Source organism: Klebsiella sp. LY (assembly GCF_004010915.1).
In the GTDB taxonomy this organism is placed as follows: Bacteria; Pseudomonadota; Gammaproteobacteria; order Enterobacterales; family Enterobacteriaceae; genus Klebsiella; species Klebsiella quasipneumoniae.
Genome location: NZ_CP022444.1, coordinates 905446 through 963116, shown reverse-complemented (window position 1 = coordinate 963116; position 57671 = coordinate 905446). Strand labels below are relative to the sequence as shown.

Here is a 57671-nt window from a genome sequence, read left to right as displayed (position 1 = left end):
CTGTTTTTCCTCCGCAAGAATCTGCAGGATTTGCTGTTTTCGTTGACTGGCGAGCATGATTTTTCCTTCACGAGTGATCTTGTTTGTGCACGATTATGCATGTTATGGTGCCTGCTGTCATCTTAAAGGGGATATAACATGCAAACTCATGCACCGCACGTCCGCCACATTCGCGAGAAGCTGCTCTCTGATAACTGGTACACGCTGAAAAAATATACCTTTGAACTGCAGCGCCGGGACGGACGCTGGCAGGAGCAGAGCCGCGAGGCCTACGATCGCGGCAACGGCGCGGTCATTTTACTCTACAACCGGGAAAAGCGAACGGTGGTCCTGACTCGTCAGTTCCGTTTTCCGGTGTTTACTCACGGTCACGACGGATATCTCATTGAAGCGGCGGCCGGGCTGTTGGATAACGCCTCGCCGGAGGCGAGGATCGTTGCCGAAGCGGAAGAGGAGACCGGCTTTCGGGTGACGCGCATCGAGCCCGTCTTCACCGTCTTTATGAGCCCCGGATCTGTCACCGAAAAACTCTACTTTTTTATCGCCGAATATCAGGCCGATGACCGGCAGGGAGAGGGCGGCGGGCTGGCGGCGGAAGGTGAGGACATTGAAGTGCTGGAGTGGCCGCTGGCGCGGGCGCTGCAGGCCATTCGCGATGGCGAGATCATGGATGCCAAAACCATTATCCTGCTGCAGCACCTGGCGCTGAATGCCGACACGCTCCTCGCCGGCTGAGCGGCAAGGAGCTGGGGGGGTTAACGCAGCTCGCGGGCAATGGCGCTGTACATCAGCGCCGCTTCCAGCGGCTGGGCGTTAAAGGAGGGTTCCGCCTGCGGCCAGGTCGACCACTGGACGATCACCAGGTGTTCCGCGCGGTTCACCATGATCACCTGGCCGTAGATACCCAGCGCCCAGAGCGAGTCCTTCAGCCCTTCCTGCGGCGTCGGCTGGACGTTTTGCGCATTCGCCGGAATGGCGTTATTCCACCACTGATAGCCGTAGATACCTTCCGGATGCGCCGCCGAGACCGAGTTCAGCGCTGTGGTCCAGCTTGCGGCCTGATCGAACCAGCCCGCAGGCACCAGCTTTTTGCCGTTGCTTAACCGACCATCGCGGGCGACGAATTCGCCGAAGCGGCCCCAGTCTTCAAGGGTGGCGTTAAAGCCATGGGCGCCAACATCATGCTTCCCTTGCTGATAAGCATGCCATACGCCGTCGTGGGCCATCCCGGCGGGCTGCCACAGCGACTGCTCAAGCCAGGCGGCCAGCGGCATACCGGTGGCGCGCTCCAGGATATCGCCCAACAGCCAGGCGCCGCCGGAAGAGTAGGACCACTGCTCCCCCGCCGGATGCTGGCGCGCCAGGCCGGTGACGATCTTGCGCACGCAGGCATAGGCGCCGGGCTGCGCCTCGCACTGGGTCAGGCGGGCGAAGTGCGACTGCGGGTCGGTGTAGTCTTCATTCCATTCCACACCGCTGGTGTGCTGAATTAACTGCTTCAGCGTCACGCCGTCCCAGGCGGTGCCTTTCAGTTCGGGCTCATAAACGGTAATCAGATCATCGAGGGAGTGGATCTTACCCTGCTGAATGGCGATACCCACCAGCGTCGAGACCACCGATTTTCCCACCGAGCGTGAGGTCCACAGGGTGGTATCGGTGTTGCCGTCGCCAAGATATTTCCAGGCGACTTTGCCGTCTTTCAGCACCAGCATACCGCTGACGTTCTCGCGCTTCAGGTAATCCTGCAGGGTCCAGGTGTGGCCGTTAAGGGTATAGCGGGCATCGGTCAATTGTTTTTCAGCGCGTTCCAGCGGCACTGAGTCGCCGTGGCGGAAGACATCCCCGGCATAGTTGCGATAGTCATTGCGAAAGCCAATCACGCGTGAAGTCTGATCCCAGCTGAGCATGTCTTTGGCCGCGGGTAGCGTTTGATCGTAAGGCGTTGGGCAGACATCCAGCGTCAGGCCGCCGCAGTTTTGCGCCATTGCCGCCGCCGGCAGCGCCGCCAGGATTAACGCCAGGGCCAGTGGTTTTCTTATCATCTTCCTTTCCTCGTTTGCCATAGATTCGCTGCGCAGTATATAAATCGGCGCGCGCCGGCTAAAATCAGCACAGGGGGGATTTTCCCCCGTAAGGGAGAGAAGGATGAAAACCCTGCAATATTCTTTCGCGCAGATTGAAGCATTCGCCACCATCGCCGAGACCGGCAGCCTGTCGCGGGCGGCCATTCGGTTAGGTAAAGACCGAACCACGCTGCGCGATCTGCTGGACTATCTGGAAGACGCGCTGGGTTACCATCTGTTCAGCCGGGAAGGGCGTACCCTGACCTTAACCGACGAAGGCGAGCAGCTTTTTCGTCAGGCGCATCTGCTGTTGCGCCAGGCGCAGGCTTTCGAGTCTTTTGCGCAAACGCTGCCGCAAACCACCGGACAGGCGCTGCGTCTGGTGTACGATCCCTTTATCCCACGTGATTTTCTCTGCGCGCTGGCCGATACGCTGGCCCGGCGGCAGATCCGCCTGAGCTGCTGGAGCGCCTCGCGGCGCGAAGCCGAGCAGGCGCTGAGCGATGGCGTGGCGGATATGGCGCTGTGCCAGGCTAACAACCGCACGCTGGGGAGCGAAATGGAGTGGCGGGCGCTCGGCACCGTGGATCTGCGTTTCTACGCGGCGGACAGCCTGTTCCACGACGCTCCGCGGCCGCTGACGCTATTGAATCTTTCGTTGACGCCGCAGTTAGTGATGCACCGGCGCAGTGACGATCAGATTGCCCGCCGGCTGCAGATCTCCGGCCATACGCTGTATATGAACGAAATTACTCTGCTGCGCCATGCGCTGGAGCAGGGGAGGGGCTGGGGGTTTTTACCGGACCATTTGCGGCCAGGCGAGTGGCAGGGAGTCAGTGAAATCGCGACGGAGGTCGGCAGTCAGGGGCTGAACGTCACCATGGTGATGCTCTGGCTGCCCGGAATGAATAAGCACCGGATGCTTAGCGACATCGTGGACAAGGCGCCGGAGCTTTGGCGGCGCGGATAACAAAACGCCCCGGAGCCGAAGACCCCGGGGCGCTTGCCATACAACTTGCTATCGGCGATTACGCGCGAACGAAGTCGATGTGAGTCAGTTTCGGCTTGAACGCGTGGCGCTGAACAGCCTGAACTTTGACTTTTTCTTCTTTGCCATCAACCACGACGGTCAGAACTTCGCCGTAAAACTCAGCTTTGTCCTGCATGTTCCAAACTTTGTCGTGGTCCAGTTCGATAGCAACCGGAGCAGCTTCGCCACCGTAGATGATTGCCGGGAACTTGTTAGCTGCGCGCAGGCGGCGGCTCGCACCCTTACCCTGCTCTTTACGTACTTCTGCGTTGATAGTAAACATTGATGTCTCTCTATATATAAAGCCTGCTACAGGCGACCCAGCAACAGGCGGATTATCTGCTTTGCGAATGCAAAAGCGGGCGGCATTATAGCCGCCAAACGACACCCGGGCAATCAAAACCTCAGCTTTCGGGTGATTAACGCAGCTCGTTGGCGCGGCGAAAACGCCCCTGATAATCGAACACTTTTTCCCGCACCTGCCAGTACTGGCCTTTCATGCGGGCGACGACAAAGTCCGGATGGCGCAGCAGCGCCTGCTGGGCCACGATATCCGCCGGCGTTATCCAGCGCAGCGGCACCCCCGGCGTGCGGGTATGCGGGCGAATAAACAACTGCTCAAAGGCGGTACGCTGGGCGGGCGTCTGCAGACGGAAGCGCTCACTGACGTCGGCGCCGTCTTCATCGTAGTAGGTGATTTTCAGCCACGGGCCTTTCTCGTCGCCGCCGTGCTGCAGGGCCATGCCGCTGCAGCGTAGCACCAGCGCGTCCTTCAGCTTCAGCGCCGCCTTCAGCATATCGTCCGGGTCAACCAGAATGGTGTCGCACTCCCGGCAGCGGCGGGCGGCGATATCGTTTTCCGCGTTGCACTGCGGACAGTTTTTGAAGCGAAAGCGGAAGTCGCACTGTTCGCGGTGGCCGTCGTTATCTTCGAACCACCCCTGGCAGCGGCGGCCAAAGTGTTCAATCAAGGTGCCGTCGGCGGTGGTTTTGCCCCAGAAGGTATTGGCGAAGCCGCAGGCCGGGCAGAAGACCTGCACCGGCACGTTGTCGCTTTTACCCTTCGGCGTTCCCACTTCCGGGGCGTACAGGTCGTGCGGGTTGCCGGCGTAGTCGAGGATCAGGCAGTCGGTTTTTCCCGGCGCCAGGCGCAGGCCGCGGCCAACGATCTGTTGGTAAAGACTCACCGACTCGGTGGGGCGGAGGATGGCGATCAGGTCGACGTGCGGGGCGTCGAAGCCGGTGGTCAGCACCGCGACGTTCACCAGATAGCGATACTCCTGCGCTTTAAACGCCTCGATGATGCGATCCCGTTCCGGACCCGGGGTTTCCCCGGTGATCAGCGCCGCCTGGCCTGCCGGTAGCAGGCCGGTCACTTCCCGGGCGTGCTCCACGGTGGCGGCGAAGATCATCACCCCTTTGCGGCTTTCGGCGAACTCCACGATCTGGCTGACGATATGTGGGGTGATACGCTGCTGTTTTTTCAGCTCATGGTTAAGATCGGCTTCGCTGAACAGGCCGTTGCTTTGCGCCTGCAGGCGACTGAAATCGTACTGCACCACCGGCATATCGAGGCGCTCCGGCGGCGTCAGGTAGCCGTGCTTAATCATATAGCGCAGCGGTAGCTCATAGATGCAGTCGCGGAACAGGGCCTTTTCATCGCCGCGCACCATCCCGTGGTAGTGGAACTGATAGATCCAGCCCTTTCCAAGGCGGAACGGAGTGGCCGTCAGGCCGAGCAGCCGGATCTGCGGATTAACCTGCCGCAGGTGGCCGATGATCTGCTGATACTGGCTGTCGTCATCATCGCTGATGCGGTGGCATTCATCGACGATGAGTAGCGAAAATTCGCTGCGAAACTGGTCGAGATTGCGCGCCACCGACTGTACGCTGCCGAACACCACTTTGCCGTGGCTCTCTTTTCGCTGCAGACCGGCGGCAAAGATATCCGCCTCGAGGCCAAGGGCGCAGTATTTGGCATGATTCTGCGCCACCAGCTCTTTGACGTGGGCCAGCACCAGCACGCGGCCGCGGGCCAGGCGGGCAAGCTCGGCGATCACCAGGCTTTTGCCCGCGCCGGTGGGCAGGACAATCGCCGCCGGCTCGGTATGGCGACGGAACCAGGCGAGGGTGGCATCGACGGCTTCTTGTTGGTAAGGACGTAATGTAAAAGTCATGAATTCACGGGGCTAATTAACTCGCGAATAGTATGCCATGAATCTTTTCCCTTGAGTGGTGTTAAGAGCCCGTTATACTAGCCAGTGAAATTCTTCTTTTTCGGGCGATTTGCCCGCTCCAGCACTTTGACAGGCTAAAAAAATCTCATGCGACTTGATAAGTTTATCGCTCAGCAGCTTGGCGTCAGCCGGGCTATTGCCGGGCGTGAAATCCGCGGCAGCCGCGTTACCGTGGACGGCGACATTGTAAAAGATGCTTCCTTTAAGCTTCAGCCGGAGCACGAGGTGGAGTATGACGGGAACACGCTGACCCAGCAGAACGGCCCGCGCTATTTTATGCTCAACAAGCCGCAAGGGTACGTCTGTTCCACCGACGATCCCGATCATCCGACTATCCTTTATTTCCTCGACGAGCCGGTGGCGCATAAGCTGCACGCCGCCGGACGGCTGGATATCGACACCACCGGACTGGTGCTGATGACCGATGACGGCCAGTGGTCGCACCGCATTACCTCGCCACGCCACCATTGTGAAAAAACCTATCTGGTGGCGCTGGAAAGCCCGCTGGCGGAAGGGACCGCGGAGCTGTTCGCCAAAGGCGTCCAGCTGCATAACGAAAAAGATCTCACCAAACCGGCGGTGCTGGAAATTATCACTCCGACCGAAGTGCGCCTCACCATCAGCGAAGGCCGCTACCATCAGGTGAAACGCATGTTCGCCGCCGTAGGTAACCACGTGGTTGGCCTGCATCGGGAACGCATCGGCGACATCCAGCTGGATGAATCGCTGGCGCCGGGTGAATATCGTCCGCTGACGGAAGCGGAAATCGCCAGCGTGGGCGCCCCGCAGCCACGGAGTAAAACGTGACGCTGAAGCAGAATTCTTCACTGGGGATTGTGTTTATCCTTGGCCTGCTGGCCATGCTGATGCCGCTGTCGATCGATATGTACCTCCCGGCCCTGCCGGTGATCGCTGCCCAGTACCACGTGCCGGACGGTAGCGCGCAGATGACCCTCAGCACCTATATCCTCGGCTTTGCGTTGGGTCAGCTGCTGTACGGTCCGATGGCTGACAGCCTCGGCCGCAAGCCGGTGATCCTCGGCGGAACGCTGGTCTTCGCAGCGGCGGCGGTGGCCTGCGCCCTGTCGCAGACCATCGAGATGCTGATCGCCATGCGCTTCTTCCACGGTCTGGCGGCCGCGGCGGCCAGCGTGGTGATTAACGCCCTGATGCGCGACATCTATCCGAAAGATGAGTTTTCGCGGATGATGTCGTTTGTCATGCTGGTGACGACCATTGCGCCGCTGGTGGCGCCGATGGTCGGCGGGGCGGTGCTGGTCTGGTTCAGCTGGCATGCCATTTTCTGGATCCTTGCCCTGGTGGCCCTGCTGGCCTCGCTGATGATCGGCCTGTTTATCCGCGAAACGCTACCGGCTGAAAGGCGTCAGCCGTTCCACCTGCGCACCACGCTGGGTAACTTTGCCACCCTGTTCCGCCATAAGCGGGTCCTGAGCTATATGCTGGCGAGCGGCTTTAGCTTCGCGGGCATGTTCTCTTTCCTAAGCGCCGGGCCTTTCGTCTATATCAATATTAACCACGTTGCGCCTCAGCACTTTGGCTACTATTTTGCGCTGAACATTGTCTTTTTATTCCTGATGACCATGTTCAACAGCCGGTTTGTGCGGCGGGTAGGGGCGTTGCGCATGTTCCGCGCCGGGCTGTGGATCCAGTTTGCCATGGCGGTGTGGATGGTGGTTTGCGCGCTGCTCGACGTCGGTTTCTGGTCGCTGGTGATCGGCGTGGCGGCCTTCGTTGGCTGCGTATCGATGGTGTCGTCTAACGCTATGGCGGTGATCCTCGATGAGTTTCCGCATATGGCGGGCACCGCTTCGTCGCTGGCGGGGACTTTCCGCTTTGGTATCGGGGCGATTATCGGCGCGCTGCTGTCGATGGCGACCTTTACCACCGCCTGGCCGATGCTGATCTCTATCGCCTTCTGCGCCACCAGCTCTATTTTCTTCTCGCTTTACGCTTCCCGCCGGCGAAAAATCGCACGCTAGGTCACATTTTCAGGGGCGAAATCGCCCCTTTCTTGATGCATGTCAACCGCAATGGGCTTCAGGGTTCTGTGATTTGTTTCCTTTATGTAAAATCAATTAGTGTAAAAAGTCGCATTGTTGCGATAAAAAAGTTGTTTTGGATCACAGAAACGGGTACATATAGCGCCAATCGGCTTACCGGGTTAAAAAATAACACGCTGGAATATAAGCGCTTAACCCTGGTCCGACGCGGCTGTAAACGTTTTCTGCGTCTGAGCAGGACTATTTGTCAACAGTGTGTTAATATTGATGTAAATTTATTGTGAAGCCTTTTGCTTCCGGGGAAACCACGTGAATACACAACAACTCTCTATCGTACACCGTCTGCCGCAGAGCTATCGCTGGCTGGCCGGTTTTGCGGGTTCCAGAGTTGAACCGATTCCGCAAAACGGCGCGCAGAACGAAAACAGTCTCGTCGCCCTGAAACTGCTGAGTCCGGACGGTGAAAAAGCCTGGCCGGTGATGCATAAGCTCAGCCAGGCGTTAAGCGACATCGAAGTCGACTGTTCCGTTCTTGAGTGCGAAGGCGAACCCTGCCTGTTCGTTAATCTGCAGGATGAGTTTGCCGCCACCTGTCGTCTGAAAAATTTTGGCGTGGCGATCGCCGAGCCCTTCTCCGGCAATAACCCTTTCTGACCGTCAGCTTAGCGCCAGCAGCTGGCGGGTATACTCATGCCGGGGCGCGCTGAAGACGGACTGGCACTCGCCCTGTTCAACCACCACTCCCTGCCGCAGCACCATCACCTGGTGACACAGCGCGCGCACCACGCCTAAATCATGGCTGATAAAAATATAGGCCAGCTGATGCTTCAGCTGTAATGCTTTCAACAGATTCAGGATCTGCGCCTGAACGGTTTTATCCAGCGAGGAAGTCGGCTCGTCGAGGACGATCAGCTGCGGCTTGACGATTAACGCTCTGGCGATGGCGATACGCTGGCGCTGGCCGCCGGAGAATGCCGCCGGGTAGCGCTGGCGGCTGGCCGGATCGAGCCCGACCTCCTGCATGGCAAAAATTACCGCCTGTTCGCGTTCGACTGCCGTCAGCGTCGGCTGGTGGACGCGCAATCCTTCTTCAATAATCTGCTGCGCCGTCAGGCGCGGATTGAGCGACGAGTTCGGATCCTGAAAAACCACCTGCATTTGTCGGCGCAGCGGCAGCAGCTGTCGACGGTTACGCCCCTGAATCGGCTGACCGGTAAAGGTTATCCTGCCCTCGGATGAGATCAGGCGCAGCAGCGCCAGACCGGTGGTGCTTTTCCCCGATCCCGATTCGCCCACCAGCCCCAGCGTCTCGCCGGCGCGTAGCTGAAAACTGAGGCTGTTGACCACCCGATGGCGATCGACAACCCGGCGCAGGATCCCTTTGCGAACAGGAAATGCCACGTTTAAATCGTCCACCTGCAGCAGCACCGGGGCATCGACGGCCAACGGCACCGGCTCACCGTCCGGTTCGCTATCCAGCAGGCGTTGGGTGTAGGGATGAGCCGGCGCGCTGAACAGCGCCCGACAGTGATTGTGCTCCACGCAGCGGCCGTTCTGCATTACCGCCACCCGGTCAGCCAGCTGGCGGACGATGCTCAGGTTATGGGTAATAAACAGCATCCCCATGTTCAGCTCCCGCTTCAGCTCGCGCAGCAGCTGCAGAATTTGCGCCTGCACTGACACATCGAGAGCGGTGGTCGGCTCGTCGGCAATCAGCAGCTCAGGGCGCGTCAGCAGCGCCATGGCGATCATCACCCGCTGGCGCTCGCCGCCGGAGAGCTGGTGCGGATAGTCCGCCAGCCGCCGCGGCGCCTGTCGGATCCCGACGCGCTCCAGACAGTCTAGGATCTCCCCGCGCGCCGCCTCTTTGCGCATTCCCCGGTGTAAAGACAGCACCTCGTAGAGCTGTTTTTCCAGGGTGTGCAGGGGATTGAGCGACACCATCGGCTCCTGAAAGATCATCGCGATCCGGTTGCCGCGCACGCCGCGCAGGGTCGCCTCATCAGCATGCAGCAGCGACTGGCCATGAAAACGGATATCGCCGCTGGGGTAGCTGGCCGGCGGGGTAGGAAGCAGCCGCAGCACCGACAGGGCGGAGATGCTCTTACCGGAGCCGGATTCACCCACCAGGGCCAGCGTTTCGCCGACCGCCACTTCGAGCGACAGATTATGCACGACGGTCTGCGTCTCGCCCTGCTGGCGAAAGGCGATAGAGAGATTGTCGATAGCTAACAGCGGGTGGGTCATATTACACCGCCTTACTGGGGTCAAAGGCGTCGCGAACCGCTTCACCGATGAAAATCAGCAGCGTCAGCAGCACGGCGACGGAAAGAAACGCGGCAATACCCAGCCAGGGCGCCTGCAGGTTGTTTTTGCCCTGCAGGAGCAGCTCGCCTAGTGAGGGCGAGCCAAGCGGCAGGCCGAAGCCGAGAAAATCCAGCGACGTCAGGGTGGTAATAGAGCTGCAGAGAATAAAAGGCAGGAAGGTGAGGGTCGCCACCATCGCGTTGGGCAGCATATGCCGCAGGATGATCTGCCGGTCGCTGACCCCTAACGCCTGCGCCGCCCGGATGTAGTCGTAGTTGCGGGTGCGGAGAAATTCAGCGCGCACCACGCCCACCAGTGTCATCCAGCCAAACAGGACGGTGATCGCCAACAGCCACCAGAAGCCCGGCTGCACGACGCTGGAGAGCAGAATGATCAGAAACAGCGTCGGCATGCCGGACCAGACTTCGATAAAACGCTGCCCCCAGAGGTCGATTTTACCGCCGTAATAACCCTGGATCGCCCCGGCCAGCACCCCCAGCACGCTGGAGAACAGCGTCAGCAGCAGGCCAAAGAGTACCGAGATGCGCGTCCCATAGAGGATCCGCGCCAGCACATCGCCGCCGTTGGCGTCGGTGCCGAGCCAGTTGCTGGCCGAGGGCGGCGAGGGAAAAGGAACCGTGCTGGCAAAATTGATCGTCGTCGCGCCGAAGCGCACCGGCGGCCAAAGCGCCCAGCCGTGGCTGGCCAGCTGGTGCTGCAGCCACGGATCCTGATAGTCAGCGGCGGTGGCGAATGCGCCGCCGAAGGTCTGCTCGGTGTAGTTTTTTAATACCGGGACGTACAGCTGGCCCCGGTACTGCACCAGCAGCGGCCGATCGTTGGCCAGCAGCTCAGCCCCCAGGCTGCAGAGGAAGAGAATTAAAAACAGCCACAGCGACCAGTAACCGCGACGGTTGTGGCGAAAGCGCGCCCAGCGGGCCTGATTAACGGGACTGAAGAACGACATTAGCGGCCCTCAAAATCAATACGCGGGTCGACCAGCGTATAGCTGATATCGCTGACGATATTAAGCAGCAGGCCGATCAGGGTGAAAATATAGAGCGTCCCGAACATCACCGGATAGTCGCGGGAGACCGTCGCTTCATAGCCCAGCAGCCCCAGACCATTCAACGAGAACATCACTTCGATCAGCAGCGAGCCGGTAAAGAACATACTGATAAAGGTGGCCGGGAAACCAGCGATCACCAGCAGCATGGCGTTGCGGAACACGTGTCCCCAGAGGATCTGTTTCTCCCCGACGCCTTTGGCGCGGGCGGTGACTACATACTGTTTGCGGATCTCGTCAAGGAAGCTGTTTTTAGTCAGCATGGTCAGGGCGGCAAAGCCGCCGATCACCGTCGCCAGCACCGGCAGGGTGATGTGCCACAGATAGTCGAGGATCTTTTCATACCACGGGAGGGTGTCGAAGTTTGGCGAGACCAGACCGCGCAGCGGGAAGAGGTCGAAATAGCTGCCGCCGGCGAAAATCACGATCAGCAGGATGGCGAACAGAAAGGCGGGGATCGCATAGCCAATGATAATCAGCGTACTGCTCCAGATGTCAAAGCGGCTGCCGTTGCTGACGGCTTTGCGGATGCCCAGCGGAATGGAGACCAGATAGATGATCAGCGTGCTCCACAGCCCGAGGCTCACCGAGACCGGCAGGCTGTCTTTAATCAGCTGCAGCACCGAGGCGCTGCGAAACAGGCTGTCGCCAAAATCAAAGCGCAGATAATCGCCCAGCATCTTCAGGTAGCGCTCATGCAGCGGTTTGTCGAAGCCGTAGCGGTGGGTGATCTCGGCGATGACTTCCGGATCGAGGCCGCGCCCCCCGCGATAGTGACCCTCGCTGATATTGCCGGCGCCGGTACGGGCATGGCTGGCGCCCATCCCGCCGTCGCCGGCGCCTGGCATTCCGCCGTGCTGACCAAATTCGATGGCGGCGATGGCCTGGTCGACCGGGCCGCCGGGAGCGATCTGTACAATAAAAAAGTTAATGGTAATGATGGCCCACAGGGTGGGGATCACTAACAGCAAACGGCGGATCAGGTAGCTGCCCATGGTATGTCCTTAGCGTCTGTCCGCGGGGAGGGTGGCCGCTTTGTTCGCGTCATACCACCAGGTATCAAGGCCGGACGAATAAATGGGGCGGGTTTGGGGGAACGAGAATTTATTCCACCACGCGGTGCGGTCCTGCGCCATATACCACATCGGCAACATGTAGTGGTTCCAGGTGAGGACGCGGTCCAGCGCCCGGCCGAGCGGGATCAGCTTCTGCTTATTACCCTGCCACTGCAGGATCTGCGCAATCAGTTTATCCACCACCGGACTTTGCACCCCCGGCGCGTTGTAGCTGGAGTGAATATAGTCCGACGCCCAGGAGATTTGCAGGTCAGTGCCCGGCCAGGGCATGGCGCGCCACAGGCTCGGCATCATGTCGTAATCGCGGCTGCGGCGGCGGTTGCTGTACTGCGAGTTATCCACCTGACGAATATCCATGACGATCCCCAGGCGCTGCAGGTTGTGCTGGAACGGCAGCACCCAGCGGTCATTGCTTCCGGCCGGCATCAGCAGCTCAAAGCGCAGCGGCTTGCCGGTGGCGGCGTTAACCCGGCGCTGGTTCTTCACCGTCCAGCCTGCCGCGTTGAGCAGGGCGTCGGCTTTGAGTAAGTTGGCGCGGTCAAAGCCATCGCCGCGGGAGACCGGCGGCTGGTACACCTGGCTGAAGAGCTCGGGGGGCAGTTCGTTTTTCATCGGCGTCAGCAGGGCCAGTTCGGCCGCGTCGGGCAGGCTGCGGGCGGCATATTCGGTGTTCTGGAAATAGCTATTGGCGCGCTGATAGGCGCTGTAGAACAGCGCTTTGTTCATCCATTCAAAATCAAACGCCAGGGTAATGGCCTCCCGCACCCGGCGATCGGCGAATACCGGGCGCTGGATATTGAACGCCAGCCACTGGGTATCCTGCGCCGAGGTGTTGGCATACTCCTCTTTGATGATGTAGCCGCGGCTGAAGTTGCGGCCAACGTAGCGGGTAGCCCAGTTTTTGGCGACCGTCTCTTCCCGGCGGTCAACGGCCCCGGCTTTAAAGGCTTCAAAAGCGACGTTGTCGTCAAGATAATAGTCATAGCGCAGCGTATCGAAGTTCCAGCGACCGCGGTTGACCGGCAGGTCGGCCGCCCAGTAGTCGGCGACCCGGGAATAGGTAATATACTGTCCCATCCGCCAGGCGCTGATGCGATAGGGTCCGCTGGCCAGCGGTGGCTTTGACAGCGGGTCGCTAAGTTTGTGATGGCGCCAGAACGCCTCGGGCATCACCGGTAGGCTCAGCAGGCTCAGCATATTCTCTTTACCGGGCTGGCCGAGGTCGATACGCACAGTCAACGGCGCGATGGCCTTCACGGTGGTGCCTTTATAAAAGAGGCGGAACTGCGGCACCCCTTCGGTCATAAACTTCTTGAAGGTAAAAGCGACATCATGGGCGGTGATTGGCGTGCCGTCGTGAAAACGGGCGCGGGGGTTGAGAGCGATCTCCATCCATGAATAGTCCCCGGCGTAGCGCGCCCGCTCGGCAATCAGCGGATAATAGCTCCCGGGCTCATCATCCGAAGTGGTGAACAGGGGATCGTAGAGCGCCTCAGTTCGTACCGCGGGATTGCCGCGCAGCGCGTAGCGGTTGAAGTTGTCGAAGGTGCCGATTGCCGCCAGGGTGAGCGTGCCACCTTTCGGCGCCTGTGGATTGACATAATCAAAATGGCTGAAACCGGCGGCGTATTTGGGCTCGCCGATAATCGCGAAGGCGACGCTTTCCTGAATGGATTGCGCGTTAGCGCTCAGGCTAAACAGAGCAAGCAGAAGCAGAAAAAGTCGCGCATACATAGGCGGCAGAATACCCCGTCATAGCCGGCCCCCATGGCCGACTTCTGTTCCCGCATCATAAGTGAGACTTAACGCGTTGTGAAATAGTTCGCGGGTTCATCGTGCGCGGCCACCAGCGCCGCCAGCGACAGCGGCCGGCTGATCCAGTACCCCTGCAGGAAATGAACCCCCTCAGCGCGGAGCCACTCCGCCTGCTCCTGGGTCTCCACCCCTTCGGCGACGGTCATTAATTTCAGCCGGCGGCTGAGGGTCAGTACCGCATCCAGCACTGGCGAGGTAACTGTTTCGGTGCCGATCGCCTGCACAAAACCGCGATCGATCTTCAGATAGTCGAAGTTATAGCGCTCAAGGTAGATCAGCGCGCTATGCCCGGTGCCAAAATCATCAATCGCGATTTCGAATCCCTGGCGGTGGAGCCAGGCGAAGTTAGCCATCGATTTTTCTTTATCAATCATCGCCCGCTCGGTCACCTCCAGCACCACGTGAAAATGGCCGGCGGGCAGCGCGGCGGCGAAGCGCAGCATATCGTCGCGGAAGCTGTCGGCCTGCAGATGGGCAGGAGATATATTCAGCCCCAGCTTGACGCCGCGCGGCAGAATACGCTTCAACACCGCAGCATCGCGGGCGATCAGCGCCAGCAGATGATGGGTTAGCGGCACGATCATCTGCTGGGTTTCGGCCAGGTTAATAAAAACGTCGGGCGGGATTTCGCCCACCACCGGATGGCGCCAGCGCATCAGGACCTCGACACCGCTGATATGCAGAGTCTGGGCATTCACCACCGGCTGATAGACGACGTAGAACTGGTTGTTTTTGATCCCCAGGAGAATGGATTTTCGCGGATCCGATTTGATCGTCAGCACGTAATAGCAGAGTAGCCCCGCCAGCAGGCCGCACACCACTCCGAGCAGCAGAGCAAACTGCGTATTTTCCGCCAGCCAGCTGTTGGCATACAGGTAGACCTTCAGCGGTAAACCCTCGATCTGTGTCTGGCGGATCGGCGCGTTATGCAGCGTTTGCGGATCCACCAGCCGGTTACTGAAGGTGGAGATGGCGGTGTGATCGATGGCCAGCGCAATGCCGCTGAAATCATTCTGCCGTGCAGAATAGAGGATATACGGTGTGAGATTGGCGTTAATCGACACGAAAATGCCGCTGTTTTTATCACCAGGTTTTCCTACCCACAACGCCAGCGCCGCGCTCTTCGGCATCATCGGCGTGCCCGGCAAAATGGCCATATCAAGGGGTTTACGGATATCAATGGCCGGGATCAGCTGGGTGAGGGGGGTATCCATGGCGCCGGTTGCCGAGGAGCAAAAGGCCACGCCGTTTTTGACCAGCAGAAAGGCGCGGACGTTAGGGCTGAAAGCGGCATGGGAGGTGAGCCCGGAGTCAATATTCTCGCAGGGCTGGTCCACCAGCGGCTGCAGGCCGTCGATGGTCTGCCGCAGGTCGTGAAAGTAGCTCTTCAGATAGGTATTAACGTTGTTGATAATGGCGTCGAAACGCTCCGCCCGGTTATGGTAAATCACCATAAACTGAATGCTGCCGGCCAGTAGCGCGACGATAACTCCCACGCACAAGCTGGTTATCCAGGTTTTACGCTGGGGCGAAAAGTAGCGAGTCAGCATAGCTATAGTCTTTCCGTGTTATTGATGCGCAGCAACGGGTTGTCAGTCGTCGTTTTTCTCATTCCCACTTAAAAGACATAGCTTATTTTGCGTCGTTCAGAATCAGGTGGCAAAAAAAAACACTGCCGGGGCAGTGTTTTTTATCCCGCTTCCAGCCAAGGGATAACCGGCGGCGGTAGAGGACAGTTTACGAGCGGCTCAGGACTCGACGCGCTTCGTTGTAGCGCTTTTTCCAGTATGGCTCATCCATGCTGGAGATAGTCACCCCGCTGCTGGTAGAGGCGTGAACAAACTGGTTGTTGCCGAGGTAGATCCCTACATGGCGGCCGGTAGAACCGGCACGGAACAGAACCAGATCGCCGGTACGCAGCTGGGTACGGGAAATCGATTTTCCGGTTTCCTGCTGTTCAGAAGTTGAACGCGGCAGTTCCAGACCAAATTGTTCGCGGAAGGTGCGCTGCACGAACGCCGAGCAGTCGATACCTTTGCGGGTGCTGCCGCCGAGGCGGTAACGCACGCCTTTCCAGCTGGCATACTGATCCATTAAACGGGACTTCACGTCCAGGTTACGGACCATCGTTTCAAATTCATCCTGAGAGGCTTGCAGTGATGATAAATCGCCACTACCCACAGCATGCGTCTCAGAATGCATATTCCTGGCGGTACTTGTTGAACTACACGCGGAAAGCAGAACCGCTACTGCAATCGCGGGGGCTACCCGCAAGATGTATCTCAAAATCGGCTGAGATTTGACCATGCTGTTTATTTTCCCTTGTTGTCCTTAACGACAATGTCGTTATAAAAATGCCAAACGTGTTAGAGCCTAAATACCCATCCGCAATGAGACAATTCCTTAAGCTTAAATTTGTGCAGTCACGCACAATTTTATTCACGCCTTGAATTAATGTTGCGGAAAAGGCAAAACGAGAACGAGATTACCCTATCAAACGCCGCATGGCGAGCGGTTTTGCGCGATTTCTTATAAGTATTTTGGTGACAAAAAGTGAATCATCGGGAAAGGCCAAAATAGCGACAATATCGGGCAAAAAACAGACAATTCCTTCATTTGTCACGGGATTAATGTGACAAGAAGATGAACGTGATGTAGAAAAAAAGGACAATTGAAAAAAAGGGACCCAAAAGGTCCCCTTATAGATAATGAGTCTGGCGACTGCCGGAGACATTATTTGGCTGATATTCCACCGGGTAAGTAGCGATCGAAAAAGGCGATCAGTTTATCGCTCAGGGAAGTCATCAATACCCAGGGCGCGCCAATCAGCACGGCGGTCAGCGAGCCGACGGCAATATCGCTGAACCAGTGGGCGCCAATCATCACCCGCGGGAAAGCAAAGACCACAAATATTACCAGCGCCACGGCCAGCGCGCGGCGACCAAAATAGCGCCACATAAAGCTCGCGAAGATCAGCAGCATCATCCCATGATCGCCGGGGAAGCTGTCCTTGGAAGCATCCTTAGTGGGGAAGTTAACGACGTCGCTGACGCGGGTCACATCGCTGAAAAACAGCGACGGGCTGGCGCGCTGAACCGGCATCAGGTGCTGCGCCAGCTGGTTGATGATCACCGCCGCCAGCAGCATCACCAGGCCCATAATGGCGATCTGACGACGGCCTGCCGCCGGCGCCTTGAGCCAGTAGCTAAGCATCAGGCACCCCATCGCCAGCAGCGAGCAGGCGTCGAAGGCGCGATTGTTGATGATCGCCAGCAGCCAGGCGTAAGCGCGGCTGACGCTGACGCCATGGTTAAAGAAATGGAAGATCGCGGAGTCAACAGGCGCCCACGCGCCGTGGTTGGCTGGCAGATACCAGGAGCAAAATAGCGCCACACCCGCGATGTTTAGCAGCAAGATTAAAGGAATTCGGTTTTTCATCATAGCCATTGCGATTTTGTGACAGTCGGCGGCAACCTTAGCCGCCTTAACTTAAACGAAGCCTCAACAATGAGGTCTGGAGCGCATTCCAGTCGGCTTCATTAGCGGAGATAAGCTCGATGCGGCTATCGGGCGGGGCGACGCTGAGGGTCTCGATATGCAGATCCTCACCCTGGCGGTTGATCCGCACCGCCCCTTCGGCAATGCGCAGCACACCTTTGACGCGCGCCACCGGCGCCAGCCGGGCCCACTCCAGCAGGGCGATGGTGTCAAAGACCGTTTCCGCGTCGAAGATCCAACCGCAGGCCTGATAGCCCTGGCCGCTGTTAAGGTGGCGGCGCCAGCGCTGGTGTTCCGCCAGGCTAAGGGCGGCGAGACCGGCTGTTGGAGGATGGCGATGGGCGTGCTCCGCGCTCGCCGGCAGTGAGGCGGTGTTGCGCCGGGGTTCATCAAGCAGGGCGAGGTCGATATTCCCCTGGATCGCCGACACCTGGCGGCGCTCGCCACCCCAGCGTTGCCACCAGTCGGCAAACGCCTGAGCGCTTTCGGGCGTTTCCCGATCGCTTTTATTGGCCACGATGATATCCGCCGCCGCCAGCTGGTCGCGAAAGTTGTCGTTGTTGACCGCTTTCTCGTCCAGTAACTGACGCGGATCGAGGATGCACAGGGTCGCGCGCAGATCGATCCAGGGTTCATACACCGCCGCGGTGAGAATATCGAGGATCTGCTTTGGATGGCCAAGTCCGGTAGGTTCGATCAACAGACGATCGGGTTTCCCCTGGCGCAGCAGGGTGTTCAGCCCGACCTGCATTGGCAGGCCATTGACACAGCACATGCAGCCGCCGGGGATCTCTTTGAGCAGGGCGCCGCTGTCGGCCAGCAGCGCGCCGTCTATCCCGACTTCGCCAAACTCGTTAACCAGTACGGCCCATTTTTCATCCGCAGGCTTCTGCGCCAGCAGATGAAGAATCGAGGTCGTCTTACCGCTGCCGAGAAAGCCGGTGATCAAATTGGTTCTGGTCACTCTTTTCTCCAGGATAAATGTAATGTTGTAACAGTTATGCCTATCCTGACGAAAAAAGAGGGAAAAGAGAAGTCCTGAGGCGGGCAGAAGGGAATTCTGTCCGCATAAGCGCAAATATTGTTAAGAATCGAGCGCGCGGGCAACTGCCTCGCGGGCGCCGTGCATCGCCAGCTGCTGCCAGGCGGCGCGGATCCCGGCGACAAACAGGGCGTTGCGCGGCAGGTCGCGGCCAAATATTTCCTCCAGACCCAGCAGGGCGTCAACACGCTGCTGCTCATCGCTCTGCGCCACCCGCTGCTGGATCTTGTCTACCAGCGGATCGCGCACGTCGATGGTCTGACCGGCATCATCCGTGCCGCTGACGTAGCGCATCCAGCCGGCCACGCCGAGGGCCAGCAGCGGCCAGCGGCTGCCGCGCTCAAGATGCACGCGAATACCGTCGAGCATGCGCTGGGGTAGCTTCTGGCTGCCGTCCATGGCGATTTGCCAGGTACGGTGTTTGAGCGCCGGGTTGCTGAAGCGCGCGATTAAGCTGTCGGCATAGGCCGCCAGGTCGACGCCGGTAATGGTCAGCGTCGGGGCCTGTTCATCAAGCATCAGCTGGCGAGCGGCACGGCGGAAGACCTCATCCTGCATGCAGTCGCTAACGTGCGCATGACCTGCCAGATAGCCAAGCCAGGCGAGGAAAGAGTGGCTGCCGTTGAGCATCCGCAGCTTCATCTGCTCCCAGGGCAGCACGTCGTCGGTCATCTGCACGCCTGCCGTCTCCCAGGCGGGGCGCCCGGCGACAAAGTGGTCTTCGACTACCCACTGAATGAAGGGTTCGCAGCTGATGGCGCAGGGATCTTCCACCCCCAGCACGGCGGCGATTTCCGCCAGCGATTCGGCGGTGGCGGCGGGAACAATGCGATCCACCATGGTGCCCGGGAAGCTAACGTTGTCGGCGATCCAGCTCGCCAGCGCCGGACTGCGTTTTTCCGCCATGCCGAGGACGGCATTTTTCACCACGTGGCCGTTATCGGGAATGTTATCGCAGGAGAGCACGGTAAAGGGCGGCAGGCCGCGTTCCCGGCGGCGGGCCAGCGCTTCAACTAAAATACCGGGAGCCGACTGCGGGAGCGTCGGATTTTCCAGATCGTGAACGATGCGCGGATGCGTCGGATCCAGCTTGCCGGTCGCCGGATCGATGCAATAGCCTTTTTCCGTGATGGTCAGCGAGACAATCGCCACCTGCGGCTCGCAAAATTTCTCGATAATTGCCGCCAGCGAATCGAGCCTGGCGTTCAGGCATTCGTGCACTGCGCCGATAATAATGGGCTGATTACCGTCGGCGCCTTTTTCCAGTACGGTAAACAGGTGGTCCTGTTCGCGAAGCTGGCTCATCAGCGTATCGCCGCTGAACAGACTGATTTCGCAGATCCCCCAGTCGCCGCCGAAGTTATTCAGCACGCGATCGGTCAGCAGCGCCTGGTGCGCGCGATGAAACGCGCCAAAGCCGAAATGGACAATACGCGAGCGGAGCTGGCTGCGATCGTACTGAGGACGTTGCACGTTTTCCGGTAGCGTAGCGGTTGCAATTGTTGTCATTCTTTACACACCTGTTTAACTGCTTATTAACATTACCAGTCTAAAGTTATATGACAGGAAATTAAATTGGTAAGCCGAAATTATCCGCTGACTGTGAGCTGGATCAATCAATGCGCCGGCACTGTTTGCAGCCTGCTGAGAAACATGTATGGTAGTCGTCATGAGTGTCGCCATTATTGGTATAACAACTTTTGTGAGGGCATAGCGATGGAGCAAACCTGGCGGTGGTATGGGCCGAACGATCCGGTATCGCTTGATGATGTACGGCAGGCAGGGGCGACCGGGGTCGTCACTGCGCTGCACCATATTGCAAACGGTCAGGTCTGGCCGATCGACGAGATTAAAGCGCGTCAGGCGCTGTTAGCGGCGAAAGGGCTGACCTGGTCGGTGGTCGAAAGCATTCCGGTGCACGAGGATATTAAAACCCACAGCGGGCAGTATACGACCTGGATTGCCAACTATCAGCAGAGCATCCGCAACCTCGCGGCCTGCGGCATCGATACCGTATGCTACAACTTTATGCCGATCCTCGACTGGACGCGCACCGATCTGGAATATGAGCTGCCGGACGGCTCCCGGGCGCTGCGTTTCGATCAGATCGCCTTCGCCGCCTTTGAACTGCATATCCTCAAACGCCCGGGGGCGGAAGCGGATTACAGCGAAGAAGAGCAGCGCCAGGCCGAGGCGTATTACAAGGCGATGAGCGAAGCGGACATTGAGAAACTGACCCGCAATATCATCGCCGGCCTGCCGGGGGCGGAAGAGGGTTACACCCTCGACCAGTTCCGCGCGCGTCTGGCGGAATATGACCACATCGATAAAGCGCAGCTGCGCGAAAATATGGCCTATTTCCTGCGGGCCATCGTGCCGGTGTGCGAAGAGGTGGGGATCCGTCTGGCTGTGCATCCGGACGATCCGCCGCGGCCGATCCTTGGCCTGCCGCGTATCGTCTCGACCATTGAAGATATGCAGTGGCTGAAAGAGACAGTGGACAGCATTAATAATGGCTTTACCATGTGCACCGGATCCTATGGCGTCCGCGCCGATAACGATCTGGTGAAGATGGTGGAGACCTTTGGCGATCGCATTCACTTTACCCATCTGCGCTCCACCTGCCGTGAAGCGAACCCGAAAACCTTCCACGAGGCGGCGCACCTTAGCGGCGACGTTAATATGGTGGCGGTGGTGGATGCGATTCTGCGTGAAGAGCAGCGGCGTAAACAGGCCGGCGATCTGCGCCCGATCCCCTTCCGTCCGGATCATGGTCATCAGATGCTCGACGATCTGCGCAAGAAAACCAACCCAGGCTATTCGGCGATTGGCCGTCTCAAGGGGATGGCGGAAGTACGCGGCGTGGAGCTGGCGCTGAAGATGACCAAATACCCTGAACTGCTGTAATCGCGGCAATGGGGATAACAAAAAGGACAGCCAGCGGCTGTCCTTTTTTCTGGTCAACTCGTCACGGAAGATTAATCCGCGCGGCCCATATAGCGGCACTCTTCGATATGAATGCGGATTTTCTCACCGGTGGTCAGGTATTCCGGCACCTGAATCACCAGGCCAGTGCTCATGGTGGCGGGCTTGGTGCGGGAGCTGGCGGATGCCCCTTTAATCCCCGGCGCGGTTTCGATAATTTCCAGGTCCACGGTCTGCGGCAGCTCAAGCGCCAGCAGCTGCCCATCCCAGGTCAGCACCTGCATATCCGGCATGCCGCCTTCCGGAATAAACTGCAGCTCTTCTTCGATCTGCTCTTTTGTGAAGGTGTAAGGGGTGTAGTCTTCTTTATCCATGAACACGTATTCGTTGCCATCGACATAAGAGAAGTCAACGAAACGGCGGGTCAGGGTCACGGTATCGACGATATCGTCGCCTTTGAAGCGCTCTTCTACTTTCAGGCCGGTACGCACATCGGAGAAGCGCATTTTATACAGTGTCGCAGCACCGCGGGCGCTGGGTGACTGAATATCGATATTTTTCACAATCAGCAGCTTGCCGTTGTAATTCAGCACCATACCTTTTTTAATTTCATTCGCTCTTGGCATTGCAGTAATCCTGTCACTTAACGAGTCAAAAATATCGCGTAAAACTACTCGCGCCCGGGCGTTCAGGCAAGTGGAATTCGCGAGTTTTGCTATCTTCTGGCAAAACGTTTAGGCTGTGGCGCAAAATGAGCGTTCGGGAGCTGGGTTGTGGAATGTCGTACTGATTGTGGCGCATGTTGCATCGCCCCCTCTATATCATCGCCGATCCCCGGCATGCCGCAGGGCAAGCCGGCCAACACTCGCTGTATTCAGCTCTCCGAGCACAATCTGTGCCTCATTTTCGGTTCCCCACTGCGCCCGAAGGTGTGCGCCAGCCTGCAGCCCTCGCCGGAGATGTGCTTGACTCATCGTGATGAAGCCATTACCTGGCTGCTGGCGCTTGAGCTGGCCACCGCGCCCTGAGCTTAAAGCAGCAAATGAGACAGGTTTTTGATATGGACGCTGAGGCCGTCCAGCAGCGCCTGGACGCGCAGCGGAAGAATGTCCCGTCGCTGGTAGATAAGCCAGGCCTGCAGATCGATACAGCGCTCCTTTTTCAGACAGGGAACCAACTGTCCTGCCGCCAGCTCGGTGGCGAGTGAATAGTAGGGCGCATAAACGATCCCCATCCCCAGCTTCGCCAGCTCCACCGCCGGCAGCGTGTTATCGCACACGAATCCCCCCTTTACCGTGAGATTAAGCGGTTTGCCGTTTTTGCTTTTGAAGGTCCAGATATTGTCGCTGCCGCCCAGCATACGCAGGGTGATGCACTCATGATCCACCAGCGCCTCCGGTTCGGCGATAGGGTGTTGCGCGAGGTAATCCGGGGAGGCGAAGACGCCGGTACGAAAGCGGGTAAACGGGCGGGCGATGAGGTTTTCATTCTGTGGCTTAAAGGGGCTTATCAGCAGATCGCAGTCGCTATTGAAAATGGCGCCGTATTTCTGTTCCCGCTCGCTGGCGTTGCGGGTGACCAGATTGATCTGCAGCTCCGGCAGCGTTTTTCTTAGCGCTGGCAGAATATAGCGCCCGAGAAACTGGTGGATGCCGATGGGCGCCCCAAGGGTGACAACGCCCTGCAGTGTGTTCTTATAACGGTCGGCGAGGTTGATAAGCTGCTCATGCTGCGCAAGAACGGCGCTGCTGGCGTGAATAAACTGCTCGCCGAACTCGGTACGCACCAGTTCCCTGGCGGTGCGCAGAAAAATAGCCAGACCGACTTTCCGCTCCACGCTGGTCAGCGTCCGTGAGACGTTAGACTGGGGCATATTCAGGCGCTGGGCTGCCCGGCTTACGCTGGCGGTTTCGGCGATGGCGCAGAGGATCCTCAGCTCGTCCATTTTAAAGTCTTTCAACATCTTATCGCTGCCTGATATTAATGGTATATCAAAAATGATATACCAGTTTGGCTGAATTGCCATGTGATTTATTGATCCGCTGAACGTATGATGGCCTTTGCGTTGAACAGTCGTTTATTTAAGGAAATCTGTGCGTTTTATTGCTTCTTTTGTGGTTCTCGACGTGATTAAAAATAACGATCTTCCCGCTGGCTTACTGAGTGTATATGCACCATGCTGCTTAATTATTTTGCTTTGTTTGTATTAATACTGGTATTTCTCATATTGTTTTATGGAGTTATTATTATCCACGATATTCCCTATCACATCGCGCAAAAACGCCAGCATCCCCATCAGGACGCGATTCATGTAGCAGGCTGGATAAGCCTGTTTACCCTGCATGCTATCTGGCCTTTTCTGTGGATCTGGGCCACGTTGTACCGGCCTGATCGTGGCTGGGGGATGGCCTCACAGACCGAGGGACATCAGCAGCGAGCGGAGCTGGAGAAACGCATTGCGTTACTTGAAGCGGCATTAAAAAACAGCCAGCAGGCGTCGGTGGAGAATAGCGAGAAATAATATGGATCTGTTAATTATCCTTTGCTATGTCGCCATTGCCTGGGGCGTGTTTAAAATATTTCGCATTCCAGTAAATAAATGGACGATCCCCACCGCTATATTAGGCGGAATAGTGATCGTCGGTGCGCTAATATTAACGATGAACTATAACCACCCCTATACGATGCGAGCGCAAAAAATTGTCGTCTCCATTCCGATGGTGCCGCAGGTATCAGGCGAGGTGGTGGAGGTGACCAGTAAAACCAATGTGTTAATGAAGAAGGGCGAACTGCTGTTTCGCATCGACGATACCCGCTACCGCGCACGGCTGAACAAGCTGAAAGCCGATCTGGCGGCCGAGGAGGCCACGCTGCGGGCGAAGCAGGCAACCATTGACGATGCCAGCGCCAGAGTACAGCAGGCGCAGGCGGAGTACGACCGGGTCACCCGCGACTACCAGCGCTATGCCCAGGGAGCGGCCATGCCGGTGAATCCTTTTTCGGAACAGGATGTGACCCACGCCAGGCAGCAGGTGCAGATCCAGTCGGCGGTGCTGCAGGCGGCGAAAGCGCAATTACAAAACGCCCGAGAGCAGGTATCCGGACGCTACCACGGGCTGGATGCCAATATTGCCAGCCTGAAATCGCAGATCCTTGAAGCGGAGTATAATCTGGCGCAAACCGTGATTCGCGCGCCGAGCGACGGCTACGTCACCCAGCTTCTGGCGCGGCCGGGGATGACCGCGGTGCGTCTGCCCTTCAAGCCGGTGCTGGTGTTTATTCCCCAGCAAAAGCGCCAGGTGGTGGCGGTATTCCGCCAGAATTCGGTCCTGCGTCTGACGGCCGGGGATAGCGCGGAGGTGGTGTTTAACGGTCTGCCGGGCAGCGTCTACAGCGGTAAGGTATCGCGGGTGTTGCCGACCGTCCCGGACGGCAGCTACCAGGCCAGCGGCGCGCTGCAAGGACTGAACGCCGGGGCAGGGAAAGAGGGCATTTACGTGCTGATCGACCTCGATCCCCATCCGGAAGTGGAACATTTACCGGACGGGGTCAGCGCCCAGGCGGCGGTGTATACCGATTATTTTGCCCATGTGTCGATTATGCGCAAAGTGCTGCTGCGCATGACCAGCTGGCTGCATTATCTCTATCTGGATCATTAATCCCCATTGCCCGGCTCCGGCCGGGCAACCTTATCTAGACGTCCCTGATCCGCCACAGGCAGGCCTGCGTGGCGATCCCCATGACCAGCGCAATCCAGAACACCGCATGATAGCTCCAGATCTCTGCCACCACGCCCGCCAGTGAGCCGGCGATGATCCAACCGACGCGGGTGGTATTGGTGTAGAGGGTGGTGGCAGCGCCTGCCTGCCCGGGCATCAAATCCTGGAAATAAAGCATGCCAATCCCGGCGAGGATCCCAATATAGATGGCGTTCAGCACCTGCATCGCCAGCAGCAGCCCCGGCGTATGCACCGTCAGCATGCCCACATAAAACAGCACCCCAGCCACCGCGGAGAGGCGCATCAGAAAGCGTTTACCGAAGCGCCGGGCATAGTAACCGGCAATCAGCATGGTGGGGATTTCCAGCCCGGCGGCGGTTCCCATCATCAGGCCGGCCAGCTTCTCCGGCAGATGCAGCTCGTTAATGATAAACAGCGGCATATTAATGATGTACAGGCTGTTCGTGCCCCACATCAGCGTGCAGATGCTGAACAGCAACAGCGCATCGCGGCGGTGCTTGCGCGGGGCCTCCAGCCGGCCGGTCGCCACCGCCTTCGCTTTGCGCATGCTGGGCAAGAACAGCCAGACCATAATCCCGCAGACGATAAACGCCGCCGCGGCGCTGAGGTACATCGCGGTAAAGCCAAACCCCATGGCCAGCGCATAGGCCAGCGGGGGACCAATCACCCATGCCAGGGAAACCTGGGCGCGCAAAATGGAGCTGAACATTACCGCTTCGCGGCCGGTTTTGTCGGCATGCTCGCGCGCGAGGGCGAACATCTGTGGGTTGGCGGTCGAACCAAAGCTGCTGAGGAAGACGCCGACGAACAGCAAAATGAAGTAGTTCCGGTTCCAGGCAAACAGCACGCAGGCCAGCACTCCCAGCAGGCAGCAGACGACAATCAGCTGCTTGCGGTCGCCCTGACGGTCAGAACGTCCGGCGAGGAACTGACTGACCAGAATGCCTATGACGGCGCTGCCGGTAAAAAAGAAACCCACCATCGCCGGGCGGACGTGTACTTCATTGGTCAGAAACAGGCTCAGGGTCGGCGTCTGCAACGCCCCGGCAATGCCCGTCAGAAAGGCGACGATCAGGAAGGCGGAAGAGGTGACATCGAATCCGCGTCGGGGAAGGGCGGCGCTTCGGTTTTCCATGTGTTTGGTTTTCTGTAGTTTCAGGAGACGGCGCGGAGTTTACGCCTGCTGGCTGAAAATAAACAGTAGTATGGCACGAATAATTAAAAAGGCGTTTCAAAATACAAGGTTCAGCAAAAAGCTGACGCTTACCCCAGCCAGGCGCCAGGGCTTCAGCAAAAGTGTGCAGTACCTCTAAGTTCTGCAATCAAGTCGCTGACGTACCTTGCGCATTGAGCAAGAAAGGTACAAAATTCTTGAAACGTTTCAGCGTCATTCGACATATCGTTCACCGTCAGATGGCGCCTTTTTTCTCAAGTTAGCTGAAACGATTCAATTCAGCAGGAGAGGAGAACCATGTTCCAGTTATCTGTGCAGGATATTCATCCCGGCCAGCAGGCCGGTAATAAAGAAGAGGCCATCCGGCAGGTCGCCGCCGCGCTGGTCAGCGCCGGCAACGTGGCCGATGGCTACGTGAACGGCATGCTGGCACGCGAGCAGCAGACCTCGACCTTCCTCGGCAACGGGATCGCGATCCCGCACGGCACGACGGATACGCGTGATCAGGTGCTGAAGACCGGCGTTCAGGTGTTTCAGTTCCCGCAGGGCGTCACCTGGGGCGAAGGGCAGACCGCCTATGTGGCGATCGGGATTGCCGCCAGCTCAGATGAACACCTCGGCCTGCTGCGTCAGCTGACCCACGTGTTGAGCGATGACGCCGTCGCCGCCCAGCTGCAGTCCGCCACCACCGCGGAAGAGCTGCGTGCGCTGCTGATGGGAGAGAAACAGAGCGAAGCGCTGAAGCTGGACAACGAGACCCTCAGTCTCGACGTCGCGGCCAGCGATCTGCTGACCCTGCAGGCGCTGAACGCCGCGCGTCTGAAAGAAGCAGGCGCGGTGGATTCCGCCTTCGTTAGCCACGTCATTAACGATACGCCGCTGAACCTCGGTCAGGGCATCTGGCTGAACGACAGCGCTGAAGGCAATCTGCGCAGCGCCGTGGCGGTCAGCCGCGCCGCCACCGCCTTCACCCGCGACGATCAGCCGGTTTCCCTGCTGGTCACGGTGGCGATGACCGACGAGCAGCCAACCGCGGTGCTGAACCGCCTGAGCAAGCTGCTGCTGGACAAGAAAGCTGACCATCTGCTGAAAGCCGACGCCGCCACCGTGCTGGCGCTGCTGACCAGCGACGACGCGATTGCCGAAGATGTGCTGAGCGCCGAATTCGTGGTGCGCAATGAGCATGGCCTGCATGCCCGTCCGGGCACCATGCTGGTCAACACTATTAAACAATTTTCCAGCGACGTCACCGTCACTAACCTCGACGGTTCCGGCAAGCCGGCCAACGGTCGTAGCCTGATGAAGGTCGTGGCGCTGGGTGTGAAAAAAGGTCACCGTCTGCGCTTTACCGCGCAGGGTGAAGATGCGCAACAAGCGCTGGATGCGATTGGCGAAGCGATCGCCGCAGGCCTTGGGGAGGGCGCATAAATGAGCAGACGTGTAGCAACAATTACTTTAAACCCGGCGTACGATCTGGTGGGCTTCACCCCGGAGATCGAGCGCGGTGAAGTGAACCTGGTGCGTACCACCGGCCTGCACGCCGCCGGGAAAGGCATCAACGTGGCGAAAGTGCTGAAAGATCTTGGCATTGACGTCACCGTCGGCGGCTTCCTGGGGAAAGACAACCAGGATGGCTTTCAGCAGCTGTTCAGCGAGCTGGGGATCGCCAACCGTTTCCAGGTGGTGCAGGGCCGGACCCGCATCAACGTTAAGCTGACGGAAAAAGATGGCGAAGTGACCGATTTCAACTTCTCCGGCTTCGAAGTGACCCCGGGCGACTGGGAACGCTTCGTCAACGACTCCCTGAGCTGGCTCGGGCAGTTCGATATGGTCTGCGTCAGCGGCAGTCTGCCGTCCGGCGTCAGCCCGGAGGCCTTTACCGACTGGATGACCCGTTTGCGCAGCCAGTGCCCGTGCATCATTTTCGACAGCAGCCGCGAAGCGCTGGTTGCCGGACTGAAAGCGGCGCCGTGGCTGGTGAAACCGAACCGTCGTGAGCTGGAAATCTGGGCTGGCCGTAAGCTGCCGGAGATGAAAGACGTTATCGACGCCGCCCATGCGCTGCGCGAGCAGGGGATCGCTCACGTAGTGATTTCCCTGGGCGAAGAGGGCGCGCTGTGGGTGAACGCCTCCGGCGAGTGGATTGCCAAGCCGCCTTCAGTCGAAGTGGTCAGCACCGTTGGCGCCGGCGATTCGATGGTCGGCGGCCTGATTTACGGCCTGCTGATGCGTGAATCCAGCGAACATACCCTGCGCCTGGCGACCGCTGTCGCTGCCCTGGCCGTCAGCCAGAGCAATGTAGGGATCACCGACCGTACCCAGTTGGCCGCGATGATGGCGCGCGTCGACTTACAACCCTTTAATTGACAGCAGGAGAGGCATAATGAAAACGCTGCTGATTATTGATGCCGGACTCGGACAGGCGCGCGCCTATATGGCGAAAACCCTGCTGGGCGCCGCCGCGCCAAAAGCGCACCTTGAACTGATTGATAACCCCAACGACGCCGAACTGGTGATTGTTCTCGGGTCGGCGCTGCCCACTGACAGCGCGCTGAACGGCAAACAGGTTTTCCTCGGCGATATTAATCGCGCCGTGGCGCACCCGGAGCTGTTCCTGAGCGAAGCCAAGGGCCATGCGACGCCGTACGCGGCGCCTGCCGCCGCGGCAGTCCCGGCGGCCACCAGCGGACCGAAACGTATTGTCGCGGTCACCGCCTGTCCGACCGGCGTTGCCCATACCTTTATGGCCGCTGAAGCCATTGAAACCGAAGCGAAAAAACGCGGATGGTGGGTGAAAGTGGAAACTCGCGGCTCCGTCGGCGCGGGCAATGCTATCACCCCGGAAGAGGTGGCCGAGGCGGATCTAGTGATCGTCGCCGCTGATATCGAAGTCGACCTGGCGAAATTCGCCGGCAAGCCGATGTATCGCACTACCACCGGTCTGGCGCTGAAGAAAACCGCCCAGGAGCTGGACAAAGCGGTGGTGGAAGCCAAACCGTACCAGCCTTCCGGGAAACCTCAGGCTGCTGGCGAAGGTAAAAAAGAGTCGGCGGGCGCCTACCGCCACCTGCTGACTGGCGTCTCCTACATGCTGCCGATGGTGGTGGCGGGCGGCCTGTGTATCGCGCTCTCCTTTGCTTTCGGGATCAAAGCGTTTGAAGTAAAAGACACCCTGGCGGCGGCGCTGATGCAAATCGGCGGCGGCTCGGCCTTCGCGCTGATGGTGCCGGTGCTGGCGGGCTTTATCGCCTTCTCTATTGCCGACCGTCCGGGTCTGACCCCGGGTCTTATCGGCGGTATGCTGGCGGTCAGCGGCGGCTCCGGCTTTATCGGCGGGATCATCGCCGGTTTCCTTGCCGGTTACGTGGCGAAAGCCATCAGCACTAAGCTGAAACTGCCGCAGAGTATGGAAGCGCTGAAGCCAATCCTGATCATTCCGCTGGTTTCCAGCCTGATCGTGGGCCTGGCGATGATCTACCTGATCGGTAAACCGGTCGCCGGTATCCTCGCCTGGCTGACCCACTGGCTGCAAACCATGGGCACCGCCAACGCGGTTCTGCTGGGCGCGATCCTCGGCGCGATGATGTGTACCGACATGGGCGGCCCGGTGAACAAAGCGGCCTATGCCTTCGGCGTTGGCCTGCTGAGTACCCAGACATACGCGCCGATGGCGGCGATCATGGCGGCCGGTATGGTGCCTCCGCTGGCGATGGGTGTCGCGACGCTGGTTGCCCGCAATAAGTTCGACAAAGGGCAGCGGGAAGGGGGCAAAGCCGCGCTGGTTCTTGGCCTGTGCTTTATCTCTGAAGGGGCGATTCCTTTTGCCGCCCGTGACCCGATGCGCGTGCTGCCTTGCTGTATCGTCGGCGGCGCGGTAACCGGCGCTATCTCGATGGCAATTGGCGCAAAACTGATGGCGCCGCACGGCGGGCTGTTTGTTCTGCTGATCCCGGGGGCGATTACGCCAGTGCTGGGCTACCTGCTGGCGATTGTCGCCGGGACGCTGGTGGCGGGCCTCTCCTACGCGGTGCTGAAACGCCCGGAAGCGCAGGTAGCGGAAGTCGAAAAAGCGGCATAATCTCTCCGCAATAAAAAAGGGCCGATTGTTCGGCCCTTTTTTATGTCTCTGTTTACGCCACTTCGGCGATCTGCTGCGCCCGCAGCCAGGCTATCTCTTCCGCCCAGATATCCGGGTTGATGGTTTCCAGAATCAGCGGAATGCCGTCGAAGCGGCTGTCCTGCATGATCCAGCTGAAGCAGTCGTGGCCGATGTTGCCTTCCCCCAGACTATGGTGACGGTCAACCCGGCTGCCAAAGGCGCTCTTGGCATCGTTGAGGTGCATGCCGCGCAGATACTGAAAGCCGACGATACGGTCGAAGTCGGCAAAGGTCTTCTCGCAGGCTTCGGCGCTCCGCAGGTCGTAGCCGGCGGCGAAGGCGTGGCAGGTATCGATGCAGACGCCGACGCGGGTTTTATCTTCCACGCCATCGATGATGGCCGCGAGATGCTCGAACTTAAAGCCGAGGTTGCTGCCCTGGCCGGCGGTGTTTTCGATCACGGCGGTGACGCCTTCGGTCTTGGCCAGCGCGATATTGATCGATTCGGCGATGCGCGCCAGGCACTCCTCCTCCGGGATCTGCTGCAGATGGCTGCCGGGGTGGAAGTTGAGCAGCGTCAGCCCCAGCTGCTGGCAGCGGGTCATCTCATCGATGAAGGCATCACGGGATTTTTCCAGCGCTTCTTCCACCGGATGGCCGAGGTTAATCAGGTAGCTGTCGTGCGGCAGGATCTGCCCGGGGCCAAAGTGATACTTTTCACAGGCGGCTTTGAATTCGGCGATGGTCTCGTCGCTGAGCGGCGCGGCGCGCCACTGGCGCTGGTTTTTGGTGAAGAGGGCGAAGGCGGTTGCTTCGATTTCGGCGGCGCGAATGGCGGCATTGGCCAGTCCACCTGAGGCGCTCACGTGCGCTCCTACGTATTTCATAAAAAAACTCCAGTTAAAGCCGCTGGGGGGTGGGTAATGATAGCGGCTTAACTGGAGAAAGATGTAGTGCTTTATGCCATCAGGCTGTGGATCGCGACGTTAATGGCCCCGCCGCCAACAATCAACCAGACGAACAGCATCAGCGCCATCAGCAGCGGTTTCGCCCCGGCTTTTTTCAGCGCGCTGACGTGAGTGGTCACCCCAAGAGCGGCCATGGCCATCGCCAGCAGGACGGTATCCAGCGTCACCAGCATATCCACTACCGCTTTCGGCAGCAGATGGAAGGAGTTAAACACTGCCACCAGGATGAACATAATGGCAAACCACGGAATGGTGATTTTGCTTTTCTCGCCGTTACCCGCCGGGGTCAGCTGTTTAACACGCGCCGCCAGGAACAGCAGGAACGGGGCCAGCATCATCACGCGCAGCATTTTAGCGATAACCGCGGCATTCTCCGCATCCGGGCTGACCGCATGGCCGGCGGCGACGACCTGCGCCACTTCATGCATGGTGGAACCCATATAGATGCCGTAGGTCTCCGGGGTAAACCAGTGCGCCAGCAGCGGGTACATCGCCGGGTAGAGGAAGATGGCGATGGTACCAAAGATCACCACCGTGGCGACGGCGACGGTCACTTTACTGGCTTCGGCTTTGACCACCGGCTCGCTGGCGAGCACAGCCGCCGCGCCGCAGATGCTGCTGCCGGCGCCGATCAGCCAGCTGGTGTGCTTATCGAGCCCAAACACTTTCTGGCCCAGGAAGCAGGCGATGAAAAAGGTGCTGGAGAGCGTCAGAACGTCAATCAAAATACCGCTCACGCCGACGTCGGCAATCTGGGCGAACGTCAGGCGGAAGCCGTAGAGGATGATCCCCAGGCGCAGCAAATGCTGTTTGGCGAAGATCACCCCGCCGTCGCAGGGTTGCCAGATTTTCGGATAGACCGTATTACCGACGACCATCCCGAACAGGATAGCGAGAGTCAGGGCGCTGAAGCCCGCCCCGGCGATGGCCGGAAAGCTACCGGCCCACAGGGCGGCGCCGGTCAGGGCGGCGGTCAGCGCCAGGCCTGGGACAAAATGCCACAGGGAACGATGTTTGGTGGGTAAAGTGAGTGCTGTCATAACCTTCTCCTTTGTCTGCCTAAAGGTTACGCCGCGCGGGATTAAATATAAAATTGATTATATGTTTATAATCAATCGTAATAAGTGGTTAATGACCGCTTCGCCGGTGACAATGGGGCAGGGGAGTGAGGCGCGGAGGCGAGCTGTTCTTGTCAGCAAGACGATGATTTTGTGACGTAAGGGGATTTTCCTTCCATCAGCCGCCTCGATTTGTGTCACCATAGTAAGAAAGGTTATTCAGACTGGATTACTCAACGGGTGGGTTATGCATATTACGCTGCGGCAGCTGGAAGTGTTCGCCGAAGTCCACAAGAGTGGGTCGACCACTCAGGCGTCACAGATGCTGGCGCTTTCGCAATCTGCGGTCAGCGCCGCGCTGACCGATCTGGAAGGGCAGCTCGGCGTACAGCTGTTCGACCGCGTCGGCAAGCGGCTGGTGGTCAATGAGCATGGACGGCTGCTCTATCCGCGCGCCCTGGCGCTGCTGGAGCGGGCCCTGGAGATCGAGCAGCTGTTTCGCGGCGACAACGGGGCGATTCGGGTCTACGCCAGCAGCACCATCGGCAACTATATTATGCCGGAGATCATTGCCCGCTATCGCCATGACTTCCCGGATCTGCCGGTTGAGCTGAGCGTGGGCAACAGCCTGGACGTGATCAACGCCGTTGCCGACCTGCGGGTGGATTTCGGTCTGATCGAGGGGCCGTGTCATGCCGCCGATATTATTGCCGAGCCGTGGCTGGAAGATGAGCTGGTGGTGTTTGCCGCGCCTGACTCGCCGCTGCTGGCGGGGGAGGTGACCCTGCAGCAACTGGCCGAGGCGCCGTGGATCCTGCGCGAGCATGGATCCGGCACCCGGGAGATTGTCGATTACGTTCTGCTGTCGCATCTGCCGGCGTTTCATCTGGGGATGGAGCTCGGCAACTCGGAGGCGATCAAACACGCGGTACGCCATGGGCTGGGGATCAGCTGCTTATCGCGGCGGGTGATTGCCGAACAGCTGGCCTCCGGCACGCTGGCGGAGCTGAAAGTGCCGCTGCCCCGGCTGACGCGCACGCTGTGGCGGATCCACCACCGGCAGAAGCATATTTCCAAAGCATTACAACGTTTTCTGCAGTATTGCCAGGTGTAGCGATCCGGCTTTATCGCCTGATAATGGTGGGGGGAATTTGCTGGCAATTCCGCAGGTTAGTGCTTTACTAATAATTTGCGGTCGATCATGAAGCTCTCTTATAACTTTGCATTTGTACCGGATGGAACCCCGATCGTCTGCTACAATCGCGCCTCATTTTTTGGATGGATAGCATTATCACATGGTTTCGGAAACTAAAACCACAGAAGCGCCCACGCTACGTCGTGAACTGAAGGCGCGCCACTTGACCATGATCGCCATCGGCGGTTCCATCGGTACGGGTCTTTTTGTTGCCTCTGGCGCAACGATTTCGCAAGCAGGTCCCGGCGGGGCGCTGCTGTCTTATATTCTGATCGGTCTGATGGTCTATTTCCTGATGACCAGCCTGGGCGAACTGGCGGCGTTTATGCCGGTGTCCGGTTCCTTCGCCACCTACGGGCAGAATTATGTTGAAGAGGGCTTTGGCTTCGCGCTGGGCTGGAACTACTGGTACAACTGGGCGGTAACGATCGCCGTTGATCTGGTGGCCTCGCAGCTGGTGATGAGCTACTGGTTCCCTGACACCCCGGGCTGGATTTGGAGCGCCTTGTTCCTCGGCATTATGTTCCTGCTGAACTGGATCTCGGTGCGCGGCTTTGGCGAGGCGGAATACTGGTTCTCGCTGATCAAAGTGGCCACCGTCATTATCTTTATCATCGTCGGCGTGATGATGATTGTCGGCATCTTCAAAGGGGCGCAGCCTGCCGGCTGGAGCAACTGGGGGATCGCGGATGCGCCGTTTGCCGGCGGCTTCTCGGCGATGATCGGCGTGGCGATGATTGTCGGCTTCTCCTTCCAGGGCACCGAGCTTATCGGTATTGCCGCCGGTGAGTCTGAGAACCCGGAGAAGAACATTCCGCGCGCGGTGCGCCAGGTCTTCTGGCGTATCCTGCTGTTTTACGTCTTCGCGATCCTGATTATCAGCCTGATCATTCCATATACCGATCCGAGCCTGCTGCGCAACGACGTTAAAGATATCTCCGTCAGCCCGTTCACGCTGGTCTTCCAGCACGCCGGTCTGCTGTCGGCGGCGGCGATCATGAACGCCGTTATCCTGACGGCCGTTCTGTCGGCGGGTAACTCGGGGATGTACGCCTCTACGCGTATGCTGTATACCCTGGCCTGCGACGGCAAAGCGCCGCGCATCTTCTCGAAGCTGTCGCGTGGCGGCGTGCCGCGCAACGCCCTATACGCGACCACCGTTATCGCGGCGCTGTGCTTCCTGACTTCGATGTTCGGTAACCAGACGGTGTACCTGTGGCTGCTGAACACCTCCGGGATGACGGGCTTTATCGCCTGGCTGGGGATTGCCATCAGCCACTACCGTTTCCGTCGCGGCTACGTCCTGCAGGGTAACGATCTCAATAACCTGCCGTATCGTTCCGGGTTCTTCCCGCTGGGGCCGATCTTCGCCTTCGTGCTGTGCCTCATCATCACCCTGGGACAGAACTATGAAGCGTTCCTCAAGGACACCATTGACTGGGGCGGTGTGGCGGCGACCTACATCGGTATTCCGCTGTTCCTCGTCATCTGGTTTGGCTACAAACTGGCGAAAGGCACCCGCTTCGTTCGTTACAGCGATATGACCTTCCCGGACCGCTTTAAGCGTTAATCCCGGCGGTGATACAGCATAAGCCCTCTGATACAGAGGGCTTTTTTTATGTCCGCGCAGTTACAGCCTGACACAATTCTTCATAATTATATTGATAATAGAAATCATTATCTTTATCATTTCCGACCATTACGGATGAAGCCACTCCCCCGTCTCTGCCATGTGTACAGACTGACATCGGGCGACCAGCCACATCGACAAGAAAACAGCGAGTCTATCGCCGACAGAGCGGCAGGCCGCCAGCGCGTGTGAGCAGCACCTTTTTTGTTTGTTTGGTTGTACACCTCATGGAGATTTGGAATGTTCAGGTTAAACCCTTTTATCCGGGCGGGATTGTCTGCGTCCGTCGTATCGTTGGCGTTTCCGGCCCTGGCCGACGTGAATGAAGAAACGCTGGTGGTGACCGCCTCGGCGACTGAACAGAGCGTCAAAGACGCGCCGGCGAGCATCAGCGTCATCACTCAGCAGGATTTGCAGCGCAAGCCGGTCCAGAACCTGAAAGACGTACTGCGCGATGTGCCCGGGGTCCAGCTCACCAACGAAGGGGATAACCGCAAAGGCGTCAGCATCCGCGGTCTGAGCAGCAGCTATACCCTGATCCTGGTTGACGGCAAGCGCGTCAACTCGCGGAACGCCGTCTTCCGCCACAACGACTTCGACCTTAACTGGATCCCGGTGGATGCCATCGAACGTATCGAAGTGGTGCGCGGCCCGATGTCTTCCCTGTACGGCTCCGATGCGCTCGGCGGCGTGGTCAACATTATTACCAAAAAAATCGGCCAGAAATGGACCGGGACGCTGAGTGCTGATACCACCATCCAGGAGCACCGCGACCGCGGGGATACCTGGAACGGCCAGTTCTTCACCAGCGGCCCGCTGATCGACGGCGTGCTCGGGATGAAGGCCTACGGCAGCCTGGCGAAACGCGCCAAGGACGATCCGCAGTCCTCCAGCAATGCCACCGGCGAAACGCCGCGCATCGAGGGCTTCACCAGCCGCGATGGTAATGTTGAATTCGCCTGGACGCCGAACGACAGCCACGATTTCACCGCGGGCTATGGCTTTGACCGCCAGGATCGCGACTCCGATTCCCTTGACCGCAACCGCCTTGAGCGTGAGAACTACTCCCTGAGCCATAACGGCCGCTGGGATATGGGCAACAGCGAGCTCAAGTTCTACGGCGAAAAGGTGGATAACAAAAATCCGGGGCAGAATGGGACCATCACTTCGGAAAGCAATGCCATCGACGGCAAGTACGTTCTGCCGCTGGACATGATTAACCAGCTGGTGACCTTCGGCGGCGAATGGCGCCACGAAAAGCTGAAAGATCCGGTCAACCTGAGCAGCGGCGGTCAGTCAACGTCGGCCAGCCAGTACGCCCTGTTTATTGAAGACGAATGGCGCATCATCGAGTCGCTGGCGCTGACCACCGGCATTCGTATGGACGACCATCAGACCTATGGCGATCACTGGAGCCCGCGCGCCTATCTGGTGTATAACGCCACCGATACCGTCACCGTCAAAGGCGGCTGGGCGACGGCGTTTAAAGCCCCGTCCCTGCTGCAGCTTAATCCCGACTGGACCACCAACTCCTGCCGCGGCTCGTGCAGCATCGTTGGTAACCCGGATCTAAAACCGGAAACCAGCGAAAGCTTCGAGCTCGGTCTCTACTACCGCGGGGAAGAGGGCTGGCTTGAAAATGTCGAAGGCAGCATCACCACCTTCCAGAATAATGTCGACGACATGATCGATGTTCTGCGCACCTCCAGCGCCAGCGAAGCGCCGGGCTACCCGAACTTTGTCGGCTGGAAAACCGTCAACGGCAAGCGCGTGCCGATCTTCCGCTATTTCAACGTCAACAAAGCGCGCATCAAAGGGGTGGAGACCGAGGTGAAGATCCCGTTTGGCGATGAGTGGAAGCTGACGGTGAACTACACCTACAACGATGGTCGCGATCTGAGCAACGGCGGCGACAAACCGCTGCAGACGCTGCCGTTCCATACCGCCAACGGCACGCTCGACTGGAAACCGCTGGATGACTGGTCCTTCTACGTGACGGCCAACTATACTGGCCAGCAGCGCGCGGTGAGCGCCACCGGCAAAACGCCGGGCGGCTATACCCTGTTTGACGTCGGCGCGGCGTGGCAGGTCACCAAGAATGTGAAACTGCGCTCCGGTGTGCAGAACGTGGGCGATAAAGATCTTAGCCGGGACGACTACAGCTATACCGAAGAGGGCCGTCGCTACTTTATGGCGGTGGATTATCGCTTCTGATTGCCGGCGCTAAAACGCGTCCTGTAGGCCTGAACATGCGCCGCGAAGCAGCTTCGCGGCGCATTTGCGTTTAGCCAAAGAGATGCTGCGCATGGAAGCGCAGATGGTCTTCAATAAACGAGGCAATGAAGTAGTAGCTGTGGTCGTAACCGGGCTGGATGCGCAGCGTTAACGGCCAGGCCTTCTGCCGCGCGACCTCCGCCAGTACCGCCGGCTGCAACTGTCCGGCAAGGAATGGATCGCTGTCGCCCTGATCGATAAGCGTCGGCACAGCGTCCGCCGGCTGGCTGGCCTGCATCAGGGCGCAGCTGTCCCAGGCGTGCCATGTCGATTCATCGGCGCCGAGATAGGCGGTAAACGCTTTCTTACCCCACGGCACCTGGGAGGGATTGACGATCGGCGCGAAGGCGGAGACGCTGACGTAGCGGCCGGGATTGTTGAGCGCCATGATAAGCGCGCCGTGACCGCCCATCGAGTGGCCGCTGATGGCGCAGCGGTCGCCGATGCTAAACTCGCTGCGGATAATCGCGGGCAGTTCGTCGCGCAGGTAATCGTACATTCGATAGTGCGCCGCCCAGGGCGCCTGGGTGGCGTTCAGGTAGAAGCCGGCGCCTTGCCCCAGATCGTAACTGTCGTCGTTGGCCACCTCATCACCGCGCGGGCTGGTATCCGGCATCACCAGCGCGATGCCCAGCTCGGCGGCAATGCGCTGCGCGCCCGCCTTGGTGGTAAAGTTTTCATCGTTACAGGTCAGCCCGGACAGCAAGTACAGCACCGGCGGCGGCGTTTCGCGCTCAGGCGGTAAAAAAATGCTGAACGTCATGGCGCAGTTCAGGACAGGGGAGTGATGACGCCAGCGTTGTTGCCGGCCGTCAAAACAGCGATGCTCTTCAAGCAGTTCCATGCAAGGCTCCTCGGAAGGGGTGTGCGCGTAAACGTTCATAATACAGATATTTCATTAGCCGGTGAGCAACTTTCACTTTCTCCTTTTGAGAACTTACTGCATCATTAATGCAACTTATAGCCAACATGCCGGTGTAGCGATGGCGCTTATGGATGCGTACAGCGGTTGGATCATTCCGGATTCGGCGGTAGGGATTTGGCGCCGCGCTTGAGGCGAGACTTCGCGCCTTAATAAAAGGCAGCGCCAATTTCAATAATTATCGTTACGGCTACTGGATTCTGTGCGCCGCCTCACGCACAATGAATACAAACTTTGCCCCCAGAAAAAGCAAAGAGCGCCACACCTGCAGGAGAAACCCAAATGTCATCACTGAGTAAAGAAGCCGTCCTCGTTCATGAAGCGCTGGTCGCTCGTGGGCTGGAGACGCCGATGCGTGCGCCAGTACAAGAAATTGATAACGAAACACGCAAGCGTTTGATTACCGGTCATATGACCGAGATTATGCAACTGCTGAATCTGGATCTGAGTGATGACAGTCTGATGGAGACCCCGCATCGCATCGCCAAAATGTATGTCGATGAGATCTTCTCCGGACTGGATTATTCTCGCTTCCCGAAAATCACCGTCATTGAAAACAAAATGAAGGTCGATGAAATGGTCACTGTACGCGATATCACCCTGACCAGCACCTGTGAACACCATTTCGTCACCATCGATGGTAAAGCGACGGTAGCCTATATCCCGAAAGATTCGGTGATCGGCCTGTCGAAAATCAACCGTATCGTGCAGTTTTTCGCCCAGCGTCCGCAGGTCCAGGAGCGTCTGACGCAGCAGATCCTGATTGCGCTGCAGACGCTGCTCGGCACCAGCAACGTGGCGGTATCCATTGACGCGGTGCATTACTGCGTGAAAGCGCGCGGCATCCGCGACGCGACCAGCGCCACTACCACCACCTCCCTCGGTGGCCTGTTCAAATCCAGCCAGAATACCCGCCAGGAATTCCTGCGCGCAGTACGTCACCACAGCTAAAACGGAGCAGGGTACATGGAGAGAAATGTCACGCTGGACTTTGTCCGCGGCGTCGCCATCCTCGGTATCCTGCTTCTCAATATCAGCGCCTTCGGCTTGCCGAAGGCCGCTTACCTCAATCCGGCCTGGTCAGGAAGCGCGACCCTCAGCGATACCTGGACATGGGCGCTTCTCGACCTGCTGGCGCAGGTGAAATTTCTCACCCTGTTCGCGCTGCTGTTTGGCGCCGGTCTGCAGCTTCTGCTCCCCCGCGGAAAACGCTGGATCCAGTCGCGCCTGACCCTGCTGGCGCTGCTTGGTTTCATTCACGGTCTTTTCTTCTGGGATGGCGACATTCTGCTGGCCTACGCCCTGGTGGGGCTGGTGAGCTGGCGCATGGTGCGCGAGGCGCAGCATGTCAAATCGCTGTTCAACACTGGGGTGGTGCTCTACCTCACCGGCATTGCGGTGCTGGTCCTGCTGGGGATTATCTCGGGGACGGCCGCGAATCGCTCCTGGGTACCGGACGCGGCCAATCTGCAGTATGAGCAGTACTGGAAGCTGCACGGCGGCATGGAGGCGGTCAGCAACCGGGCGGATATGCTGTCGGACAATCTGTTGGCGCTCGGCGCGCAGTATGGCTGGCAGCTGGCGGGGATGATGCTGATAGGCGCGGCGCTGATGCGCAGCGGCTGGCTGAAAGGGCAGTTCAGCCAGCGTCACTATCGGCGCACCGGCGTGCTGCTGGTGGCGGCCGGGATGGCGGTGAATGTGCCGGCCATTGTCGCCCAGTGGTATCTGGCCTGGGACTATCGCTGGTGCGCGTTTTTACTGCAGGCGCCGCGTGAACTGAGCGCCCCGCTGCAGGCTATCGGCTATGCCTCGCTGGCCTGGGGCTACTGGCCGCAGCTCTGCCGTTTCCGCCTGGTGGGGGCTATCGCCTGCGTTGGACGCATGGCGCTGACCAACTATTTGCTGCAGACCCTGATCTGCACCACCCTGTTTTATCATCTCGGGCTGTTTATGCGCTTCGATCGTCTGCAGCTGCTGGCCTTTGTTCCCCCCATCTGGGCCGTAAACCTCCTTCTGTCATCACTCTGGCTGCGCCGCTTCCGCCAGGGGCCGGTGGAATGGCTGTGGCGTCAGTTAACCCTGCGTGCGTCAGGGACATCATTGAAAGACACATCCAGATAACGATCTCGATCACAATCATTAACAAAACGGATGTAAACGTTTCCAGCCGTGTGACCTCACTCACGTAGCGGACCGCGGGTCGCTGCCAGAATAGCCTCCTTGCTGAGCACAGGAGGTGAATGTGACGTGCTGTAATTCTCTTAAGGTCGCTGAGTATGATCACCATTCGTGATGTCGCCCGCCAGGCGGGCGTATCCGTGGCCACCGTGTCGCGGGTGCTGAACAACAGCGCGCTGGTGAGTCCGGATACGCGCGACGTCGTGATGAAAGCGGTGACCCAGCTGGGCTACCGGCCAAACGCCAATGCCCAGGCGCTGGCCACCCAGGTCAGCGATACCATCGGCGTGGTGGTGATGGACGTCTCCGATGCCTTCTTCGGCGCGCTGGTGAAAGCGGTGGATACCGTCGCCCAGCAGCATCAGAAGTATGTGCTGATCGGCAACAGCTATCACGAGGCGGAAAAAGAGCGCCACGCCATCGAGGTGCTGATCCGCCAGCGCTGCTCGGCGCTGATCGTCCATTCGAAAGCGCTCAGCGATGCTGAACTGAGCGACTTTATGCAACATATCCCGGGGATGGTGCTGATCAACCGCATCGTGCCGGGCTTTGCCCATCGCTGCGTGGGTCTCGACAACGTCAGCGGCGCGCTAATGGCTACCCGCATGCTGCTCAATCACGGCCACCAGCGCATCGGCTATCTCTCCTCAAATCACGGCATTGAAGACGACGATATGCGCCGGGAAGGGTGGAGCAAAGCGCTGCAGGAGCAGGGCATCATCGCCCCGGACAGCTGGGTCGGGTCCGGCTCCCCGGACATGCAGGGCGGCGAAGCGGCGATGGTCGAACTGCTGGGGCGGAATCTCGGCCTCACCGCCGTGTTCGCCTATAACGACAGCATGGCGGCCGGCGCGCTGACAACGCTAAAGGATAACGGCATTGTCGTGCCGCAGCATCTATCGCTGATTGGCTTTGATGATATTCCTATTTCCCGTTACACCGATCCTCAACTGACCACCGTGCGCTATCCGGTGATGTCGATGGCGAAGCTGGCCACCGAGCTGGCGCTGCTGGGGGCGGCCGGCAAGCTGGATCGCGAGGCGACGCACTGCTTTATGCCGACCCTGGTGCGCCGTCACTCCGTTGCCCAGCGGCAAACTGTGGGGCCGATCACTAACTGAAGCGGCAGCGGGATGTAACCGCTTTCAATTTGTGAGTAAATTCACAGTATATTAACATTCGCCTGATTATGATGGCAGCGTTTACCAGTCTGAACCACAAGGTGAGGGGAAATCCTCACTTTTACTATTAGGAACAAGGCGTTAAACGAGTATTAGATCCGTATTTTCCTGGAGCGTTACCCGACACGGAAGACCGAATTTTCGTCGTGAAATGCGTTGTGCGGTAACACTAATGCAACAAGTCCCGCCCGCACTTTTCACAAAAATGACCCTGCATAATAAAACCGGAGATTCCATGAATAAGAAGGTGTTTACCCTCTCTGCTGTAATGGCTGGTCTGTTATTTGGCGCCGCAGCACACGCAGCAGATACCCGTATCGGCGTGACGATTTATAAATATGACGACAACTTTATGTCGGTGGTGCGTAAGGCGATTGAAAAAGATGGCAAATCCGCGCCTGACGTCCAGCTGCTGATGAATGACTCGCAGAACGACCAGTCGAAACAAAACGATCAGATTGACGTGCTGCTGGCGAAAGGCGTGAAAGCCCTGGCGATCAACCTGGTTGACCCGGCTGCGGCGGGAACGGTCATCGAAAAAGCGCGCGGGCAGAATATTCCGGTGGTGTTCTTCAACAAAGAGCCTTCCCGTAAAGCGCTGGATAGTTATGACAAGGCTTACTACGTCGGTACCGACTCGAAAGAGTCCGGGATTATTCAGGGCGATCTGATCGCCAAGCACTGGAAAGCAAACCCGAACTGGGATCTGAATAAAGACGGCCAGATCCAGTACGTCCTGCTGAAAGGCGAACCGGGCCATCCGGATGCGGAAGCGCGTACCACCTACGTTATCAAAGAGCTGAACGATAAAGGTCTGAAGACCCAGCAGCTGCAGATGGACACCGCTATGTGGGATACCGCCCAGGCGAAAGACAAAATGGACGCCTGGCTCTCCGGCCCGAATGCGAACAAGATTGAAGTGGTGATCGCCAACAATGACGCCATGGCGATGGGTGCGGTTGAAGCGCTGAAAGCGCACAACAAGAGCAGCATTCCGGTGTTCGGCGTTGACGCCCTGCCGGAAGCCCTGGCGCTGGTGAAATCCGGCGCGATGGCCGGTACCGTGCTGAACGATGCTAACAACCAGGCGAAAGCGACCTTCGAGCTGGCGAAAAACCTTGCCGACGGAAAAGAGGCGGCGGCAGGCACCAACTGGAAAATTGACAACAAGATTGTTCGCGTCCCCTACGTGGGGGTCGATAAAGACAACCTGAGCCAGTTTACCGGCAAATAATCGTGATGTGAGTTGCGGGCGTGGGTTATCCACGCCCGATTATTCCTGATACAGAACCAGACTCCTGCTGGCGTTATTGCGCCGGACGGGGCGTGCATGAACGCAGCCAGGTATAACTATGGTCAGCAATAATAGCGAACGGTCAGGCGAATATTTGTTGGAGATGACCAACATCAACAAATCGTTTCCTGGCGTCAAGGCTCTTGATAATGTCAACCTGAAGGTTCGTCCGCACTCCATTCATGCGTTAATGGGTGAGAACGGCGCCGGAAAATCGACATTATTAAAATGCCTTTTTGGGATCTATCAAAAAGATTCCGGCAGCATTCTTTTTCAGGGAAAAGAGATCGATTTCCATTCGGCGAAAGAAGCCCTGGAAAACGGTATTTCGATGGTGCATCAGGAATTAAACCTGGTCTTACAGCGTTCGGTCATGGACAACATGTGGCTCGGCCGCTATCCCACCAAAGGCATGTTTGTCGATCAGGACAAAATGTACCGGGATACCAAGGCTATTTTTGATGAGCTGGATATTGATATCGATCCGCGCGCCCGCGTCGGGACTTTATCGGTATCTCAGATGCAGATGATTGAGATCGCGAAGGCGTTTTCCTATGACGCCAAAATCGTCATCATGGACGAGCCGACGTCATCGCTGACGGAGAAAGAGGTCAACCATCTGTTCAAGATCATCCGCAAGCTGAAAGATCGCGGCTGCGGTATCGTCTATATCTCGCACAAAATGGAAGAGATTTTCCAGCTGTGCGATGAAATTACCATCCTGCGCGACGGCCAGTGGATCGCTACCCAGCCGCTGGAAGGGCTGGATATGGACAAGATCATCGCCATGATGGTCGGGCGTTCGCTCAATCAGCGCTTCCCGGATCGTGAAAACACCCCGGGGGAAGTCATCCTCCAGGTGCGCAATCTCACCTCCCTGCGCCAGCCCTCCATTCGCGATGTCTCCTTCGACCTGCATAAGGGCGAAATTCTCGGTATCGCCGGTCTGGTGGGCGCGAAGCGTACCGACATCGTGGAGACCCTGTTCGGGATCCGTGAGAAGGCCAGCGGCACCATTACCCTGCACGGGAAGAAGATCAACAACCACAGCGCCAATGAGGCGATTAACCACGGTTTTGCGCTGGTAACCGAGGAGCGGCGCTCCACCGGAATTTACGCCTATCTGGACATCGGTTTTAACTCGCTGATCTCCAATATTAAGAAATATAAAAACAGCGTCGGCTTGCTGGATAACTCGCGGATGAAGAGCGATACCCAATGGGTGATTGACTCCATGCGCGTTAAAACCCCCGGCCAGCATACGCAGATTGGTTCGCTTTCCGGTGGTAACCAGCAAAAGGTCATTATTGGCCGCTGGCTGCTGACCCAGCCGGAGATCCTGATGCTGGACGAGCCGACGCGCGGTATCGACGTCGGTGCCAAATTCGAGATCTATCAGCTGATTGCCGAGCTGGCTAAAAAAGATAAAGGGATCATTATTATTTCTTCCGAAATGCCGGAACTGCTGGGGATTACCGACCGCATTCTGGTAATGAGCAACGGCCTGGTCGCGGGCATTGTTGAGACTAAAACCACCACGCAAAACGAAATACTGCGTCTTGCGTCATTGCACCTTTAAGATCAGGGGCTTCACATGAGTGCGTTAAATAAAAAGAGTTTTCTCACTTACCTGAAAGAGGGTGGGATATATGTCGTCCTTCTGGTCCTGTTGGCCATTATTATTTTCCAGGATCCGACATTTTTAAGTCTGCTCAACCTGAGTAATATTCTGACCCAGTCCTCGGTGCGTATTATTATTGCCCTCGGCGTGGCCGGGCTTATCGTCACGCAGGGCACGGACCTCTCCGCCGGCCGTCAGGTGGGACTGGCGGCGGTGATTGCCGCGACCATGCTGCAGGCGGTGGATAATGCCAACAAGGTGTTCCCGGATATGGCGACCATGCCGATCCCACTGGTCATCCTGCTGGTATGCGCCATCGGGGCGGTCATCGGCCTGATTAACGGGATCGTCATTGCCTATCTGAACGTGACGCCGTTTATTACCACCCTCGGGACCATGATCATCGTCTACGGCATCAACTCGCTGTACTACGATTTCGTGGGCGCGTCGCCGATCTCCGGCTTCGACAGTCACTTCTCCCATTTCGCGCAGGGGTTTGTGGCGCTGGGCTCGTTCCGCCTGTCCTATATCACCTTCTACGCGCTGATTGCCGTCTTCTTTGTCTGGATCCTGTGGAACAAGACGCGCTTTGGCAAAAACATTTTCGCTATCGGCGGTAACCCGGAAGCGGCGAAAGTCTCCGGGGTTAACGTGGCGTTGAACCTGCTGATGATCTATGCCCTCTCCGGGGTGTTCTACGCCTTCGGCGGCCTGCTGGAAGCCGGTCGTATCGGCTCGGCGACCAATAACCTCGGCTTTATGTACGAACTGGACGCCATCGCCGCCTGCGTGGTGGGCGGTGTATCGTTCAGCGGCGGGGTAGGGACCGTATTCGGCGTGGTGACAGGGGTAATTATCTTCACCGTGATCAACTACGGCCTGACCTACATTGGCGTCAACCCTTACTGGCAGTACATCATTAAGGGGGCGATCATTATCTTCGCCGTGGCGCTGGATTCCCTGAAATACGCCCGTAAGAAGTAATTTATGCCTGAGTAAAAACCCGCGCCTGGCGCGGGTTTTTTTATACCTGAAACGGATGCGATGATGGAGGCTACTTTTCTTTCTGCAGCTCCAGCAGCTGCTCCGGCGTGACCGCCGGGTAGGACTGGGCGTCATCCGGCACGTCGTGCTGCTGCGCCGGAATCGGGATTAAAGGGCCAAGGAAGCGCGGTTCCCGTTTGAAAATGTAGAGGTCCGCCAGCGCGCCGAAGCGGGCGCCGAATTCGCGCAGCCGCACGCTCCACATATCCTTCGGCGACGGCACCGCGTAGCACTGGGCCTGGATCCCCATATGCAGGGCGATAAACAGCGCCCGTTCGCAGTGGAAGCGCTGGGTGATGATAATGAAGTCGTTGGTGTCGAACACTTTGCGGGTGCGGACGATCGAGTCAAGCGTGCGGAAACCGGCATAGTCCAGCACGATATCCGCCGGATCGACGCCGCCTTTAATCAGGTCTCGGCGCATGGTCATCGGTTCATTGTAGCTTTGCAGAGCATTATCGCCGCTCAGCAGCAGATAGTTGACCTTGCCGCTGTTGTAGGCGTTCAGCGCGCCCTGGATGCGGTAGCGGTAATACTGATTGATGACGCCGGTGCGGTAGTATTTAGCGGTGCCCAGCACCACGCCGACCTGGCGGTAGGGGAGGTCCTGCAGCTCGTCATAGATATAGGGCGCGGTTTTCCAGCTCATCCAACGGTCAAGACCCAGCACGGTCAACAGCAGCAGGCCGAGCAGGACTAACAGGCTGTAGAACACACGCTTTAACATGAACTTGGCTCAATAATAGACAACGGAGTCTTCAGGCTACTTTACCCGCCGGGTAAGCGCAAGAAACCCGCGTTTGATTGCGGGGATTTTCAGCAATATAGACAGATCGCCGAACGCAGGCCGGGTAAGGCGTGAGCCGACACCCGGCATAGGGGTCTTCAGCTCGCCATGGCGCGAACCGTAGGTCGGGTAAGCGTAGCGCCACCCGACACCTAAGGGTATAAAAGGTAGGCCGGATAAGCCGAAGACGCCATCCGGCCGTCTGCGCAGGCGGATTAACCTAACAGCACGCGCTCGATATTGTGGCAGCCCAGCGCCTTCAGGGTGGCGACGGTGGCGTCCCACTGAATCAGCGCCGCATCGGCTTTCTCCGCCAGGATCGCCCGCTGGATGTCCGGATAATCATAGCCGTTGAGGCTGAGAAGATTCAGCGCCCCCTGCAGCGGCGGCAGCGTCGGGTTGAACGCCGCGTTTTCCGCATAGCTGCCGCTGAAAAGGGTGCCATCTTTCAGCTCCAGCGCCACGCCGGAAGGCGAATGGCTGTACGGCGCATGGCAGCGGTTAGCGGCCTCAATCGCCGCCTGCGTCAGGGCATCGCCGCTGACCGGGAAGCCGTGGTCCTGGTGGTCCATCAGCAGGGTTTTGATCTCCAGGTCTTTCGGGCCGAAGGCATCCGGCAGATAGTGCTGCAGAGAGTGGGCTTCGCGACCGGGCAGATGAATGCGCAGCGCCAGTCCGCTGTTCAGTTCGTTCATAAACTGACGGCAATGGCCGCACGGCGTGTAGTTCACCGTGATAGCGCGCAGGGAGGTTTCACCGCGCAGCCAGGCGTGGCTGATGGCGCTCTGCTCCGCATGGACGGTCTGCTGCATGGTGGCGCCGAGAAACTCCATGTTGCCGCCAAAGTACCAGCGGCCGCTGACGCCGCGGGCGATAGCCCCGACGTTAAAGTGAGAAAGGTCGGCGCGCGCGCAGGCGGCGGCCAGCGGCAGTAGCGCAAAGGCCAGCGCGTCTTCGTCCAGACCTGTCGCCTGTTGCAGCGTCGCCACCTGATCGGCTTCGAGCAGCGCCGGGAAGTGCGGGTCGGCGAGCATCGGGGAGATGGCCGCCTGCAGGTCTGCTGCCAGAGTCGTCAAAGCAGCTTGAAAACGTGAGTGCATAGCGTTGCCTCATAACAGTGTAATGGGGAACCAGTGTACGGGCGTCAAGGGGTTTCAAATGTGATTTACATCCCATTGCTAATGCAACTTTTCATTGTTGCATTAATAAATGTGACTTGAATCACAATTTATCCCACCACCGCGAGGATCAGTGGGAATAAAAATGGCGCCATCAACGAGGTGATGATCCCGCACAGCACCAGCGCCAGCGAGCTGAACGCTCCTTCCTGATAGTCCAGTTCCGCACAGCGGGCGGTACCGAGGGCGTGCGAGGCGGTGCCCATCGACAGGCCACGCGATGCTTTGGTGCGAATACGCATCAGGTTGAGCAGCGTATGGCCGAATACCGCGCCAAGGATACCGACAAAAATCACGCACACGGCGCTGATGGCCGGGATGCCGCCGATACTGCCGCTCACCGCCATCGCAATCGGCGTGGTCACCGATTTGGGCAGAACAGAGGCGGCGATTTGCGGCGTGGCGCCCATCAGCAGGGCCACGGTGGTACCGGTGATCATCGCCACGCAGCTGCCGATAAAGCAGATGGTGATGATCGATTTCCAGCGCGCGCGGATCTGGTGCAGCTGTTCATATAGCGGGAAGGCCAGCGCGACCACCGCCGGCTGCAGCAGATCGTTCAGGATCTTGCTGCCGGCAAAATAACGTTCATAGGAGATCCCGGTCAGCAGCAGAAAGGGAATGATCACCACCATCGCCACCAGCAGCGGGTTGAGCAGCGGGAATTTGAAGCGGGCCGCCAGTTTGCGAGCGAGGAAAAAGACGATCAGGGTAAGCGGTAGCGACCACCAGATTTCATGCATCATTTTTCTTTTCCTTTTGCCCAATCACTTTACGTTCGCCATGCACCAGATGGGAACTCCAGCTCACCACCACAAACACCACCAGCGTGCTGATGGCGCAGGAGATAACGACAGGCCCAAGCTGGGCGCGTAGCAGATCCCAGTACTGCATCACGCCGACGCCGATCGGCACGAACAGGAGCGCCATATAGCGGATCAGGATATTGCAGCCGGGGTTGACCCACTGCGGCGGCATAATTTGCAGCGCCAGCAGCACGAAGAGGATCAGCATGCCGATGATGCTGCCGGGGATGGTGATGGGCAGCAGCCCGGCGATAAATATTCCGGCGTACAAGCAGGCGTAAATCAGGACGAAAGCCCGCAGGTACTGCCAGATAATAGTCAGCGATTTACTCATGGTAATAACCCTTGATGAAGTGCATTCATCATACAATTAATCCCTAAAATGTGCTACCGATCACATCATGAATTCTATGCATAGCGCTGATAGCTTACGGGAACCATCGTCTCGCCCGTCAGAGTCCGAAGCCTTGCGGCTTAGACGGTTTCTCTCCCCACGCTACCTTGCTGGACGAGGCGCGGCAAATAAAGGTAAATGAGACGCCACAGGCCCCTGTAAAGCATAGAGATTATCTCGCCGTTTTGCCGCCTCGGGCGTCCGGGGACCGGAGTGCGCCGGGTCGGACGCATTGAGCGCTTTCAACCAACGCCCGGAGGCGCTACCATAGCGCCTCTTTTTTTTCCGGGTAACGATATGCGTGTACTACTGGCGCCGATGGAAGGCGTGCTCGATTCGCTGGTGCGCGAGCTGCTGACCGAGGTTAACGATTACGATCTGTGCATCACCGAATTTCTGCGCGTGGTGGACCAACTGCTGCCGGTCAAATCGTTCTACAGGCTGTGCCCGGAACTGCATCATCAAAGCCGTACCCCGTCCGGTACCCGCGTGCGCGTCCAGCTGCTGGGACAATATCCCGAGTGGCTGGCGGAAAACGCCGCCCGCGCGGTGGCGCTGGGTTCGTGGGGCGTTGATTTAAACTGCGGCTGTCCGTCGAAGCTGGTGAACGGCAGCGGCGGTGGGGCGACGCTACTGAAAGATCCAGAGCTGATCTATCGCGGCGCCAAAGCCATGCGCGAAGCGGTCCCTGCGGATTTACCGGTGACCGTCAAGGTGCGTCTCGGCTGGGATAGCGGCGAAAGGCGCTTTGAAATCGCCGACGCGGTGCAGCAGGCAGGGGCCAGCGAGCTGGTGGTCCATGGCCGCACCAAAGAAGATGGCTACAAAGCAGAGCGCATCAACTGGCAGGCCATCGGCGAGATCCGCCAGCGTCTGACTATTCCGGTGGTCGCCAACGGCGAGATCTGGGACTGGCAAAGCGCGCAGGACTGTATGGCCGTCACCGGCTGCGATTCGGTGATGATTGGCCGCGGGGCGCTCAACGTGCCGAACCTCAGCCGGGTGATCAAATACAACGAACCGCGCATGCCGTGGCCGCAGGTGGTTCAGCTGTTGCAAAAATATACCCGTCTGGAAAAGCAGGGCGATACCGGCCTGTATCATGTGGCGAGAATTAAGCAGTGGCTGGGCTATTTACGCAAGGAATATACCGAGGCGCTGACGCTGTTTAATGAAATTCGCGCCCTGCAAACCTCTGCTGAAATAGCGGCGGCGATCGCCCGCTATTAAGCGCCATATTGTTATTCGCTTCACATATTATTACTTGCATGCCTATTGATGATAGGCATGTGTTGAATAAAGTGATAATGTGCCGTCAATCAATTCAGGATTGCTACTGAACACAGGCAAAACCTAAGCACTTCCGTCATGCGTGGCGGCAAGTGCTTAGGTTTTTTTTTGGCAAAAATTTAACGGTGGGTAAATGATGACGTAAAACAAGCGGTTGTAATTAATCTTTTCTCTGGCTCGGTCGCGGTTTTATTACCGAAGGACGCCCCTTGCCATTCATTTTTTAAAAAAGAAAACAGGTAAATAAATAGCCTGGGGATCCCCTTTGTTTTTATTCAGTCACGGTGGAGATCACAATGTATAACAAAAAAATAAATCAGCTTTTTATCGGCGCGGCGCTGGCGACTATGGCGCCCGCCGTGAACGCGGCGCAAACCCCGGCGTGGAACGGCAGCGTGCTGGGGTTTGAAGCCGGACAACCAGGGCTGCTGGGCGATATGCTGGGCATTCGTCCCATCCTTGAAGAGAACGGCTTTCATTATAATCTTGGCTATCTTAACGAGATGGCCTACAACGCCGGCGGCGGCTATAACCATGATAAACATCTGGCCTATATTGACCAGGTGTCATTGACCTTTACCCAGGATCTGGAGCGCTGGACCGGCATACCGGACGCGCGGCTTGAGGGTAATATCGTCAACCGCAACCATGATGATAACCTCACCACGAAACGGCTGCAGGATCCGCGGGTCAGCTTTAACGATCTGTCGCAGGAGAGCTGGGGCGGCGGGTCGATCACCCGTCTCGGCTGGCTGACCTTCGCCCGCAGCTTTGACGACCGTCGCCTGACCTGGCGTATCGGCATGATGAACAAGGTGCAAACCTTCGACCAAATCATTCCCTGCGATTTCCAGCTGCTGACCCAGTGCGGCGGCAAATCGGCCAACTCGCTGACGTGGAATAACTGGAATATCCACACCTGGGGCACCACCCTCGAGTACAAGCTGACGCCGACGGTCACCCTCAAAGGCGGGGTGATGGAGCAGAACCCGCAGGCCGCCTCGCGCAGCCACGCCTGGAGCTGGTCGACGAAGGGCAGCAAAGGCATTTTACTGCCAATGGAGATCGAAACCCGCCCGCTGATTAATGGCCTTCCGGGGGCCTATAACCTCGGTGTGGTCTGGACTAACGCGCCGCAAAGCGACCTCTATAGCGGCAAATCTGGCGGCGCCGGGGCGACGGACCCGCAAGGCTACGCCGAGCACGACAGCACCTGGTTTATGTACGCTGGCCTGAACCAGCAGATTACCCGCCATGCCGACGATCCGCTGCGGGGAATGAGCGTCTCGCTGAGCGGCAGCCTCAGCGACCAGCGCAGCAACTATATCCACTCCGCCGTCGCCGCCTCACTGCGCTACCGCGGGCTGTTTGACGCCCGTCCGGAGGACTGGATCGGCTTCGGCCTGACGTGGATCGACATGAGCAGCCACTACGCGCGCAATCAGCGCTATATGAACCAGCTCAGCGGCGCCACCGACTATAACGATCCGGCCTGGCTGCCGGTGGTAGGCCACTCGCTGAATGGCGAACTCTATTATCGCTTCCGCCCGGTCTCCTGGCTGGAGCTGCAACCGGGCCTGCAGTACTGGCACCGTCCGGGCGGCGTTGCGCAGACCCAGGACGCGTGGGTGGTGGAGTGGAAAACCGTCGTGACCTTCTGATAGTCGCGATCTTTATCACGTTTTTTCACTTGTCAGGTTGAGCGCGCAGCAGAAGTTGTTACAGTGCTGCCGTTGGATTGCAACTGCTGCGGCAGGCAAAACCTGATTACCTGGCGTTTCGTCGGGGGTCAGGTTTTTTTGTTTCTGGGGTCAATATGCAAATCGCCAAAGTACTCAATAACAATGTGGTGGTGGTTCTTGACGATCACCAGCGCGAACAGGTGGTGATGGGGCGAGGGCTGGCCTTTCAGAAACGCCCGGGCGACGCGCTGGACGACAGCAAAATTGAAAAAGTCTTCGCCTTACAAAGCGATGAACTGGTAGGCCGTCTGGGTGAGTTACTCAGTCAGATTCCGTTAGAAGTGATGACTACCTGCGATCGCATTATCGACCTGGCACGCGGGCGGTTGGGCAAGTTACAGGAAAGTTTGTACATCACGTTAACGGATCACTGTCACTTTGCTATCGAGCGGCAAAAAAAGGGCATCGCGCTGCGTAACGTACTGCTGTGGGAGATCAAGCGGCTCTATCCGAAGGAGTTCGCGCTGGGCCAGGAGGCAAGGGCCATCATTGCCAAAAGGCTCGGCGTGGCGCTGGCGGAGGATGAAGCCGGATTTATCGCCCTGCATCTGGTGACGGCGCAGCTCAACAGCGAAATGCCGGAGGTCATGCACGTGACCCGGGTGATGCAGGAGATCCTGCAGCTGGTGAAGTATCAGCTGCAGCTGAACTACGACGAGGAGTCGCTGAGCTATCAGCGTTTCGTCACCCACCTGAAGTTTTTCGCTCAGCGGATGCTGACCCGCACGGTGGTGGAAGATGACGACGTCTCGCTGCACAGCGCGGTGAAAGACAACTACGCCAAAGCGTGGAAGTGTGCGGAAACGGTGGCGACGCATCTGCAAAAGCAGTATCAGCGGGCGCTGACCACCGAAGAAATTATGTTTCTTGCCATTCATATTGAACGGGTAAGAAAAGAGGGACGCTAAGTCTCCCGACAAACTGGATTGTTACTGCATGATGCAGGCAAAACCTGAGCGCGACGCCTACCGGCGTGGTTCTCGGGTTTTTTTTATTTTTACTACTCAGTCGCCGGTTGTCTGCGGGCAGCGGCAGTAAGGAAAAGAGCATGGAATATAAAGCACTCGCGCAGGATATTCTCAACCGCGTCGGCGGCAAAGAGAACATTGTGAGTCTGGTTCACTGTGCGACACGTCTGCGTTTTAAACTGAAAGATAACGGCAATGCCGATGCCGAAGGGCTGAAGGCGAATCCGGGCGTCATTATGGTGGTGGAGAGCGGCGGCCAGTTTCAGGTGGTGATTGGCAACCACGTCCACGACGTCTGGCAGGCGGTGCGCCAGGAGGCTGGGCTGAGCGATGACAGCGAGCCGACGGCGGAAAGCGTTGAAAAAGGGTCGCTGCTGGGGCAGATCATCGATGTCGTGTCGGGGATATTCACGCCGTTTATCGGCGTGCTGGCAGCCTCTGGTATCCTCAAAGGAATGCTGGCGCTGGCGGTCGTCTGCGGTTGGCTGACCCCGCAACAGGGAACCTATAAAATCTGGTTTGCCGCCAGCGACGCGCTGTTCTTTTTCTTCCCGCTGTTTCTCGGTTACACCGCCGGTAAAAAATTTGGCGGTAACCCGTTTGTTTCAATGGTGATCGGTGGAGCGTTAACCCACCCGCTGATGATTCAGGCCTTTGAGGCCAGCCAGGCGCCGGGCGCGGCGGTGGAGCACTTTCTCGGCATCCCGGTGACCTTTATCAATTACAGCTCATCGGTGATCCCGATTATTCTCGCTTCATGGGTCTGCTGCTGGCTGGAGCGCAAGAGCAACGCGCTGCTGCCGTCATCGATGAAAAACTTTTTTACCCCGGCGATTTGTCTCGCCGTTGTGGTTCCGCTGACGTTTCTGCTGATTGGTCCTCTGGCGACCTGGCTCAGTCATCTGTTGGCCCAGGGGTATCAGATTATCTACGCGGTGGCGCCGTGGCTGGCGGGAGCGGCGATGGGCGCGCTGTGGCAGGTTTGTGTGATCTTCGGCCTGCATTGGGGGCTGATTCCGCTGATGATTAACAATCTGACGGTGCTTGGCCATGATTCCATGCTGCCCATGCTGTTGCCGGCCGTGATGGGACAGGTCGGCGCGGTGCTGGGTATTTTGCTGAAAACCCGCGACGCCCGCCAGAAAGTGCTGGCCGGCTCTGCGTTTTCAGCGGGCATCTTCGGCATTACCGAGCCGGCTATCTATGGCTTAACATTGCCGCTGCGCCGGCCATTTATCTTCGGCTGCGTGGCGGGCGCCATTGGCGGCGCGATTGTGGGCTTCAGCAACGCTCACGTCTATTCATTCGGCTTCGGGAACATTTTTACTGTCGCACAAATGATCCCGCCCCAAGGGCTTGATAGCACCGTTTGGGGCGGCGTAGTGGGTATCTTCGCGGCGTTGATTATCTCCTGTGGTTTAACTTTCTTCGCCGGCCTGCCGCGCGCCAGCGCCGCGCCGGGCGCCGTGGCGGTAGCGCCGGTCTCGGCAAATGACATCCTGGCGCCGATGAGCGGCAGCGTCATCGCCCTCGATCAGGTGCCGGACAGCACCTTCGCCAGCGGCCTGCTGGGGAGAGGAGTCGCCATTATCCCGGCGGTGGGAAAAGTCATTGCCCCATTCCCGGGCGAAGTGGCTTCCCTGTTTCAGACTAAACACGCCATCGGCCTGCAGAGCGACAGCGGCATCGAGCTGCTGATCCACGTTGGCATCGACACGGTCAAACTCGACGGCGTGCCGTTTACCGCGCATGTGAAAGAGGGCGACAGGGTACAGGCCGGCGATCTGCTGATTGAGTTCGATCGTCAGGCGATTCTGGACGCCGGTTACGACCTGGCGACCCCGATTATTATCAGCAACAGCGATGACTATCGTGAGATCGACACGGTGGCGCCCAGCGCCGTCGAAGCCGGTCAGCCGTTGTTGTCAGTCAGCCATTAATCACAGGAGAGAGAGATGAAAACATTCCCGACAGATTTTTTATGGGGCGGCGCGACCGCGGCGAATCAGGTGGAAGGGGCGTACCTGGAAGATGGCAAAGGGTTATCCACCTCCGATGTGCAGCCGCACGGCGTCTTCGGCGAAGTGGTCGAGCGCGTACCCGGCGACAGCGGCATAAAGGATGTGGCGATCGATTTTTACCATCGCTACCCGGAAGATATCGCCCTGTTCGCTGAGATGGGCTTTAACTGCCTGCGGGTCTCCATCGCCTGGACGCGAATTTACCCCAACGGCGACGACGCCGAGCCGAACGAAGCCGGACTCGCCTTCTACGACAAATTGTTCGACGAGATGGCGAAGCACAACATCACTCCGCTGGTGACGCTGTCGCATTATGAAATGCCATGGGCGCTGGTGAAAAATTACGGCGGCTGGGGCAGCCGGCAGGTGATTGGCTTCTTTGAGCGCTACGCCCGGACGGTGTTCAGCCGTTATAAAAACAAAGTCAAACTGTGGCTGACCTTTAACGAAATCAATATGTCGCTGCATGCCCCGCTGACCGGCGTCGGCCTGCCGGCCGGCAGCAGCAATGGCGAGGTGTATCAGGCCATTCATCACCAGCTGGTGGCCAGCGCTCTGGCGGTCAAAGCCTGTCATGAGCTGGTGCCCGAGGGCAAAATCGGCAATATGCTGCTCGGCGGGCTGATGTATCCCCTGAGCTGCAAACCGGAAGATGTGTTTGAGACGCTGCAGGAGAACCGCAGCTGGCAGTTCTTCGGCGACGTGCAGGCGCGCGGGGCGTACCCGGGCTATATGCAGCGCTTTTTCCGCGACAACGGCATCACGCTCGACATCACCGAGGCCGATCGCGAAACGCTGAAAACCACCGTCGATTTTATCTCCTTCAGCTACTACATGACCGGGTGCGTCACCGCCGATGAGGCGCTGAACCAGCAGGCGCGCGGCAATATACTTAGCATGGTGCCGAACCCGCACCTGGCGAGCTCGGAGTGGGGCTGGCAGATAGACCCCCTCGGCCTGCGTACGCTGCTGAACGTGCTGTGGGATCGCTATCAGAAGCCGCTGTTTATCGTGGAAAACGGTCTGGGCGCCAAAGATAAGGTGGAAGCCGACGGCAGCATTAATGATGACTACCGCATCAGCTACCTGAACGACCACCTGGTGCAGGCGCGGGAAGCCATTGACGATGGCGTTGAGCTGATGGGCTTTACCAGCTGGGGGCCGATTGACCTGGTGAGCGCCTCGAAGGCGGAGCTGTCGAAGCGCTACGGCTTTATCTATGTTGACCGCCATGATGACGGCACCGGCACCCTGGCACGCAGTAAGAAGAAGAGCTTTGACTGGTATAAAGAGGTGATTGCCAGCCGCGGCGCCAGCCTGAAAGCGTAATGCTTCCCCGCCCGGCCATCGCCGGGCGAGGGATCAGCCCGGTTTACGCGCGCGCAGTAAAAAGATCATCGGACGCTCTTTCTCTTCATCCAGGGCAGGCTGTTGAGCAATCTGTTCGGCGCTCGGACCCCACTCATCCAGCTGCTCCAGCACAAAACCAGCGGCGATAAGCGCGTTTACCCAGCTTGAGAGTTTGCGGTGCTGTTTAATGACGCCCTCGGCAAACCAGTTGCTTACGCGCTCGCCCTCCTGCTGATAGTGGCTGACCGGCCAGCTTTTTTGCCCCTGCTCATTTACCTGCCATCCCTGCTGCAGCGGCGCGGTATAGATGGGATGTTCCGCGGAAAAGACCAGGATGCCGCCAGGGACCAGCGCCTGCTGCAGGACGGTGAAGAGCGGGGCGATGTCTGGTAAGTAATGGAGCGCCAGTGAGCTGTAAACCAGATCGCAGCTGTTGGCGGGCAACGTCAGGGTTTGCAGATCGGCGCAGCGGTAGTCAATCTCATCCCCGCGGGTCATCTCTCGCGCCTGCGCCAGCATACGTCGGGAGATATCAAAACCAATTATCTGGCTGGCTCCCTGCTGCTGCGCCCAGCGGCAAAACCAGCCGTAGCCACAACCGAGATCCACCACCCGCAAACCGGTTACTGGCGGCAGCATTGCCTGCAGCGATGGCCACTCTGGTGCACCCTCCAGTCCCTTCACCGAGCGATCGAGGGTCGCATAGCCGGCAAAGAACTGCGGGTCGTCATAAATATTCTGACTCATATTCATCCCTTGAATTGATAAGGTTGTTTATTTTTAGCTAACTAATAATTTAGTCACACGCTTTACTAAACGCGTTTAATTCAATTAATTTATGATAACCAACCTGATTATGTTATCTGACCTGTTAAATGAAATTGATATTAAAAAATAGCGTGCTGGCGGCGTTGCCCCTGGCCATCGCGCTGGCTGGCTGCGCGCCTTCTCATGAGGTCGCTAATCCGCCGCAGCAGCAAATTCCGGCTTCCCACGTTTCCATGGATCTTCCCGCCGCCGTCAAAAATGGCTGGCCACACACCGACTGGTGGAAAGACTACCACGATGCCCAACTGGATAATCTGATTCAGCGCGCACTCGCCAACGCGCCGGACATGCAGATTGCCGAACAGCGCATCAGGCTTGCTGAAGCGCAGGCGCGAATGTCGCAGGCGAATCTTGGCCCGGAGATGGATTTCTCCGCCGATATCGAACGGCAGAAAATGTCCGCTGAAGGCCTGATGGGGCCGTTCGCCACCGATACCGACGGCAATACCGGCCCGTGGTACACCAATGGCACCTTCGGCCTGACTGCCGGCTGGGATCTCGATCTGTGGGGCAAAAACCGCGCGCAGGTGAAAGCGCGCATCGGCGAGCTGAAAGCCCAGGTGGCCGAGCAGGCCCAGACCCGCGAGCTGCTCTCCGGCAGCGTGGCGCGCCTGTACTGGCAGTGGCAGACGGAAGCGGCGATCAAAGCGGTGCTGCAGCAGGTGAAAAACGAGCAAAATAATATCGTGACGGTCGACAAGGCCCTGTATCAGCGCGGGATCACCAACTCCGCCGAAGGGGCGGAGAACGATATTAACGTCAGCAAAACCGACCAGCAGCTGGCGGACGTGGCGGGCACGATGAAAGAGATTGAAGCGCGGCTGATGGCCCTGACCAACAGCCAGAG

50 protein-coding genes and 1 pseudogene (2 of these 51 only partly in view) are annotated in these 57671 nt (G+C 58.3%); 27 read left to right on the top strand and 24 right to left on the bottom strand.

Translation table 11 applies throughout. From position 1 onward, the window contains the following. Positions 1 to 57 carry the start of a DeoR/GlpR family DNA-binding transcription regulator gene (locus CE636_RS07460; protein ID WP_017899307.1) on the bottom strand. The gene continues 711 nt to the left of window position 1, outside the view, so the window shows 57 of its 768 coding nt (coding positions 1-57); the start codon lies at positions 55 to 57; the stop codon falls past the left edge of the window. 81 nt (positions 58 to 138) lie between these two features. On the opposite strand from CE636_RS07460, the gene CE636_RS07455 reads away from it, so the two are divergent. After that, entirely contained in the window at positions 139 to 735 is a 597-nt protein-coding gene (locus CE636_RS07455) for an NUDIX domain-containing protein (RefSeq protein ID WP_017899308.1), read from the top strand. A 20-nt stretch (positions 736 to 755) separates the two neighbouring features. Here CE636_RS07455 and CE636_RS07450 read toward each other — a convergent pair whose 3' ends face one another. Next, positions 756 to 2042 carry a serine hydrolase domain-containing protein gene (locus CE636_RS07450; protein ID WP_017899309.1) on the bottom strand — a complete coding sequence of 429 codons (1287 nt, stop codon included), beginning with the start codon at positions 2040 to 2042 and terminating at the stop codon, positions 756 to 758. Between the two features lie 103 nt (positions 2043 to 2145). Here CE636_RS07450 and CE636_RS07445 point away from each other — a divergent pair, with 103 nt between their 5' ends. Then, positions 2146 to 3033, top strand: coding sequence for a LysR family transcriptional regulator (locus tag CE636_RS07445; protein ID WP_017899310.1), 888 nt, complete (start codon positions 2146 to 2148; stop codon positions 3031 to 3033). Positions 3034 to 3091: 58 nt separating this feature from the next. Here the strand turns inward: CE636_RS07445 and rplY are convergent, their stop codons facing one another. Then, on the bottom strand, positions 3092 to 3376 hold the full coding sequence (rplY, locus tag CE636_RS07440; protein ID WP_004201664.1) for a 50S ribosomal protein L25: 285 nt from the start codon (positions 3374 to 3376) through the stop codon (positions 3092 to 3094). Between the two features lie 136 nt (positions 3377 to 3512). Next, positions 3513 to 5270, bottom strand: coding sequence for a DEAD/DEAH box helicase (locus CE636_RS07435; RefSeq protein ID WP_017899311.1), 1758 nt, complete (start codon positions 5268 to 5270; stop codon positions 3513 to 3515). 147 nt (positions 5271 to 5417) lie between these two features. On the opposite strand from CE636_RS07435, the gene rsuA reads away from it, so the two are divergent. From rsuA to CE636_RS07415, 3 genes are all read left to right on the top strand, one after another. After that, positions 5418 to 6137, top strand: a complete 720-nt coding sequence (gene rsuA / locus CE636_RS07430; RefSeq protein WP_004201662.1) for a 16S rRNA pseudouridine(516) synthase RsuA — start codon at positions 5418 to 5420, stop codon at positions 6135 to 6137. Then, complete coding sequence (locus tag CE636_RS07425) at positions 6134 to 7330, top strand: Bcr/CflA family multidrug efflux MFS transporter (protein WP_004201661.1); 1197 nt, start codon at positions 6134 to 6136, stop codon at positions 7328 to 7330. The genes rsuA and CE636_RS07425 overlap by 4 nt, the downstream gene beginning before the upstream one ends. 330 nt (positions 7331 to 7660) lie before the next feature. Continuing rightward, positions 7661 to 8005 (top strand): YejG family protein, encoded by a 345-nt coding sequence (locus CE636_RS07415; RefSeq protein ID WP_002912974.1) that lies wholly within the window; start codon positions 7661 to 7663, stop codon positions 8003 to 8005. A 3-nt stretch (positions 8006 to 8008) separates the two neighbouring features. Here CE636_RS07415 and yejF read toward each other — a convergent pair whose 3' ends face one another. The 9 genes from yejF to CE636_RS07370 form a co-directional block, all read right to left on the bottom strand. After that, on the bottom strand, positions 8009 to 9598 hold the full coding sequence (gene yejF, locus CE636_RS07410) for a microcin C ABC transporter ATP-binding protein YejF (RefSeq protein WP_017899312.1): 1590 nt from the start codon (positions 9596 to 9598) through the stop codon (positions 8009 to 8011). 1 nt (position 9599) lies between these two features. Further along, positions 9600 to 10625, bottom strand: a complete 1026-nt coding sequence (locus tag CE636_RS07405; protein ID WP_017899313.1) for a microcin C ABC transporter permease — start codon at positions 10623 to 10625, stop codon at positions 9600 to 9602. Beyond that, a complete protein-coding gene (locus CE636_RS07400) occupies positions 10625 to 11719 on the bottom strand; it encodes a microcin C ABC transporter permease YejB (protein WP_004201658.1) in 1095 nt (364 codons plus the stop codon). The genes CE636_RS07405 and CE636_RS07400 overlap by 1 nt, the downstream gene beginning before the upstream one ends. 9 nt (positions 11720 to 11728) lie before the next feature. Next, positions 11729 to 13534, bottom strand: coding sequence for an extracellular solute-binding protein (locus tag CE636_RS07395; protein WP_017899314.1), 1806 nt, complete (start codon positions 13532 to 13534; stop codon positions 11729 to 11731). 68 nt (positions 13535 to 13602) lie between these two features. Then, positions 13603 to 15165, bottom strand: a complete 1563-nt coding sequence (locus CE636_RS07390) for a cyclic di-GMP phosphodiesterase (RefSeq protein WP_017899315.1) — start codon at positions 15163 to 15165, stop codon at positions 13603 to 13605. 187 nt (positions 15166 to 15352) lie between these two features. Further along, positions 15353 to 15922 carry a bifunctional murein DD-endopeptidase/murein LD-carboxypeptidase gene (mepS, locus tag CE636_RS07385; protein ID WP_004201653.1) on the bottom strand — a complete coding sequence of 190 codons (570 nt, stop codon included), beginning with the start codon at positions 15920 to 15922 and terminating at the stop codon, positions 15353 to 15355. Positions 15923 to 16348: 426 nt separating this feature from the next. Further along, positions 16349 to 17062: a phosphatase PAP2 family protein gene (locus tag CE636_RS07380; RefSeq protein WP_017899316.1), complete on the bottom strand. Its 714-nt coding sequence runs from the start codon at positions 17060 to 17062 to the stop codon at positions 16349 to 16351. Positions 17063 to 17099: 37 nt separating this feature from the next. Further along, a complete protein-coding gene (locus CE636_RS07375; RefSeq protein ID WP_017899317.1) occupies positions 17100 to 18077 on the bottom strand; it encodes a CobW family GTP-binding protein in 978 nt (325 codons plus the stop codon). A gap of 120 nt (positions 18078 to 18197) precedes the next feature. Beyond that, the gene (locus tag CE636_RS07370) at positions 18198 to 19664 is read right to left on the bottom strand and encodes a mannitol dehydrogenase family protein (protein WP_017899318.1); all 1467 of its coding nucleotides are present in this window, start codon (positions 19662 to 19664) and stop codon (positions 18198 to 18200) included. Positions 19665 to 19871: 207 nt separating this feature from the next. Here CE636_RS07370 and uxuA point away from each other — a divergent pair, with 207 nt between their 5' ends. Beyond that, on the top strand, positions 19872 to 21062 hold the full coding sequence (uxuA, locus tag CE636_RS07365; protein WP_017899319.1) for a mannonate dehydratase: 1191 nt from the start codon (positions 19872 to 19874) through the stop codon (positions 21060 to 21062). A 71-nt stretch (positions 21063 to 21133) separates the two neighbouring features. Here uxuA and yeiP read toward each other — a convergent pair whose 3' ends face one another. Next, a complete protein-coding gene (gene yeiP, locus CE636_RS07360; protein ID WP_002912951.1) occupies positions 21134 to 21706 on the bottom strand; it encodes an elongation factor P-like protein YeiP in 573 nt (190 codons plus the stop codon). 147 nt (positions 21707 to 21853) lie between these two features. Here yeiP and CE636_RS07355 point away from each other — a divergent pair, with 147 nt between their 5' ends. Next, the gene (locus CE636_RS07355) at positions 21854 to 22108 is read left to right on the top strand and encodes a YkgJ family cysteine cluster protein (protein ID WP_004201647.1); all 255 of its coding nucleotides are present in this window, start codon (positions 21854 to 21856) and stop codon (positions 22106 to 22108) included. A gap of 2 nt (positions 22109 to 22110) precedes the next feature. On the opposite strand, the gene CE636_RS07350 is transcribed toward CE636_RS07355, so the two are convergent. Beyond that, on the bottom strand, positions 22111 to 23043 hold the full coding sequence (locus CE636_RS07350) for a LysR family transcriptional regulator (protein WP_017899320.1): 933 nt from the start codon (positions 23041 to 23043) through the stop codon (positions 22111 to 22113). A 213-nt stretch (positions 23044 to 23256) separates the two neighbouring features. Here CE636_RS07350 and CE636_RS07345 point away from each other — a divergent pair, with 213 nt between their 5' ends. Both CE636_RS07345 and CE636_RS07340 read left to right on the top strand, forming a co-directional pair. Continuing rightward, entirely contained in the window at positions 23257 to 23601 is a 345-nt protein-coding gene (locus tag CE636_RS07345; RefSeq protein WP_017899321.1) for a DUF3302 domain-containing protein, read from the top strand. Between the two features lies 1 nt (position 23602). After that, the gene (locus tag CE636_RS07340) at positions 23603 to 24739 is read left to right on the top strand and encodes an HlyD family secretion protein (RefSeq protein WP_004201644.1); all 1137 of its coding nucleotides are present in this window, start codon (positions 23603 to 23605) and stop codon (positions 24737 to 24739) included. 34 nt (positions 24740 to 24773) lie between these two features. Here the strand turns inward: CE636_RS07340 and setB are convergent, their stop codons facing one another. Then, positions 24774 to 25955, bottom strand: coding sequence for a sugar efflux transporter SetB (setB, locus tag CE636_RS07335; protein WP_017899322.1), 1182 nt, complete (start codon positions 25953 to 25955; stop codon positions 24774 to 24776). Positions 25956 to 26291: 336 nt separating this feature from the next. Here setB and fruB point away from each other — a divergent pair, with 336 nt between their 5' ends. Genes fruB through fruA form a run of 3 tightly spaced genes read left to right on the top strand, consistent with a single transcriptional unit; the run spans position 26292 to position 30072 of the window. After that, positions 26292 to 27422, top strand: coding sequence for a fused PTS fructose transporter subunit IIA/HPr protein (fruB, locus tag CE636_RS07325; RefSeq protein ID WP_004201642.1), 1131 nt, complete (start codon positions 26292 to 26294; stop codon positions 27420 to 27422). Next, positions 27423 to 28361, top strand: coding sequence for a 1-phosphofructokinase (gene fruK, locus CE636_RS07320; RefSeq protein WP_002912941.1), 939 nt, complete (start codon positions 27423 to 27425; stop codon positions 28359 to 28361). It abuts the gene before it with no gap. Positions 28362 to 28377: 16 nt separating this feature from the next. Continuing rightward, a complete protein-coding gene (gene fruA / locus CE636_RS07315) occupies positions 28378 to 30072 on the top strand; it encodes a PTS fructose transporter subunit IIBC (RefSeq protein WP_004201641.1) in 1695 nt (564 codons plus the stop codon). A gap of 52 nt (positions 30073 to 30124) precedes the next feature. Here the strand turns inward: fruA and nfo are convergent, their stop codons facing one another. Together nfo and CE636_RS07305 are read right to left on the bottom strand one after the other, a co-directional pair. Next, entirely contained in the window at positions 30125 to 30979 is an 855-nt protein-coding gene (gene nfo / locus CE636_RS07310) for a deoxyribonuclease IV (RefSeq protein WP_017899323.1), read from the bottom strand. Between the two features lie 71 nt (positions 30980 to 31050). Beyond that, positions 31051 to 32100 (bottom strand): YeiH family protein, encoded by a 1050-nt coding sequence (locus CE636_RS07305; RefSeq protein ID WP_004201639.1) that lies wholly within the window; start codon positions 32098 to 32100, stop codon positions 31051 to 31053. Positions 32101 to 32365: 265 nt separating this feature from the next. Here CE636_RS07305 and yieE point away from each other — a divergent pair, with 265 nt between their 5' ends. From yieE to cirA, 3 genes are all read left to right on the top strand, one after another. Continuing rightward, positions 32366 to 33232 carry a DNA-binding transcriptional regulator YeiE gene (yieE, locus tag CE636_RS07295; protein ID WP_004201638.1) on the top strand — a complete coding sequence of 289 codons (867 nt, stop codon included), beginning with the start codon at positions 32366 to 32368 and terminating at the stop codon, positions 33230 to 33232. Positions 33233 to 33413: 181 nt separating this feature from the next. Then, positions 33414 to 34883 (top strand): amino acid permease, encoded by a 1470-nt coding sequence (locus CE636_RS07290; protein ID WP_004201637.1) that lies wholly within the window; start codon positions 33414 to 33416, stop codon positions 34881 to 34883. A 300-nt stretch (positions 34884 to 35183) separates the two neighbouring features. Then, positions 35184 to 37157, top strand: coding sequence for a catecholate siderophore receptor CirA (gene cirA / locus CE636_RS07285; RefSeq protein ID WP_017899324.1), 1974 nt, complete (start codon positions 35184 to 35186; stop codon positions 37155 to 37157). A gap of 70 nt (positions 37158 to 37227) precedes the next feature. On the opposite strand, the gene fghA is transcribed toward cirA, so the two are convergent. Beyond that, positions 37228 to 38061, bottom strand: coding sequence for an S-formylglutathione hydrolase (gene fghA, locus CE636_RS07280; RefSeq protein ID WP_017899325.1), 834 nt, complete (start codon positions 38059 to 38061; stop codon positions 37228 to 37230). A 360-nt stretch (positions 38062 to 38421) separates the two neighbouring features. Between fghA and folE the strand changes: the two genes are divergently transcribed. The 6 genes from folE to mglC all read left to right on the top strand — a co-directional run bounded on the left by folE (position 38422) and on the right by mglC (position 45400). Beyond that, positions 38422 to 39090, top strand: a complete 669-nt coding sequence (folE, locus tag CE636_RS07275; protein ID WP_004201633.1) for a GTP cyclohydrolase I FolE — start codon at positions 38422 to 38424, stop codon at positions 39088 to 39090. Positions 39091 to 39105: 15 nt separating this feature from the next. Beyond that, positions 39106 to 40263: a DUF418 domain-containing protein YeiB gene (gene yeiB / locus CE636_RS07270; protein WP_017899326.1), complete on the top strand. Its 1158-nt coding sequence runs from the start codon at positions 39106 to 39108 to the stop codon at positions 40261 to 40263. Between the two features lie 155 nt (positions 40264 to 40418). Further along, complete coding sequence (gene galS / locus CE636_RS07265; RefSeq protein WP_017899327.1) at positions 40419 to 41441, top strand: HTH-type transcriptional regulator GalS; 1023 nt, start codon at positions 40419 to 40421, stop codon at positions 41439 to 41441. Positions 41442 to 41736: 295 nt separating this feature from the next. Further along, positions 41737 to 42735, top strand: a complete 999-nt coding sequence (mglB, locus tag CE636_RS07260; protein ID WP_004201626.1) for a galactose/glucose ABC transporter substrate-binding protein MglB — start codon at positions 41737 to 41739, stop codon at positions 42733 to 42735. 118 nt (positions 42736 to 42853) lie between these two features. After that, positions 42854 to 44374, top strand: coding sequence for a galactose/methyl galactoside ABC transporter ATP-binding protein MglA (gene mglA, locus CE636_RS07255; RefSeq protein ID WP_004201625.1), 1521 nt, complete (start codon positions 42854 to 42856; stop codon positions 44372 to 44374). A gap of 15 nt (positions 44375 to 44389) precedes the next feature. Further along, the gene (mglC, locus tag CE636_RS07250) at positions 44390 to 45400 is read left to right on the top strand and encodes a galactose/methyl galactoside ABC transporter permease MglC (RefSeq protein WP_002912871.1); all 1011 of its coding nucleotides are present in this window, start codon (positions 44390 to 44392) and stop codon (positions 45398 to 45400) included. Between the two features lie 70 nt (positions 45401 to 45470). On the opposite strand, the gene sanA is transcribed toward mglC, so the two are convergent. The 4 genes from sanA to CE636_RS07230 all read right to left on the bottom strand — a co-directional run bounded on the left by sanA (position 45471) and on the right by CE636_RS07230 (position 48565). Further along, positions 45471 to 46187, bottom strand: a complete 717-nt coding sequence (sanA, locus tag CE636_RS07245; protein ID WP_004201624.1) for an outer membrane permeability protein SanA — start codon at positions 46185 to 46187, stop codon at positions 45471 to 45473. A gap of 275 nt (positions 46188 to 46462) precedes the next feature. Next, positions 46463 to 47347, bottom strand: coding sequence for a cytidine deaminase (gene cdd / locus CE636_RS07240; RefSeq protein WP_017899328.1), 885 nt, complete (start codon positions 47345 to 47347; stop codon positions 46463 to 46465). Positions 47348 to 47475: 128 nt separating this feature from the next. Further along, positions 47476 to 48171 carry a CidB/LrgB family autolysis modulator gene (locus CE636_RS07235; RefSeq protein ID WP_004201621.1) on the bottom strand — a complete coding sequence of 232 codons (696 nt, stop codon included), beginning with the start codon at positions 48169 to 48171 and terminating at the stop codon, positions 47476 to 47478. Continuing rightward, positions 48161 to 48565 (bottom strand): CidA/LrgA family protein, encoded by a 405-nt coding sequence (locus tag CE636_RS07230; RefSeq protein ID WP_004201620.1) that lies wholly within the window; start codon positions 48563 to 48565, stop codon positions 48161 to 48163. Before CE636_RS07230 ends, CE636_RS07235 begins: the two co-directional genes overlap by 11 nt. Before the next feature lie 357 nt (positions 48566 to 48922). On the opposite strand from CE636_RS07230, the gene dusC reads away from it, so the two are divergent. The 5 genes and pseudogenes from dusC to CE636_RS07205 all read left to right on the top strand — a co-directional run bounded on the left by dusC (position 48923) and on the right by CE636_RS07205 (position 55975). Beyond that, the gene (gene dusC / locus CE636_RS07225) at positions 48923 to 49855 is read left to right on the top strand and encodes a tRNA dihydrouridine(16) synthase DusC (RefSeq protein ID WP_004201619.1); all 933 of its coding nucleotides are present in this window, start codon (positions 48923 to 48925) and stop codon (positions 49853 to 49855) included. Positions 49856 to 50211: 356 nt separating this feature from the next. Beyond that, the gene (locus CE636_RS07220) at positions 50212 to 51576 is read left to right on the top strand and encodes a carbohydrate porin (protein WP_017899329.1); all 1365 of its coding nucleotides are present in this window, start codon (positions 50212 to 50214) and stop codon (positions 51574 to 51576) included. 155 nt (positions 51577 to 51731) lie between these two features. Then, on the top strand, positions 51732 to 52565 hold the full coding sequence (gene bglG, locus CE636_RS07215; RefSeq protein WP_004201616.1) for a transcriptional antiterminator BglG: 834 nt from the start codon (positions 51732 to 51734) through the stop codon (positions 52563 to 52565). Between the two features lie 28 nt (positions 52566 to 52593). Further along, positions 52594 to 54565, top strand: a pseudogene (bglF, locus tag CE636_RS07210) (PTS beta-glucoside transporter subunit IIABC). Between the two features lie 15 nt (positions 54566 to 54580). Then, entirely contained in the window at positions 54581 to 55975 is a 1395-nt protein-coding gene (locus tag CE636_RS07205) for a glycoside hydrolase family 1 protein (protein ID WP_017899331.1), read from the top strand. Between the two features lie 33 nt (positions 55976 to 56008). Here the strand turns inward: CE636_RS07205 and CE636_RS07200 are convergent, their stop codons facing one another. Continuing rightward, on the bottom strand, positions 56009 to 56743 hold the full coding sequence (locus CE636_RS07200; RefSeq protein WP_017899332.1) for a class I SAM-dependent methyltransferase: 735 nt from the start codon (positions 56741 to 56743) through the stop codon (positions 56009 to 56011). Positions 56744 to 56871: 128 nt separating this feature from the next. Between CE636_RS07200 and mdtQ the strand changes: the two genes are divergently transcribed. Next, a protein-coding gene (gene mdtQ, locus CE636_RS07195; RefSeq protein WP_017899333.1) for a multidrug resistance outer membrane protein MdtQ crosses the window boundary here: on the top strand, positions 56872 to 57671 show its 5' portion. Its footprint extends 640 nt past the window's final position; only the first 800 of its 1440 coding nucleotides appear in the window; the start codon lies at positions 56872 to 56874; its stop codon lies beyond the right edge, outside the window.

Coding starts and splice junctions, on each gene's coding strand:
- CE636_RS07455 (WP_017899308.1), top strand. CDS start 139: ATGCAAACTCATGCACCGCACGTCCGCCACATTCGCGAGAAGCTGCTC.
- CE636_RS07450 (WP_017899309.1), bottom strand. CDS start 2,042: ATGATAAGAAAACCACTGGCCCTGGCGTTAATCCTGGCGGCGCTGCCG.
- CE636_RS07445 (WP_017899310.1), top strand. CDS start 2,146: ATGAAAACCCTGCAATATTCTTTCGCGCAGATTGAAGCATTCGCCACC.
- rplY (WP_004201664.1), bottom strand. CDS start 3,376: ATGTTTACTATCAACGCAGAAGTACGTAAAGAGCAGGGTAAGGGTGCG.
- CE636_RS07435 (WP_017899311.1), bottom strand. CDS start 5,270: ATGACTTTTACATTACGTCCTTACCAACAAGAAGCCGTCGATGCCACC.
- rsuA (WP_004201662.1), top strand. CDS start 5,418: ATGCGACTTGATAAGTTTATCGCTCAGCAGCTTGGCGTCAGCCGGGCT.
- yejF (WP_017899312.1), bottom strand. CDS start 9,598: ATGACCCACCCGCTGTTAGCTATCGACAATCTCTCTATCGCCTTTCGC.
- CE636_RS07405 (WP_017899313.1), bottom strand. CDS start 10,625: ATGTCGTTCTTCAGTCCCGTTAATCAGGCCCGCTGGGCGCGCTTTCGC.
- CE636_RS07400 (WP_004201658.1), bottom strand. CDS start 11,719: ATGGGCAGCTACCTGATCCGCCGTTTGCTGTTAGTGATCCCCACCCTG.
- CE636_RS07395 (WP_017899314.1), bottom strand. CDS start 13,534: ATGTATGCGCGACTTTTTCTGCTTCTGCTTGCTCTGTTTAGCCTGAGC.
- CE636_RS07390 (WP_017899315.1), bottom strand. CDS start 15,165: ATGCTGACTCGCTACTTTTCGCCCCAGCGTAAAACCTGGATAACCAGC.
- mepS (WP_004201653.1), bottom strand. CDS start 15,922: ATGGTCAAATCTCAGCCGATTTTGAGATACATCTTGCGGGTAGCCCCC.
- CE636_RS07380 (WP_017899316.1), bottom strand. CDS start 17,062: ATGGCTATGATGAAAAACCGAATTCCTTTAATCTTGCTGCTAAACATC.
- CE636_RS07370 (WP_017899318.1), bottom strand. CDS start 19,664: ATGACAACAATTGCAACCGCTACGCTACCGGAAAACGTGCAACGTCCT.
- uxuA (WP_017899319.1), top strand. CDS start 19,872: ATGGAGCAAACCTGGCGGTGGTATGGGCCGAACGATCCGGTATCGCTT.
- yeiP (WP_002912951.1), bottom strand. CDS start 21,706: ATGCCAAGAGCGAATGAAATTAAAAAAGGTATGGTGCTGAATTACAAC.
- CE636_RS07350 (WP_017899320.1), bottom strand. CDS start 23,043: ATGTTGAAAGACTTTAAAATGGACGAGCTGAGGATCCTCTGCGCCATC.
- CE636_RS07345 (WP_017899321.1), top strand. CDS start 23,257: ATGCTGCTTAATTATTTTGCTTTGTTTGTATTAATACTGGTATTTCTC.
- CE636_RS07340 (WP_004201644.1), top strand. CDS start 23,603: ATGGATCTGTTAATTATCCTTTGCTATGTCGCCATTGCCTGGGGCGTG.
- setB (WP_017899322.1), bottom strand. CDS start 25,955: ATGGAAAACCGAAGCGCCGCCCTTCCCCGACGCGGATTCGATGTCACC.
- fruB (WP_004201642.1), top strand. CDS start 26,292: ATGTTCCAGTTATCTGTGCAGGATATTCATCCCGGCCAGCAGGCCGGT.
- fruK (WP_002912941.1), top strand. CDS start 27,423: ATGAGCAGACGTGTAGCAACAATTACTTTAAACCCGGCGTACGATCTG.
- fruA (WP_004201641.1), top strand. CDS start 28,378: ATGAAAACGCTGCTGATTATTGATGCCGGACTCGGACAGGCGCGCGCC.
- nfo (WP_017899323.1), bottom strand. CDS start 30,979: ATGAAATACGTAGGAGCGCACGTGAGCGCCTCAGGTGGACTGGCCAAT.
- CE636_RS07305 (WP_004201639.1), bottom strand. CDS start 32,100: ATGACAGCACTCACTTTACCCACCAAACATCGTTCCCTGTGGCATTTT.
- yieE (WP_004201638.1), top strand. CDS start 32,366: ATGCATATTACGCTGCGGCAGCTGGAAGTGTTCGCCGAAGTCCACAAG.
- CE636_RS07290 (WP_004201637.1), top strand. CDS start 33,414: ATGGTTTCGGAAACTAAAACCACAGAAGCGCCCACGCTACGTCGTGAA.
- cirA (WP_017899324.1), top strand. CDS start 35,184: ATGTTCAGGTTAAACCCTTTTATCCGGGCGGGATTGTCTGCGTCCGTC.
- fghA (WP_017899325.1), bottom strand. CDS start 38,061: ATGGAACTGCTTGAAGAGCATCGCTGTTTTGACGGCCGGCAACAACGC.
- folE (WP_004201633.1), top strand. CDS start 38,422: ATGTCATCACTGAGTAAAGAAGCCGTCCTCGTTCATGAAGCGCTGGTC.
- yeiB (WP_017899326.1), top strand. CDS start 39,106: ATGGAGAGAAATGTCACGCTGGACTTTGTCCGCGGCGTCGCCATCCTC.
- galS (WP_017899327.1), top strand. CDS start 40,419: ATGATCACCATTCGTGATGTCGCCCGCCAGGCGGGCGTATCCGTGGCC.
- mglB (WP_004201626.1), top strand. CDS start 41,737: ATGAATAAGAAGGTGTTTACCCTCTCTGCTGTAATGGCTGGTCTGTTA.
- mglA (WP_004201625.1), top strand. CDS start 42,854: ATGGTCAGCAATAATAGCGAACGGTCAGGCGAATATTTGTTGGAGATG.
- mglC (WP_002912871.1), top strand. CDS start 44,390: ATGAGTGCGTTAAATAAAAAGAGTTTTCTCACTTACCTGAAAGAGGGT.
- sanA (WP_004201624.1), bottom strand. CDS start 46,187: ATGTTAAAGCGTGTGTTCTACAGCCTGTTAGTCCTGCTCGGCCTGCTG.
- cdd (WP_017899328.1), bottom strand. CDS start 47,347: ATGCACTCACGTTTTCAAGCTGCTTTGACGACTCTGGCAGCAGACCTG.
- CE636_RS07235 (WP_004201621.1), bottom strand. CDS start 48,171: ATGATGCATGAAATCTGGTGGTCGCTACCGCTTACCCTGATCGTCTTT.
- CE636_RS07230 (WP_004201620.1), bottom strand. CDS start 48,565: ATGAGTAAATCGCTGACTATTATCTGGCAGTACCTGCGGGCTTTCGTC.
- dusC (WP_004201619.1), top strand. CDS start 48,923: ATGCGTGTACTACTGGCGCCGATGGAAGGCGTGCTCGATTCGCTGGTG.
- CE636_RS07220 (WP_017899329.1), top strand. CDS start 50,212: ATGTATAACAAAAAAATAAATCAGCTTTTTATCGGCGCGGCGCTGGCG.
- bglG (WP_004201616.1), top strand. CDS start 51,732: ATGCAAATCGCCAAAGTACTCAATAACAATGTGGTGGTGGTTCTTGAC.
- CE636_RS07205 (WP_017899331.1), top strand. CDS start 54,581: ATGAAAACATTCCCGACAGATTTTTTATGGGGCGGCGCGACCGCGGCG.
- CE636_RS07200 (WP_017899332.1), bottom strand. CDS start 56,743: ATGAGTCAGAATATTTATGACGACCCGCAGTTCTTTGCCGGCTATGCG.